Annotated in this window: 58 protein-coding genes and 1 pseudogene (2 of these 59 only partly in view); 39 read left to right on the forward strand and 20 right to left on the reverse strand. The window is 65.9% G+C overall.

Going from position 1 to position 54410, the window contains the following annotated elements; translation table 11 throughout:
- Positions 1-181: the 3' end of an adenylate/guanylate cyclase domain-containing protein gene (locus BraRD5C2_RS34895; protein ID WP_223976173.1), read on the forward strand. Its footprint begins 1922 nt before the window's first position; 181 of the gene's 2103 nt are visible here — the last part of the coding sequence; its start codon lies off the left edge, out of view; its stop codon occupies positions 179-181.
- 1 nt (position 182) lies between these two features.
- Positions 183-1208, forward strand: coding sequence for an ABC transporter substrate-binding protein (locus BraRD5C2_RS34900; protein WP_223976174.1), 1026 nt, complete (start codon positions 183-185; stop codon positions 1206-1208).
- 7 nt (positions 1209-1215) lie between these two features.
- Here BraRD5C2_RS34900 and BraRD5C2_RS34905 read toward each other — a convergent pair whose 3' ends face one another.
- Positions 1216-1992: an HpcH/HpaI aldolase family protein gene (locus BraRD5C2_RS34905; RefSeq protein ID WP_223976175.1), complete on the reverse strand. Its 777-nt coding sequence runs from the start codon at positions 1990-1992 to the stop codon at positions 1216-1218.
- Between the two features lie 59 nt (positions 1993-2051).
- Complete coding sequence (gene murI, locus BraRD5C2_RS34910; RefSeq protein ID WP_223976176.1) at positions 2052-2849, reverse strand: glutamate racemase; 798 nt, start codon at positions 2847-2849, stop codon at positions 2052-2054.
- Positions 2850-3022: 173 nt separating this feature from the next.
- Here murI and BraRD5C2_RS34915 point away from each other — a divergent pair, with 173 nt between their 5' ends.
- Both BraRD5C2_RS34915 and BraRD5C2_RS34920 read left to right on the forward strand, forming a co-directional pair.
- Positions 3023-3622, forward strand: a complete 600-nt coding sequence (locus BraRD5C2_RS34915; protein ID WP_223976658.1) for a cytochrome b — start codon at positions 3023-3025, stop codon at positions 3620-3622.
- Positions 3623-3715: 93 nt separating this feature from the next.
- The gene (locus BraRD5C2_RS34920; protein ID WP_223976177.1) at positions 3716-4741 is read left to right on the forward strand and encodes an agmatine deiminase family protein; all 1026 of its coding nucleotides are present in this window, start codon (positions 3716-3718) and stop codon (positions 4739-4741) included.
- A gap of 160 nt (positions 4742-4901) precedes the next feature.
- On the opposite strand, the gene BraRD5C2_RS34925 is transcribed toward BraRD5C2_RS34920, so the two are convergent.
- The 4 genes from BraRD5C2_RS34925 to BraRD5C2_RS34940 all read right to left on the reverse strand — a co-directional run bounded on the left by BraRD5C2_RS34925 (position 4902) and on the right by BraRD5C2_RS34940 (position 9762).
- Positions 4902-6074 carry a M20 aminoacylase family protein gene (locus BraRD5C2_RS34925; protein WP_223976178.1) on the reverse strand — a complete coding sequence of 391 codons (1173 nt, stop codon included), beginning with the start codon at positions 6072-6074 and terminating at the stop codon, positions 4902-4904.
- A 211-nt stretch (positions 6075-6285) separates the two neighbouring features.
- Entirely contained in the window at positions 6286-7593 is a 1308-nt protein-coding gene (gene purB, locus BraRD5C2_RS34930; protein WP_223976179.1) for an adenylosuccinate lyase, read from the reverse strand.
- 113 nt (positions 7594-7706) lie between these two features.
- The gene (locus BraRD5C2_RS34935; RefSeq protein WP_374708082.1) at positions 7707-8351 is read right to left on the reverse strand and encodes a response regulator; all 645 of its coding nucleotides are present in this window, start codon (positions 8349-8351) and stop codon (positions 7707-7709) included.
- A gap of 40 nt (positions 8352-8391) precedes the next feature.
- Positions 8392-9762 carry a sensor histidine kinase gene (locus tag BraRD5C2_RS34940; RefSeq protein WP_223976182.1) on the reverse strand — a complete coding sequence of 457 codons (1371 nt, stop codon included), beginning with the start codon at positions 9760-9762 and terminating at the stop codon, positions 8392-8394.
- 221 nt (positions 9763-9983) lie between these two features.
- Between BraRD5C2_RS34940 and BraRD5C2_RS34945 the strand changes: the two genes are divergently transcribed.
- The 7 genes and pseudogenes from BraRD5C2_RS34945 (at position 9984) to BraRD5C2_RS34970 (ending at position 15714) form a co-directional block, all read left to right on the forward strand.
- On the forward strand, positions 9984-10763 hold the full coding sequence (locus tag BraRD5C2_RS34945) for a MotA/TolQ/ExbB proton channel family protein (RefSeq protein WP_223976183.1): 780 nt from the start codon (positions 9984-9986) through the stop codon (positions 10761-10763).
- Positions 10760-11449: a hypothetical protein gene (locus BraRD5C2_RS34950; RefSeq protein ID WP_223976185.1), complete on the forward strand. Its 690-nt coding sequence runs from the start codon at positions 10760-10762 to the stop codon at positions 11447-11449. The genes BraRD5C2_RS34945 and BraRD5C2_RS34950 overlap by 4 nt, the downstream gene beginning before the upstream one ends.
- Complete coding sequence (locus BraRD5C2_RS34955; protein ID WP_223976187.1) at positions 11442-12050, forward strand: hypothetical protein; 609 nt, start codon at positions 11442-11444, stop codon at positions 12048-12050. The genes BraRD5C2_RS34950 and BraRD5C2_RS34955 overlap by 8 nt, the downstream gene beginning before the upstream one ends.
- A gap of 624 nt (positions 12051-12674) precedes the next feature.
- A complete protein-coding gene (locus BraRD5C2_RS39480) occupies positions 12675-12809 on the forward strand; it encodes a hypothetical protein (RefSeq protein WP_016843141.1) in 135 nt (44 codons plus the stop codon).
- Positions 12806-13399: a TetR/AcrR family transcriptional regulator gene (locus BraRD5C2_RS34960; RefSeq protein WP_223976189.1), complete on the forward strand. Its 594-nt coding sequence runs from the start codon at positions 12806-12808 to the stop codon at positions 13397-13399. The genes BraRD5C2_RS39480 and BraRD5C2_RS34960 overlap by 4 nt, the downstream gene beginning before the upstream one ends.
- A 106-nt stretch (positions 13400-13505) precedes the next feature.
- Entirely contained in the window at positions 13506-14246 is a 741-nt protein-coding gene (locus BraRD5C2_RS34965; RefSeq protein WP_223976191.1) for a metallophosphoesterase family protein, read from the forward strand.
- Between the two features lie 5 nt (positions 14247-14251).
- Positions 14252-15714: pseudogene (locus tag BraRD5C2_RS34970) on the forward strand (serine/threonine protein kinase).
- Between the two features lie 11 nt (positions 15715-15725).
- Here BraRD5C2_RS34970 and rpe read toward each other — a convergent pair.
- Positions 15726-16427: a ribulose-phosphate 3-epimerase gene (gene rpe, locus BraRD5C2_RS34975; protein ID WP_223976193.1), complete on the reverse strand. Its 702-nt coding sequence runs from the start codon at positions 16425-16427 to the stop codon at positions 15726-15728.
- A 251-nt stretch (positions 16428-16678) separates the two neighbouring features.
- On the opposite strand from rpe, the gene BraRD5C2_RS34980 reads away from it, so the two are divergent.
- The gene (locus BraRD5C2_RS34980) at positions 16679-17512 is read left to right on the forward strand and encodes an EF-hand domain-containing protein (protein WP_223976195.1); all 834 of its coding nucleotides are present in this window, start codon (positions 16679-16681) and stop codon (positions 17510-17512) included.
- On the opposite strand, the gene BraRD5C2_RS34985 is transcribed toward BraRD5C2_RS34980, so the two are convergent.
- From BraRD5C2_RS34985 to BraRD5C2_RS35015, 7 genes are all read right to left on the reverse strand, one after another.
- The gene (locus BraRD5C2_RS34985; protein WP_223976197.1) at positions 17509-18504 is read right to left on the reverse strand and encodes a P1 family peptidase; all 996 of its coding nucleotides are present in this window, start codon (positions 18502-18504) and stop codon (positions 17509-17511) included. The genes BraRD5C2_RS34980 and BraRD5C2_RS34985 overlap by 4 nt on opposite strands.
- Positions 18505-18623: 119 nt before the next feature.
- Complete coding sequence (locus tag BraRD5C2_RS34990; RefSeq protein WP_223976199.1) at positions 18624-19742, reverse strand: branched-chain amino acid ABC transporter substrate-binding protein; 1119 nt, start codon at positions 19740-19742, stop codon at positions 18624-18626.
- Positions 19743-19908: 166 nt separating this feature from the next.
- The gene (locus BraRD5C2_RS34995; protein ID WP_223976201.1) at positions 19909-20658 is read right to left on the reverse strand and encodes an ABC transporter ATP-binding protein; all 750 of its coding nucleotides are present in this window, start codon (positions 20656-20658) and stop codon (positions 19909-19911) included.
- Positions 20655-21488 carry an ABC transporter ATP-binding protein gene (locus BraRD5C2_RS35000; RefSeq protein WP_223976203.1) on the reverse strand — a complete coding sequence of 278 codons (834 nt, stop codon included), beginning with the start codon at positions 21486-21488 and terminating at the stop codon, positions 20655-20657. Before BraRD5C2_RS35000 ends, BraRD5C2_RS34995 begins: the two co-directional genes overlap by 4 nt.
- Positions 21485-22810, reverse strand: coding sequence for a high-affinity branched-chain amino acid ABC transporter permease LivM (gene livM, locus BraRD5C2_RS35005; RefSeq protein WP_275945293.1), 1326 nt, complete (start codon positions 22808-22810; stop codon positions 21485-21487). The genes BraRD5C2_RS35000 and livM overlap by 4 nt, the downstream gene beginning before the upstream one ends.
- Before the next feature lie 10 nt (positions 22811-22820).
- Entirely contained in the window at positions 22821-23738 is a 918-nt protein-coding gene (locus BraRD5C2_RS35010; RefSeq protein WP_223976205.1) for an ABC transporter permease subunit, read from the reverse strand.
- 380 nt (positions 23739-24118) lie between these two features.
- Positions 24119-24877 (reverse strand): hypothetical protein, encoded by a 759-nt coding sequence (locus BraRD5C2_RS35015; protein WP_223976207.1) that lies wholly within the window; start codon positions 24875-24877, stop codon positions 24119-24121.
- A 183-nt stretch (positions 24878-25060) separates the two neighbouring features.
- On the opposite strand from BraRD5C2_RS35015, the gene BraRD5C2_RS35020 reads away from it, so the two are divergent.
- Positions 25061-25603 carry a hypothetical protein gene (locus BraRD5C2_RS35020; RefSeq protein WP_223976209.1) on the forward strand — a complete coding sequence of 181 codons (543 nt, stop codon included), beginning with the start codon at positions 25061-25063 and terminating at the stop codon, positions 25601-25603.
- Here BraRD5C2_RS35020 and BraRD5C2_RS35025 read toward each other — a convergent pair.
- From BraRD5C2_RS35025 to BraRD5C2_RS35035, 3 genes are all read right to left on the reverse strand, one after another.
- Positions 25583-25975 carry a carboxymuconolactone decarboxylase family protein gene (locus tag BraRD5C2_RS35025; protein ID WP_173637433.1) on the reverse strand — a complete coding sequence of 131 codons (393 nt, stop codon included), beginning with the start codon at positions 25973-25975 and terminating at the stop codon, positions 25583-25585. The two genes, BraRD5C2_RS35020 and BraRD5C2_RS35025, sit on opposite strands and share 21 nt — an antisense overlap.
- Before the next feature lie 126 nt (positions 25976-26101).
- The gene (pcaD, locus tag BraRD5C2_RS35030) at positions 26102-26884 is read right to left on the reverse strand and encodes a 3-oxoadipate enol-lactonase (protein ID WP_223976211.1); all 783 of its coding nucleotides are present in this window, start codon (positions 26882-26884) and stop codon (positions 26102-26104) included.
- A gap of 102 nt (positions 26885-26986) precedes the next feature.
- Complete coding sequence (locus BraRD5C2_RS35035; protein ID WP_223976213.1) at positions 26987-28342, reverse strand: 3-carboxy-cis,cis-muconate cycloisomerase; 1356 nt, start codon at positions 28340-28342, stop codon at positions 26987-26989.
- A gap of 209 nt (positions 28343-28551) precedes the next feature.
- Between BraRD5C2_RS35035 and BraRD5C2_RS35040 the strand changes: the two genes are divergently transcribed.
- The 9 genes from BraRD5C2_RS35040 (at position 28552) to BraRD5C2_RS35080 (ending at position 36021) form a co-directional block, all read left to right on the forward strand.
- Complete coding sequence (locus tag BraRD5C2_RS35040; protein WP_016840413.1) at positions 28552-28998, forward strand: SRPBCC family protein; 447 nt, start codon at positions 28552-28554, stop codon at positions 28996-28998.
- Between the two features lie 155 nt (positions 28999-29153).
- Positions 29154-29639, forward strand: a complete 486-nt coding sequence (locus tag BraRD5C2_RS35045; protein WP_021077804.1) for a (2Fe-2S)-binding protein — start codon at positions 29154-29156, stop codon at positions 29637-29639.
- 37 nt (positions 29640-29676) lie between these two features.
- Complete coding sequence (locus BraRD5C2_RS35050; protein ID WP_223976215.1) at positions 29677-30483, forward strand: FAD binding domain-containing protein; 807 nt, start codon at positions 29677-29679, stop codon at positions 30481-30483.
- 97 nt (positions 30484-30580) lie between these two features.
- Positions 30581-31486 carry an AAA family ATPase gene (locus BraRD5C2_RS35055; protein WP_223976218.1) on the forward strand — a complete coding sequence of 302 codons (906 nt, stop codon included), beginning with the start codon at positions 30581-30583 and terminating at the stop codon, positions 31484-31486.
- A gap of 141 nt (positions 31487-31627) precedes the next feature.
- Positions 31628-32830 (forward strand): vWA domain-containing protein, encoded by a 1203-nt coding sequence (locus BraRD5C2_RS35060; RefSeq protein ID WP_223976220.1) that lies wholly within the window; start codon positions 31628-31630, stop codon positions 32828-32830.
- 29 nt (positions 32831-32859) lie between these two features.
- A complete protein-coding gene (locus tag BraRD5C2_RS35065) occupies positions 32860-33183 on the forward strand; it encodes an XdhC family protein (RefSeq protein WP_021077800.1) in 324 nt (107 codons plus the stop codon).
- A 2-nt stretch (positions 33184-33185) separates the two neighbouring features.
- Positions 33186-33887: an XdhC family protein gene (locus BraRD5C2_RS35070; protein ID WP_223976223.1), complete on the forward strand. Its 702-nt coding sequence runs from the start codon at positions 33186-33188 to the stop codon at positions 33885-33887.
- The gene (locus BraRD5C2_RS35075; RefSeq protein WP_223976226.1) at positions 33884-35488 is read left to right on the forward strand and encodes an NTP transferase domain-containing protein; all 1605 of its coding nucleotides are present in this window, start codon (positions 33884-33886) and stop codon (positions 35486-35488) included. Before BraRD5C2_RS35070 ends, BraRD5C2_RS35075 begins: the two co-directional genes overlap by 4 nt.
- 182 nt (positions 35489-35670) lie before the next feature.
- A complete protein-coding gene (locus BraRD5C2_RS35080) occupies positions 35671-36021 on the forward strand; it encodes a DUF4189 domain-containing protein (RefSeq protein WP_374708091.1) in 351 nt (116 codons plus the stop codon).
- A 25-nt stretch (positions 36022-36046) separates the two neighbouring features.
- On the opposite strand, the gene BraRD5C2_RS35085 is transcribed toward BraRD5C2_RS35080, so the two are convergent.
- Positions 36047-37480 (reverse strand): serine hydrolase domain-containing protein, encoded by a 1434-nt coding sequence (locus tag BraRD5C2_RS35085; protein ID WP_223976228.1) that lies wholly within the window; start codon positions 37478-37480, stop codon positions 36047-36049.
- Positions 37481-37572: 92 nt separating this feature from the next.
- Between BraRD5C2_RS35085 and BraRD5C2_RS35090 the strand changes: the two genes are divergently transcribed.
- From BraRD5C2_RS35090 to BraRD5C2_RS35140, 11 genes are all read left to right on the forward strand, one after another.
- Entirely contained in the window at positions 37573-38343 is a 771-nt protein-coding gene (locus BraRD5C2_RS35090; protein WP_223976231.1) for a Crp/Fnr family transcriptional regulator, read from the forward strand.
- A gap of 54 nt (positions 38344-38397) precedes the next feature.
- On the forward strand, positions 38398-38808 hold the full coding sequence (locus BraRD5C2_RS35095; RefSeq protein WP_223976233.1) for a DUF2000 family protein: 411 nt from the start codon (positions 38398-38400) through the stop codon (positions 38806-38808).
- 351 nt (positions 38809-39159) lie between these two features.
- The gene (locus tag BraRD5C2_RS35100) at positions 39160-39885 is read left to right on the forward strand and encodes a TetR/AcrR family transcriptional regulator (protein WP_223976236.1); all 726 of its coding nucleotides are present in this window, start codon (positions 39160-39162) and stop codon (positions 39883-39885) included.
- Complete coding sequence (locus BraRD5C2_RS35105) at positions 39882-40667, forward strand: HlyD family secretion protein (protein WP_223976239.1); 786 nt, start codon at positions 39882-39884, stop codon at positions 40665-40667. The genes BraRD5C2_RS35100 and BraRD5C2_RS35105 overlap by 4 nt, the downstream gene beginning before the upstream one ends.
- Positions 40664-41623 carry an ABC transporter ATP-binding protein gene (locus BraRD5C2_RS35110; RefSeq protein ID WP_223976241.1) on the forward strand — a complete coding sequence of 320 codons (960 nt, stop codon included), beginning with the start codon at positions 40664-40666 and terminating at the stop codon, positions 41621-41623. Before BraRD5C2_RS35105 ends, BraRD5C2_RS35110 begins: the two co-directional genes overlap by 4 nt.
- A 5-nt stretch (positions 41624-41628) precedes the next feature.
- The gene (locus tag BraRD5C2_RS35115) at positions 41629-42792 is read left to right on the forward strand and encodes an ABC transporter permease (protein ID WP_223976244.1); all 1164 of its coding nucleotides are present in this window, start codon (positions 41629-41631) and stop codon (positions 42790-42792) included.
- Positions 42793-42903: 111 nt separating this feature from the next.
- Positions 42904-44217: an adenylate/guanylate cyclase domain-containing protein gene (locus tag BraRD5C2_RS35120; RefSeq protein WP_223976247.1), complete on the forward strand. Its 1314-nt coding sequence runs from the start codon at positions 42904-42906 to the stop codon at positions 44215-44217.
- A gap of 71 nt (positions 44218-44288) precedes the next feature.
- Entirely contained in the window at positions 44289-45017 is a 729-nt protein-coding gene (locus BraRD5C2_RS35125; RefSeq protein ID WP_223976249.1) for a GntR family transcriptional regulator, read from the forward strand.
- 45 nt (positions 45018-45062) lie between these two features.
- Positions 45063-46307 carry an MFS transporter gene (locus BraRD5C2_RS35130; RefSeq protein WP_223976252.1) on the forward strand — a complete coding sequence of 415 codons (1245 nt, stop codon included), beginning with the start codon at positions 45063-45065 and terminating at the stop codon, positions 46305-46307.
- Positions 46308-46322: 15 nt separating this feature from the next.
- Positions 46323-47222, forward strand: a complete 900-nt coding sequence (locus tag BraRD5C2_RS35135; protein WP_223976256.1) for an amidohydrolase family protein — start codon at positions 46323-46325, stop codon at positions 47220-47222.
- Positions 47223-47368: 146 nt separating this feature from the next.
- Positions 47369-48283, forward strand: a complete 915-nt coding sequence (locus BraRD5C2_RS35140; RefSeq protein WP_223976259.1) for a PhzF family phenazine biosynthesis protein — start codon at positions 47369-47371, stop codon at positions 48281-48283.
- Here BraRD5C2_RS35140 and BraRD5C2_RS35145 read toward each other — a convergent pair.
- Positions 48280-48741: a DUF488 domain-containing protein gene (locus BraRD5C2_RS35145; RefSeq protein ID WP_223976262.1), complete on the reverse strand. Its 462-nt coding sequence runs from the start codon at positions 48739-48741 to the stop codon at positions 48280-48282. The two genes, BraRD5C2_RS35140 and BraRD5C2_RS35145, sit on opposite strands and share 4 nt — an antisense overlap.
- A gap of 10 nt (positions 48742-48751) precedes the next feature.
- Complete coding sequence (locus BraRD5C2_RS35150; protein ID WP_374708083.1) at positions 48752-49609, reverse strand: DUF72 domain-containing protein; 858 nt, start codon at positions 49607-49609, stop codon at positions 48752-48754.
- Between the two features lie 129 nt (positions 49610-49738).
- Between BraRD5C2_RS35150 and BraRD5C2_RS35155 the strand changes: the two genes are divergently transcribed.
- From BraRD5C2_RS35155 to BraRD5C2_RS35180, 6 genes are all read left to right on the forward strand, one after another.
- Positions 49739-50110: a hypothetical protein gene (locus BraRD5C2_RS35155; protein ID WP_223976267.1), complete on the forward strand. Its 372-nt coding sequence runs from the start codon at positions 49739-49741 to the stop codon at positions 50108-50110.
- Positions 50111-50178: 68 nt separating this feature from the next.
- The gene (locus BraRD5C2_RS35160; RefSeq protein WP_223976270.1) at positions 50179-50388 is read left to right on the forward strand and encodes a hypothetical protein; all 210 of its coding nucleotides are present in this window, start codon (positions 50179-50181) and stop codon (positions 50386-50388) included.
- A gap of 262 nt (positions 50389-50650) precedes the next feature.
- Positions 50651-51784 (forward strand): glycosyltransferase, encoded by a 1134-nt coding sequence (locus BraRD5C2_RS35165; protein ID WP_223976273.1) that lies wholly within the window; start codon positions 50651-50653, stop codon positions 51782-51784.
- Positions 51785-51791: 7 nt separating this feature from the next.
- The gene (locus tag BraRD5C2_RS35170; protein ID WP_223976276.1) at positions 51792-53294 is read left to right on the forward strand and encodes a glycosyltransferase family 39 protein; all 1503 of its coding nucleotides are present in this window, start codon (positions 51792-51794) and stop codon (positions 53292-53294) included.
- A gap of 79 nt (positions 53295-53373) precedes the next feature.
- Entirely contained in the window at positions 53374-54069 is a 696-nt protein-coding gene (locus tag BraRD5C2_RS35175) for a DUF899 family protein (protein WP_223976279.1), read from the forward strand.
- Positions 54070-54398: 329 nt separating this feature from the next.
- Positions 54399-54410: the beginning of a DUF2778 domain-containing protein gene (locus BraRD5C2_RS35180; RefSeq protein WP_374708084.1), read on the forward strand. Its footprint extends 1227 nt past the window's final position; 12 of the gene's 1239 nt are visible here — the first part of the coding sequence; it begins with the start codon at positions 54399-54401; its stop codon lies off the right edge, out of view.

Genomic DNA, 54410 nt, shown 5'->3' on the forward strand with positions numbered 1-54410 from the left:
GGCGTTCTGCGCGTTCTGGGAGGCCGTCTACGCTGCGATCTGCGGCGGGGAACCCGCCACGGCGCTGCTGCACATTGCCGATTTCCTGGCAGAATATCCCGGAGACGGCGTCGCGCAATACCATGCCGAACGGCTACGCGATGCCGTTCAGCAACCGCTGCTCGATCATCCGGTGCACTGAGATGCCGACCGAGGCCTGCGTGCTGCCCCGCAAGATCAGCCGGCGACGTATCCTCGGCGGAACCATCGGCGCGGCGCTGAGTGCCGCGGCGATCGTCGCACCCGCAATCGCGCGAGACCGTGCCCGGCTGCGGCTTGGCTATCTCCATGTCGTCGCCGTCGACGGCCAAATTCTCACCGGCCTCGACCGCGGCTCGTTCGACAAGGAAGGCATCGATCTTGAACTGGTCGAGTTCAACACCGGCTTCGAGGTGGTGCAGGCGATGGCCGCCGGCAAGCTCGACGTGCTGTCGGCCGGTGGCGTCATCTCGAGTCTGCTGCCGCGCGGCGGTTACACCGCGTTCCTTGTCAATGATATCGAGATCGCGACCGCGCAGCTCTGGGTGCGGCCGGACAAGGGCGTCACGACATTCGCAGACCTTCGCGGCAAGCGCATCGCGACCGCCAGGATGACGACAGCCCACATCTTCCTCGATCGTGCGCTGCGCGCCAACGGCCTCGCGCCGACCGATGTCGAGATCGCCAACAGCAACATGTCGACGGCGGTGGACGCGTTCATCGCAGGCGAGGTGCCGGCGGTCGCGCTGTGGGTGCCGTTCAATATCACGGTGCGCGAAAAGCTGCCCGGCGCCGTCAAGCTGGTCGACGCATCCGCCTACTATCCGCAATCCGCCGTCGTTGGCGGCTGGGTCGCCCAGCAGGACTATTTCGCCGCCAACCGCGACCTCTTCGCCCGGATCATCCGCGGCTGGGCCGACGCCAACGACCACATGCTGCGGAACGGCAAGGCCGCGGCCGTTGCGTTGCAGAAGAACCACTATCCGCAGGCGTCGATCGCCGACATCGAGGAGGCGCTGGCGGCGCAGAAGATGTTCTCGTCGCGGGAGTGGAAGCGGCTCTATGCCGACGGCACGGTGGCAAGATGGCTGCAGCAGGTCAGCGATTTCTTCGTGACCGAGGCCCCGCTTGCAACAGCAACACCGGCTACGCAATATTTCGATCCGAGCCTTTATCTCGCGACGATCTAGCGCTCTCCTACCGCTTGATCCCGGCGAATGCGGCGGCAATGCCGCGCTGGAACAGCGACCAGTCGAAGCCGAGCGCGAGTGCAAGGTAGCCTCGCTCGATCATCGCATTGGCCTGCTCGGCAGTGCGCGCGACGCCGCCGATCGGCACGCCGCTCTTCATGATGCCTTCTTCGGCGCGCTGCATCAGTGCGACCACTTCGGGATCGTCAGGAAAGCCGCGCTTGTTGATCGAGGTGGCGAGATCGCCGGGCCCGATCACCGCGAGGTCGATGCCCGGTGTCGCCATGATCTCGTCAATGCGATTGACGGCATCGACATGCTCGATCGTGATCATGCAGATCATGTCGTCGTCGGCGGTCGCCATGTAGTCGTTCATCGAGACGCCCCAGCGGAACGGCGCATGGAACGGCCCCCAGAGCCGGTCGCCGTTCGGCGGATAGCGCACGCTGCGCGCGGCTTTCTCGGCGTCGCCGCGATTGCAGATCATCGGAAAGTTGATGCCGAGCGCGCCGATGTCCATCGGCGCCTTTGCGAGGTGCGGCTCGTTGGCGGCGATCCGCACCATCGGCACGCACGGCGTGCCCGAGGTGGCCACGATCATCGCATGCGCGGTGCCGAGGTCGATCGGGCCGTGCTCGAGATCGACGATGATCCAGTCCAGCGACTGCGCCATGATCTGCACGGTCTGGATGCTCGGAATGGTCGCGATCGCGCCGAAGGTCGGGCGCTTGTCGCGCCAAGCCTGGCGCAGGCGATTGAGCGGCGTCAGCGGTGCTGTGGTCAAATGCGGTCCTCCCTCGAAGGCGGGCAGAGGCTAGCAGCGGGTCGTGACGGCGAAAAGGATCAGGCCGGGACTCTGCCGCCGAAGAACGGCGTCAGCGCGTCAGTGAGCGCATGCGGGCGCTTCGAGGTGAAGATCATCTCGGCGCCGGCCTCATCGCTCTCCGAGCCGGCCGGGCCGAGCAAATCGGCGACGCGGCGGGCGATCGCCGGCGCCGGATCGATCCAGTCGACCGGCCACGGCGCGAGCCGGGTCAGGCGTTCCAGCAGCAGCGGATAATGCGTGCAGGCGAGCACGACGGTGTCGGTGCGGGCCGGGTCATTGGCGCCATCGCCGACGAAGCAGGGGGCCAGTTCGGCGGCAATGTCCTCGTCGCGCACCCTCTGGCCGCTCAGCGCGGCCTCGGCGAGCGAAGCCAACTCACCGGAGCCGACCAGCGTCACCTCACAGCCCTGCGCAAAATCCGAGATCAGCTTGCGGGTATATTCCCGTTTCACGGTGCCTCTGGTGCCGAGTACCGAGACCCGCCTGGTTCTCGACGAAATGCAGGCCGGCTTGATCGCCGGCACGGTGCCGACGAAGGGCAGGCGATAGGCGTCGCGCAGATGCGACATGACCAGGGTGGACGCCGTGTTGCAGGCGATCACGACGAGGTCGGGCGCGTGGGCCTCGATCAGCTCGCCGACCAGCGGCACCACCCGGGCGATGATCTCGTCCTCGGTGTGGTGGCCATAGGGGAAGAAGGCATCGTCGGCGACATAGACATAGTGGGCGTCGGGCCGGGCGCGGACGATCTCGCGCAGCACGGTGAGGCCGCCGAGGCCGGAATCGAAGATGAGGATGGTCGGGGGAGTGGGCACGGTGAAAAGTCTATCCGAGGCAGGGTTACCATTCAGTTGTTTTTGGCTATCCGGCCACTGGGGCCGACAAAAGGCGGTGAAGGCGGGAATTTCATATGGCCTTGACCTATCCCTGCAAGTATCACGGCAAACTATTGCTGCGACGTGCGAAATCCAAACGGGGCCATTCGACCATGATCCGCAATACCACCGCGAGCTGGGGCTCGCTCGCCCGTGCGTTCCACTGGGTGCTGGGCATCACCATCATCGGCATGCTGGCCTATGGCTGGTGGATGAACCACTTCCCGGCACGGGCGGACAAGTTCTTCTACCGGTCGATTCATGCCGATATCGGCTACATGGTGCTGCTGCTGACCGTGCTGCGGCTGCTCTGGCGCAGCGTCAACCCGACCCCGACGCTGCCGGCCGAGATGCCTTCCTGGCAGCGGATCGCCGCCCGCGTCAGCCATGGCGCGCTCTATGCCGTCACCATCCTGGTCGCGATGCTGGGCTGGGCGCATTCCGGATCCCGTGCCCAGGACTATTCGAGCTTCTTCGGCCTGTTCCACGTTCCCCAGATCACCTCGCCCGACAAGGCGGCGGCGGACGCCTATGAAGATCGCCACATCTTCTTCGCCTACGTCTTGCTCGCGCTGATCGTGCTGCACCTTGCCGCGGTCGCCTTCCATCATTTCGTCAAGCGCGACCGGGTCGCCGCGCGGATGATGGGGGCGGGCGAGGCCGACGGCGCCCATGAGGCGGCGCGGGCAGCGACGCCGAGGGCGAGCGGATGACCGCCGAGTCTTGACGGCCAGGTGATGGCATCGCACCGGCGCCGGCGCTAGTCTGGCGGTCAATCCGGGAGGGCCATCGCGGCCAAGACGCTCGTGGACGATCTTGCGCGGGACAATGTGAACTGGCGGATGCCGGACGAGGGCGCGCCGCATGCCGCGACCTGGATGGCGTTCGGCGCCAGCGCCGCGATCTGGGGCGGCAAGCTGCTTCCGGTGGCGCGGGAAAATCTTGCCAACATTGCCAAGGCGATCGCAGCCTATGAACGCGTCAACATGCTGGTGCGCGAGGAGGACCGCGAGATTGCCGCGCGGCTGTGCGGCCCCGCGGTCAGCCTCGTCGTGCAACCGGTCGATGACGTGTGGATGCGCGACACCGGACCGTTGTTCGTGAGGGACCCGTCGGGGCAGCTTGGCGCCGTCGGTCTCCACTTCAACGGCTGGGGCAACAAGCAACGCCACGCGCTCGATGCCGAGGTCGCCGCGCATGTCACCACAGCCGCGAAGGCGACGTTTATCAAGGCGGGCCTCGTGCTGGAAGGCGGCGGGATCGAGGTCGACGGCGAGGGGACAGCCATCATCACCGAGAGCTGCGTCCTCAACCCAAATCGCAATCCGGGTGTGTCGAAGGACAAATGCGAGGCCGAACTGTCTGGCCTGCTCGGGCTGGAAAAGATCATCTGGCTGCCCGGCATCGCGGGCAAGGACATCACCGACGGCCATACCGACTTCTACGCGCGCTTTGCCGGTCCCGGCGTGGTCGTGGCCGGCCTGGAGATGGACCCGTCGTCGTTCGATCACGCGGTGACCAAGCGACACCTCGATATCCTGCGCGGCGCTGTCGATGCGAAGGGCCGGCGTCTGGAGGTCGTGGTGCTGGAGAGCCCGTCGACGGTGCGTCCAAAGCACGGCGGCAAGGACTTCGCTGCCGGATACATCAACTTCTATGTCTGCAACGGCGCCGTGATCGCGCCCGAGTTCGGCGACGCGACCGCCGACCGCAACGCGCACGATATCCTGCGCGACTTGTTTGCGGACCGGGAGATCATCCAGCTCAACATTGACGGCATCGCTGCCGGCGGTGGCGGCATCCACTGCACGACGCAACAGCAACCGCGTTGATGTGAACGTCCCGGCCGCGACGGATCGCGGCCGGGCCGTTCATCGATTGCGCTATAGCGTTTTCGAGTGAAGTGGACACCGGTTCGCGTGAAGAAAACGCGTCAAAACAACAAACGAGAGCTTCGGTTCTGATCCTGTCAGAACCGAAGCTCTAGCGGTGCTAACCCGCCGGCATCTGCTTCTCGACCAGGCGTACCCAGTAGGACGCGCCGTGGCCGAGGATGTTGTCGTTGAACTTGTAGGCCGGGTGGTGGCACATCGGGCCGTCGCCCATGCCGAGGAAGACGAACGCGCCGGGGCGCGCCTCCAGCATGAACGCGAAATCCTCGGCGCCCATCACCGGCACCAGATTGTCGTTGACGCGCTCGGCGCCGGCCACATCGCGTGCGACCTCGGCGGCGATGCCGGCCTCACGCGCATGGTTCAGCGTCACCGGATACATGCGGCCATAGTCGGTCTCGGCAGAGCCGCCATAGGCCTTGGCGATGTTGGAGGCGACCTCGCCGATCCGGCGCTCGACCAGATCGCGCACGCCGGGATCGAGCGTGCGCACGGTGCCGCCAAGCGTGACGGTCTCCGGGATCACGTTGAACGCGGCGCCGGCCTCGAACATGGTGATCGAGATCACAGCCGATTTCAGCGGATCGACATTGCGCGACACGATCGATTGCAGCGCATTGATGATCTGGGCGCCGATCAGCACGCTGTCGACCGCTTCGTGCGGGGCCGCGCCGGCGTGGCCGCCCTTGCCGTGGACGACGATCTTCAAGGTGTCCGACGAGGCCAGCATCGGGCCCGGTGTGGTCGCGAAATAGCCCTCGGGCAGGCCGGGCATGTTGTGGAGGCCATAGACCTCCTGGATGCCCCAGCGGGTCATCAGCCCGTCGTCGACCATCGCCTTGCCGCCGGCGCCGCCTTCCTCGGCAGGCTGGAAGATCACGACCGCGGTGCCGTCGAAATTGCGCGTCTCGGTGAGGTATTTCGCAGCGCCCAAGAGCATCGCGGTGTGGCCGTCATGGCCGCACGCGTGCATCTTGCCGGGGACCTTCGAGGCATAGGCGACGCCCGAGGCCTCGGCGATCGGCAGCGCGTCCATGTCGGCGCGCAGCCCGATGGTCTTGCCCGAACCGGATTTGCGGCCGCGGATCACGCCGACCACGCCGGTGCGCCCGATTCCCGTCACCACCTCGTCGCAGCCGAACTCGCGCAGCTTCTCGGCGACAATGCCGGCGGTGCGGTGCACCTCGTAGAGCAGTTCGGGGTTCTCGTGGAAGTCATGGCGCCAGGCGGCCATTTCATCCGAGAGGGCGGCAACGCGATTGACGATGGGCATGGGAGCGTCCGTTTCTTGTGAGCTTTGTAGTGAACCGTGTAGGGCGGGTCAGCGTAGCGTAACCCGCCGGCTTGTCACGCGAAAGCGACCGTCATTCCGGGGCGATTCGAGCCCCAATTCGCAATTGCGAACTGTGGAATCCAGAGGTTGCGGCGCGAGATTCCGGATTTCACGCGCGGTGCGCGTGCCCCGGAATGACGCAGGCAGATCCTCATGCTTCGCCGAACACCCGCTTGAAGATCGTGTCGACGTGCTTGAGGTGATAGCCGAGGTCGAACTTCTCCTCGATCTCGGCGTCCGTCAGGTATTTCTTCACGTCGGGGTCGTTCTTCAGCAGCGTCTGGAAGTCGCCTTCGCCGCGCCAAACCGGCATCGCGTTGCGCTGCACGAATTTGTAGGCGTCCTCGCGGCTGGCGCCCTTCTGGGTCAACGCGATCAGGACGCGCTGCGAATGCACGAGGCCGCCGAGCCGGTCGAGGTTCTTCTGCATGTTCTGCGGATAGACCACGAGCTTCTCGATCAGGCCGGCGAGCCGGACCAGCGCGAAGTCGAGCGTCACGGTGGCGTCGGGGGCCATCATGCGCTCGGCCGAGGAGTGAGAGATGTCGCGCTCGTGCCACAGCACGACGTTCTCCAGCGCCGGCGTCACATAGGCGCGCACCATGCGCGCCAGGCCGGAGAGGTTCTCCGACAGCACCGGATTGCGCTTGTGCGGCATCGATGAAGAGCCCTTCTGGCCCTCGGAGAAGAACTCCTCCGCTTCCAGCACCTCGGTGCGCTGCAAATGGCGCACCTCCACCGCGAGCCGCTCGACCGAGGCGGCGATCACGCCGAGGGTGGCGAAATACATTGCGTGGCGGTCGCGCGGGATGACTTGCGTCGAGACCGGCTCCGGCCGCAGGCCCATCGCTTTCGCGACGTGCTCTTCGACCCGCGGGTCGATCTGGGCGAAGGTGCCGACCGAGCCCGAGATCGCGCAGGTCGAGATCTCGTCGCGCGCGGCGACCAGGCGGGCGCGTGCGCGTGCGAACTCGGCGTGGGCATAGGCGAGCTTGAGGCCGAAGGTGACCGGCTCGGCATGGATGCCGTGGGAGCGGCCGATGGTCGGCGTCAACTTGTGCTCGAAGGCGCGCCTCTTCAGCGCCGCCAGCACCCGGTCGAGATCGGCGATCAAAAGGTCGGCGGCGCGCTTGAGCTGGACGTTGAGGCAGGTGTCGAGCACGTCGGAGGAGGTCATGCCCTGGTGCACGAAGCGCGCCTCGGGGCCGACGATCTCGGCGAGATGGGTCAGGAAGGCGATGACGTCATGCCTGGTCTCACGCTCGATCTCGTCGATCCGCGCGACGTCGAAGGTGGCATCCTTACCCTTGGCCCAGATCGTCCTGGCGGCTTCCTTGGGGATCACGCCGAGCTCGGCCAGCGCGTCGGCGGCATGCGCCTCGATCTCGAACCAGATCCTGAAACGCGTCTGCGGTTCCCAGATGGAAGCCATTTCCGGGCGGGTATAACGGGGGATCATCGAGAGCTCCGAATCGAGCGGGGCGGGACCACGCACAGGGAATATAGTGCGGAAAACCGGCCAAAATAGCCGGCGTAGTGGCCGTAGCCGCGCTCGCCCGGGCTACCAAGCGGCTACAAATTCGCCAGCCCGCATTCGACGGCCAGGCGGACCAGCTGGGCATCGGTCCGCATGCCGGTCTTGGCCTTGATCAGATAGTGGTAGTTCTGCACGGTCTTGGTGCTGAGGTTGAGGTTTACAGCGATCTGTTCCTTGGTGCTGCCGGCTGCGAACTGCCGGAGAATCTCGATCTCCCGCTCGCCGAGCTGGTCGAGCGCCGATTTGGACGGCGCCAGGCTCTCCAGCGCGAGCACCCGGGCGACGTCGTCGCTCATGGCATGTTCGCCGCTCGCCACCGAGCGGATCGCCGCGATCAGCTCGGCCGGCTCGCTGCCCTTGGTGACGAAGCCAGAGGCGCCGGCGCCGAATGCCGCCTTCACCTGGGCGGCCTCGCTGTGCATGCTGAACACCAGGATGCGGGCGTCGGCATCGCGCGCGCGAATGTTGCGGATCGCTTCCAGTCCGCTCGCGCCGGGCATCGAGATGTCCATCACCACCACATCGGGCTGGTGCGACTTGAAGGCGCGATAGGCATTGGCGGCGTTGTCGGCCTCGGCGACCACGCTGAAATCGTCCTGATGCTCGAGCACGCGCCGGTAGCCCTGGCGGACGACGGGATGATCGTCCACCAGGAGAATCGAGATGCTGCGACTGTTCACGTTCGTTGTCTTCGCGGCCATCGTCTTCGCGGTCGTCATCTCAGGCAGCAAGCGGAATCGTGGCGGCGACCGAGAGGCCGCGGCTGGCCCGCGCGATCGACAGCGAACCGCCGAGTGCGGCGACGCGCTCGCTGACGCCAGTAAGGCCGAAGCCCGCCGACTGCGCCACCTTGGCGGCATCGCCGCCGCCGTCGTCCTCGACGCGCACCAAGAGCGCGTTCTCGGCTCCGGTGCGCCGCTCGATCCGCAGCACGATCTCGCGCGCTGAGCTGTGGCGCAGCGCATTGGTCAGGCATTCCTGCGCGATACGATAGGCGGTCGCGGCGACCGTGCCGCTGATGTCGGCGAGATCGCCCTGCAAATCGAGCTGGATCATCGGCTGCGTGGTACGCGATCGACAGCTATCGACGAGATCGACCAGGCTCGCCTCCAGCCCGAGCTCCTCGGCTGGCGGGTGGCGCAGGCGGTTCAGCGTATCGCGCAGGCAGGCGATGATGCGGCGCGTGGCCTGCGAGATCATCCGTGCATCCTGCGCAATTTCAGTGCCGGCGGCGTATTTGTCGCCGGCGCTTGCCTCAATCGTGGTGGCGAAGGCGAGGATCGCGGTGAGATTCTGGCCGAACTCGTCGTGCAGCTCGCGGGCCAGCACGCGGCGTTCGTCGCTGCGGATCTCGAGCAGCCGCCGCGTCAGCATCGTGCGCTCCTCCTCGGCCTGCGCGAGGCGGTCGCCGAGATCGCCGACGGCGCGTCCGATCATCGCGAGATCCATCGAGCGGACGCGCGGCAGCGGCGTGCGGTACTCGCCTTCGGCCATGCGCCGCAGCGCTGACACGATCGAGTGGGCGGGCGCCAGCGTATGCGCGATCGCGAGCGAGGCGAGCAGCGCGATGGCGAGCGCCATCAGCAGCGCGACATGGATGTTGTCCAGGATGTGCTGCCAGGCGAGCGCGATCGCGGCGTCCGGATCGGAGATGGCCCGGACGGTTCCAGCGGTCGCGGCGCGGGCGCTGATCGGCCGCTCGACGGTGGCGTGATCGCCGAGCACCGTCTGCACGGTAGCCGCGAACCAGCGCGGCGGCGCCTTGCCGATCCCCTTGCTCTGGCCGCAGAGCGGCTTCTCGAAGGCGCCGGCCGGTTCGAACTGCACGCAGATCCCCGGCGCGATCAGTCCCATGGTTTCGATGGTGCGCCAGTCCGGCGCCGGCAGCAGTTGCTCGCGCATCCGGTTGCTGCGCAGCAGCAATTCGCGCCAGTACAATGCTTCAAGCGCCTGCGAGACCCGCTCGGCGGACGCCGACGTGGCGCGATCGACGCTGCGATAGGCATCGATCGTGGCCCAGCCGGTGGCCGCGCCGAGGCACAGCGCGACGATGACAAGCAGGCGGGCGACCAGTTGAAGCACGAGGCGCATGCGATCACTCCACAGCCGGGGCATGATCCAGAAAGAGGGGCGAAGCGTAACAGCAACCCTGTTCCCGGCAAGTGCAAGCATGCCCAGCCATGCAGGTCGGGAAATTTGCCCGACGAAACTTGGGCAGATGTCTTTGGACGACACACGCCGGCTCTGCTCTAACTGCAGGCGAGGCCGCCGCGGAGCCTCATGGAACAATCGCCACAGGGAGCTCGCGCAGCATGAATGCCAAGGTCGGCGCCGCCGCCGCATCGGCCGGCACGGATGCGGCGGAGCGTAGCGTCCTGCTGCTCTGGATGATCTTCACCGGCCTTTCAGTGTTCGCCGCCTTCCTGCTGTGGCGCTACGGGCTGATCCGCCTCATGGTCAATTCCGACCGCACCTACATTTCCAGCGTCATCGCGGTGCTGTACATCGTCACCTGCATCCATTGCTTCTGGCGGACGCGGGCGATTGCGCGGGAAGGGGAGGTTGCGCGCGGCTGCCGCGCCATCCTCGCCGCGCCCGACGGCGCCAAGGTGCTGGCGTCAGATGCGCGCGGCCTGCCCGGTGGCCTCGTCACCGATCACATCAAGAGCCTGGTGCAGAAGGCCGATGCGCAAGCCAGAGGCCGCATCGACCAGACCCTGCTGCTGCGGACGCTGGCCGACCGCCTGCGCGGGTCGAACGGGTTTGGCGCCTTCGTCTCCGACACGTTGATGAAGCTCGGCCTGCTCGGCACCATCATCGGCTTCATCATCATGCTGGCGCCGATCGCATCCCTCGATGCTGCCGACAAGGTCGCGATGAAATCGTCGATGGGCCTGATGAGCGACGGCATGGCGGTCGCGATGTACACGACGCTGGCCGGGCTGATCGGATCGATCCTGGTCCGGATCCAGTACTACATGCTGGATTCCGCGACCCAGCGGGTGTTTTCCGACGCCGTGGTGCTGACCGAGACGCACGTCACCCCGGCGCTGGAACGCCGCCTTGGTACGTCCGTTGGAACGCCGCCATGATGGACGAGTTCGGGCTCTATCCGCGCGAGGAGCCGTTCGATCCGCTCGGTGTCATGCTGTTCAAGGCGCTGCAGGTGATCGCCTTCCTGTTCTTCCTCGCGCTGCTTTCGGTGTCGCCGGATTCCAAGGAAGGCAAAATCGACTCCAAGGCGGAGTTCATCATCACGATGGACTGGCCGGACAACCATCCTGATGATCTCGACCTGTTCGTGCAGGACCCGGCCGGCAACATCGCCTGGTACCGGCATCGCGAGGCCGGCTTCCTGACGCTCGATCGCGACGATCGCGGCGGCGCCAACGACTTCATCGTCGTCAACGGCAAGAAGATCGCCTCGCCGATTCGCGAGGAGATCGTCACCTTGCGCGGCGTCGTCGCCGGCGAATACACCGTCAACGTCTCGCATTTCCAGGCGACGACCGGCGAGCCGGTGCAGGCCAATGTGAAGGTGCAGAAGCTCAATCCGACGGCGCAGGTGATCTTCGACGACAAGCTGACCGTCGACCACACCGGCGACGAGAAGACTGCGGTCAGGTTTCGTCTCGACGCCGAGGGCAAGGTGATCAACGTCGACCGGCGGCCGAAATCGCTGCTGGAAACCTTCCGCAGCAGTTGGCGCAACGGCGCCGACCTCGATCCGAACACCGGCGTCCCGAAATCCGGCGTCAGGGTGCTCCGCAATGATTAGCTTGCAGTCGGTGATCCTCACGCTCGCGGTCGCCTACGCGATGGTCGGTGCGCTGCTGCTGATCGTTCTGGTCTACGCGCGGCTGCACTGGTCGCTGAAGGCTATCGTCATCGTCGTCACCAGCGCGTTCTATTTCGTCAGCTTCGGTGGCATGCGCGGCCTGCTCGGCTGGGCCTCCGCGGAAAAGCTGCCGGCGAATTTCAAGCTGCTCTCGACGCGGATCGTGGAGCCGCATTCGCTGGAGGGCGATCCGGGCTCGATCTATCTCTGGGTTGAGGAGCTCGATGAAGACAACCGGCCGAGCGCGGTGCCGCGTGCCTTCCGGATTCCCTACAGCGACGCACTCGCCGAGCAGACCCACACCGCCGACAACGAGATCAAGGCCGGGCATCCGCAGGGCGGACGGGCGGCCGATTTCGGCGGCGGCGACGGCACCATCATGGATTTCGTCAGGGAGTACGTCACGCCGAAGACCATCCTGGAGACCACCGGTGGCGACTCCACGACCGGCACCTTCGTGCCGCCGCCGGCCGGCGCGCAAGGGTCGGTCTTCACGCCGCTGCCACCGCCCCGGATGCCGCCCAAGGACGAGCAGCGATAGGGGGCGCGTACCCGGCGAATGGCATAAAAATAGGGATCGCCAATAATCGGTCAGCGGGGTGGACAGTAGTCAACCGGAATTCCTCAATTCCCTGAACCGTGTAGTCTGTGGATAACCGGGGCTAGATTTCATCCCCAAGCCATTTTCCCGGCAAAGGGGCCGCTGCGTGAGGCGGCCCCTTTCGATTCCGGCACCCGGTTCCGGTGCCGTGAGGCGGCCTCAGAGCACCGTCAGGAATGCCATCGCGAGAACCATCAGCCACCCGACGATGACGAGCGAGACCACCGCGCCCGCGGTGATCTTGGCGATCTCCTTGAAGGTCATCGGCCGGTCCATGGCAGCCTCTCCTGGGGTAACCGCTTGAGACATAGGCACGGACCGGCGGATCACCCGGCTGCTCACGGAACGTTGTTGCGCGTCATCCAGGGCCCGGGCCGGCGGCCCTGATCGGCCCATCCAGGCCGCATAGCTGTCATCTCGCAAAGTCTGTCTGACAGATATTGAAATCTGTCAGCGAGATGGTGTATATACTGAACAGCCCAAGGGAGGAGGGCGCCCAGTGGCTGTTCCGGCGTTTGGCCGGGGGAGCCGTACTTAATTTGACTACCTCGAAGGACTACCTCCATGACGATAGAAATCTTTCAATTGACCGCCCAGATTCAACAGTGGCTCAACCTTCGCGTCGCCCGCCATTTGGCAGCCCAGGCCGCCAAGTTCACGCGCGGGCAGGACAGCGATAACCAGACGGTAAACGCATGAACGAGGCGGTGGTTTTGACTCCGGAGCGGATCCTCGAAGCAACCGAGGATGTTTTGAGGCGCTTCGGGCTCGCCAAGGCCACCGTTGTCGACGTTGCTCGCGCGCTGGATGTCAGCCACGGCAGCGTGTACCGCCATTTCCCGAGCAAAGCTTCGCTCCGCGACGCGGTCGCCAAACGCTGGCTCGACCGCGCCAACGAGCCACTGTGCAAGCTCGCAGCCGGCGATGGCCCTGCGCCGGAGCGGCTGGAGAAATGGCTGCGCACCGCCTTCACGATCAAGCAGAAGAAAGTCTGCGACGATCCCGAGATGTTCGCGACCTATCTCGCGCTCGCCCAGGGCGCGCGTGAGGTGGTGGAAGCCTACAAGGACAAGCAGGTCGATCTGATCGCGAAGATCCTGTCAGATGGTGTCGCGCAGGGCGTGTTCGAGGTCGACAATGTGAAGACGACCGCGCGGGCCGTGTTCGACGCAACCGTCCGCTACCATCACCCGGCGCATGCCGAGGAATGGGCCAAGCCCGAATGCCCGTCGCGGATCGACGCCCTGATCGCCCTGCTGCTGCGGGGCGTGCAGGTGTGCAAGCACTAACCGACCTTTCTTCCAACAGCCTCTGACCACCTCGTGCCTTTGGCCCGATTGCGAGCCCGGGGCCGCATGTGCTTGATATCGGGCAGGATCAGTCACGCGGACCACGATGCGGCTTGCACTCTTTGCCGATATTCATGCCAACAGACAGGCCTTCGCGGCCTGCCTGGATGCCGCGCGTGCGCGCGGCGCCAAGCGGCTGATCTGCCTCGGCGATGTCGTCGGCTACGGCGCCGATCCGGAATGGGCCGTCGACACGGTGATGGACCTCGTCGCTGATGGCGCGATCGCGGTGCGCGGCAATCATGACAATGCGATCGGTGTCCCCAGCGACAGCATGAATGCCGACGCGCAGGCCGCCATCGACTGGACCCGCGGCCGGCTCAGCGGCGAGCAGAAGGCGTTCCTCGCCGAGCTTCCGATGTCGCGGGAAGAGGACAACCGGCTCTACGTGCATTCCGAGGCGTCCGACCCCGTGAAGTGGCGCTACGTCCGCGACACCTCCGATGCCGCGCGCAGCATGATGGCAACCGAGTTGCAGATCACCTTCTGCGGCCACATCCATCGTCCGGGCCTCTACTCGATGTCCTCGACCGCGAAGATGACGAGCTTCGTTCCGACCGCGGGCGTTGCGGTTCAATTGCTGACCGGCCGGCGCTGGCTCGCCGTGCTCGGCTCGGTCGGCCAGCCGCGCGACGGCGATCCCGCGGCATCGTTTGCGATGTTCGACACCGCAAGCCGCGAGATCACCTATCACCGCGTGCCCTACGACGTCGCGACCGCCGCGGCGCGGATCAAGGCGAGCGGCCTGCCGCTCTGGCTCGCCGATCGCCTCGCCGTCGGCAGGTAATCCCGATGGCGGCGCTGACGATGCAGCCGGGCGCCGAGATCGATGGCTTCACCATCGGCGAGCGCGTGCACCGCGGCGGCATGGCGACGCTGTGGAGCGTCACCCATCCCGGCATCACCGTGCCGCTCTTGATGAAGGTGCCGCTCACCTCGGAGGGCGAGGATCCGGCCGCGATCGTCAGCTTCGAGATGGAGCAGATGATCCTGCCGCGGCTGTCGGGGCCGCACGTGCCGGCCTGTTTCGGCAGCGGCGATTTCGAGCGCCAGGCCTATGTGGTGATGGAGCGCATCCCCGGGCAGACGCTCTACAGGCGGCTCGACGCGCTGCCGTTGCCGTATGAGGAGGTGAGGGTGATCGGCGGCAAGGTCGCCACTGCGCTCGCCAGCCTGCACCGGCAGAACGTCATCCATCACGACATCAAGCCGAGCAGCATCATGTTCCGCGAGCGCGGCGAGGTGGTGCTGATCGATTTCGGCCTCTCGCATCACCAGCATCTGCCCGATTTGTTGCAGGAGGAGTTTCGCCTGCCTTACGGCACTGCGCCCTACATGGCGCCGGAGCGCCTGCTCGGCGTGCGCGACGATCCGCGCAGCGATCTGTTTTCGCTCGGCGTGCTGCTGTATTTCTTCACGACTGGCGTCCGCCCGTTCGGCGAGACCGAGACCCTGCGCGGCATGCGCCGGCGACTGTGGCGTGATCCGTATCCACCGCGCAGGCTGCGATCCGACTATCCTCCGTGGTTGCAGGAGATCGTGCTGCGCTGTCTCGAGATCGATCCAGCCGCGCGCTATCCGACCGCAGCGCAGCTTGCCTTCGATCTTGCCCACCCCGAGCAGGTGAAGCTGACGGCGCGGGCGCAGCGGCTCGATCGCGATCCGCTCGGCACGGTCTGGCGCCGCCGCTTCAATCTCGGCGCGATGCCGCCGCAGCCGAAGTCCAATGCCGCGGCGCAGCTCGCAGCGAGCCCGATCGTTGCGGTCGCGCTCGATCTCGGCGAGGGGACCGAGGCGCTGAACGAGACCATCCGCGTCACTGCCGAGCAGGTGCTGTCGACGTCGCCGTCGGCGCGGCTCGCCTGCGTCAACGTGCTGAAGCTCAATCGCCTGGCGATCGACCGCACCCATGACGAGCAGGGCCAGAACAAGCATGTCGACCGCCTGGTGGCGCTCCAGCATTGGGCGCGACCGTTCAGGCTCGAGGAGGGGCGGCTGACCGTGCATGTGCTGGAGGCGATCGATCCCGCCGCCGCCATCCTGGAATTCGCCGCGGTCAATCTGGTCGACCACATCATCATCGGCGCGCGGCAAACTCGGTGCGGCGCGCGCTGCTCGGCAGCGTCTCCGCCAAGGTCGCAGGCGAAGCGCCGTGCACGGTGACCGTGGTGCGGCCGTCGCGGCTGATGCCGATGACGGAGGCGGGCGACGACACGGCGGCCAGTGCCGCGGTCACGCCGCCCGCGTTGTTCTAATCCTTGGTCGGCTAGATCGCTTCGCCGCGCGCCTCGGCCGCTGCGTGGCGGATCGCGGCGATGTTGGTCTTGTAGGCCTCGACGGTGCCGCCCTTGAACACGGCCGATCCCGCGACGAAGGCGTTGGCGCCGGCGGCGGCGAGCTGGCCTGCAACGTCGGGCGCAACGCCGCCATCGACCTCGATGTCGATCGGCCGGCCCGCGACCATCGCCCTGACGTCGGAGATCTTGCCGATCGCCGAGCGGATGAAGGCCTGGCCGCCGAAGCCGGGATTGACCGACATGACAAGCACGAGGTCGATCAGGTCGAGCACATATTCGATCGCGCTCACCGGCGTTGCCGGATTGAGCGAGACGCCGGCCTTCTTGCCGAGCGCGCGGATCGCCTGCAGCGAGCGATGCAAATGCGGGCCGGCCTCGGCATGCACCGTGATGTGGTCGCAGCCCGCCTTGGCGAACGCCTCGAGATAGGGGTCGCAGGGCGAGATCATCAGGTGCGCGTCGAAGATCTTCTTGGTATGCGGCCGCATCGCCTTGATGACGTCGGGGCCGTAGGAGATGTTCGGCACAAAATGGCCGTCCATCACGTCGAGATGGATCCAGTCGGCGCCGGCCTGGTCGACGGCGCGGACCTCCTCGCCGAGCTTTGAGAAATCCGACGCCAGGATCGACGGGGCGATAACGAGGGGACGCGGAGTGAATGACTGAGTCATAGCGCAGTTCCGAAAGACTTCAGGGGGCGACGGGTGATCCCGCCTAACACGCTGACGCGTGGCGGGCAATGCGAGCGGATGGTACCTCGGAGCCGGAAAATTCTGCCGCCGGCGGCAGCTCTTGCCGGGTGCGCGGAACCCGTATCGATGCGCCAGGGCCTGGTTTTATTGGGTTTTTGCCATGGCACGCCGCTTGCTGCGCCTTTGGCAAGCGTTTGAGCCGCCATGCGCGGCCTTGTTGGAGTATTGCCATGTTATTCGCCATTGGCGCTGCGTCATCCGCCATTGATCTCTTGAGCTCGCTGATGTCGTCGAAGTCGACGACACAGACCGGCAGCTCCACGCAGGGAAATCAGTCGACCGGGCTGTTCTCGGCCGCGACCAGTAGCTCGACGTCCGCCAGCACCAGCACCAGCACGAGCGTCGGCTCGGGCAGCAGCAGCTCCCCGCAGATTTCGCCGCTGACCATGAGCGCGCTGCTCGACGCGCAGAGCCAGTCGCAGACCACGGCCTCGACCAGTGCGATCCCGACCAGCCGGTCGGATGCGCTGAAGGACCTGTTCTCGCAGATCGACGCCGACGGCAACGGCCAGATCACCAAGTCGGAATTCGAGAAGGCGCTCGGCGCCGGCGGCACCAACACCGCGCAGGCCGACGACGTGTTCTCCAAGCTCGATACCAATGGCGACGGCAGCGTCAGCCTCGACGAGATGTCGCAGGCCTTGCAGGGCCACAAGGGCGGCGGCCATCACCATCATCACGCGGCCGGCGGCGCGACCGATGGATCCGGCGCCAGCAGCGGGGCGGACGGATCGAGCTCCGATCCGTTGATGCAGGCGCTGAACGGCGCGACCTCGGCCTCGGTGACCAACAGCGACGGCTCGACCACGACGACCATGACCTATGCCGACGGCTCCAAGGTGTCGATGACGTCGCCGGCCGCGGCTTCCACCACCAGCAGCGCGACCTCGTCCTCTGCGGGCAGCAACGCGACCTCGTCCTACAATTTCATCGAGCAGCTGATCCAGCGCCAGTCGCAGGCGATCTCGGCCCAGGCCTCGTCGTCACTGTCGGTCAGCACCTAACCGAATTTGTCCCGCCAGCTCGGCAGCGCGCCGGGGAACGGCAGGGCGGTGGCTGAATGAATGCCGCGGGCGATCGCGCGCGCCACCGTGTTGGCGGCGATGCCGCCGAGCTTGGTTAGGCCGAACAGCGGATCGACCGGCTTTACGCCGGTGGCCGCCGCAAACACCACATCGCCGTCGAGCGGGGCGTGCACCGGATAGATCGCGCGCGCCATGCCGGTCTGCGCGATCATCGCAAGGCGCCGCGCCTGCGGCTTGGTCAGCTGCGCATCGGTCACCACAACGACGAGGGTGGTGTTCTCGGCGGCGGTGGCGTCCGCGCCGCCCTTCAGCCGCATCTTCAGCATGTCCTGATTGAACGCGGGCGGCAGTCCGCGCCCGCCGAACTCGCCGTCGACCTCGAACGGCGCCGCCCAGAACCACGGGCCGCTGCCGACCATGACGCTGCCGACCGCGTTGACCACCGCGAGCGCCGCGACCTTGACGCCGTCGTCGGTTACGGCGGACGCCGAGCCGAGGCCGCCCTTGAGGTTGGCGGTGGTCGCGCCCATGCCGGCGCCGACGCTGCCGAGCTCGAAATTGTCGGAGGCGGCATTTGCAGCGGCGTAGCCGAGATCGCGATAGGGCGGAAAGCGTCCCCACGCCTTGTTGCCGCCGTTGAGCAGGTCGAAGCAGATCGCGCCCGGCACGATCGGGATCACCGCATCGCGGATCCGAAAGCCGCGGCCGCGCTCGGCGAGCCAGGCCTGCACGCCGCCGGCCGCATCTAACCCGAGCGCGGAGCCGCCCGACAGCGTGATGCCGTCGATCGCCTCGACGACGTTATGCGGGGACAGCAGCGCGTCCTCGCGGGTGCCCGGGCCGCCGCCGCGGACGTCGATCGAGGCCACCGCCGGCCGCTCGAACAGGATCGCGGTGACGCCGGAGGCGATCACGGCGTCGTCGGCATGGCCGACGCTGACGCCGGCAATATCGGTGAGAAGGTTTTTCACGATTTGAGTCCGTCCGCCTGCTGTCCGATCGATCCGGTATAGCAGCCGCGGCGGATAAGCAAAACGCCCCGGCGGACCGGGGCGTTTTCGTATCTCTGATCCGATCAGGCGCGAGAGGCTCAGGAGCCCTTCGGATTGATCTCGGTGTAGTTGCCCTTGGCGTCCCACTTGTAGACGACGTAGTCGATCGCCTTGATGTCGCCCTTGGCGTCGAAGCCCATCTTGCCGAGCACGGTATCCCAGTCGCCGGCCTTGATGGTCTCCATCACCTTCTTGGCGTCGGTGGTGCCGGCCTTGGCGACGGCTTGCGTCCACACCTGCATCGCGGCGTAGGTGTAGAGCGTGTAGCCTTCGGGATCGATGTTCTTGGCCTTGAACTTCTCGACGATCGCCTTCGCGGTCGGCTTGTTGCGCGGATCGGGGCCGAACGTGAACAGCGTGCCTTCGGCGGCGGGGCCGGTGATCGAGGCGAACTCCTTGTCGTTCATGGCATCGCCTGCCATCAGCACGGTCTGCAGGCCCTGGTCGCGCATCTGGCGCAGGATCAGGCCGGCTTCCTGATGGTAGCCGCCGACATAGACCAGATCGATATTGTCACGCTTCAGGCGCGAGACGATCGAGTTGAAGTCCTTATCGCCCTTGTTGTAGGACTCGAACATCTTCTCCTGGAAGCCGGCCTTGTTCAGCGCCTTCTTGGTCTCGTCGGCGAGGCCTTTGCCGTAGGTGGTCTTGTCGTTCAGGATCGCGACGTTCTTGCCCTTGAAGCTCTTCATGATGTAGTCGGCGGCGACCAGACCCTGCTGGTCATCGCGGCCGCAGACGCGCGCCACGTTCCAGAGCTTGCGCTCGGTGAACAGCGGGTTGGTCGAGGCCGGGGTGATCTGCAGCACGTTGGCGTCGGCATAGGCCTCGGAGGCCGGGATCGACGACGACGAGCAGAAATGGCCGGCCACGAACGGTATCTTCGAGGAGCCGATCTTTTCCGCGATCGAGCGCGCCTGCTTCGGATCGCAGGCATCGTCGTCGGCTTCCAGCGCGAGCTTCTTGCCGAGCACGCCGCCGGCGGCGTTGATATCGGCGACTGCCTGCTCGGCGCCGTTCTTCATCTGCCGGCCAAAAGCGGATTCGGAGCCCGTCATCGGGCCCGCGACTGCGATGGTGATGTCTTGCGCGAACGCGCTCGCCGATAATGCGAACGACGCGCCCAGTGCCAGGCCGATCAGCTTCAGTGATTTCATGAGACGTCCCTCGTGGTCGTTGCCTCTTGCGGAAGGGCCCGGCACGCCGGGCCCCAAAACCGGCGGCATTCTCGGCTGATTTCGCGGCGAAGTCACCGGCAATTTTCAGGCAATTCGACGCTGCATCAGCCGCATCCTGCTGCAAGGGCGGCGCTCGAGGGGCGAGCTAGCCGCGGCGGCCGCCTTCCAGATAGGCCGCGCGGATTTCCGGGCGCTGCAGCAATTCGGCGCCGGTTCCGGCCAGCGTGATCAGGCCGTTGACCATGACGTAGCCGCGATGGGCGAGCTTCAGCGCATGGTTGGCGTTCTGCTCGACGATCAGCACGGTGAGGCCGTCCTGCCGGTTCAGCGTGCGGATGGCATCGAAGATCTGGCGTGCGATCAGCGGCGCAAGACCGAGTGACGGCTCGTCCAGCATCAACAGGCGCGGCCGGCTCATCAGGGCACGGCCGATCGCGAGCATCTGCTGCTCGCCGCCCGACAGCGTGCCGCCGCGTTGTGCGATGCGCTCCTTCAGCCGCGGAAACAGCGCGAATACGCGCTCCAGCCCGGCTTCGCGTTCGGCGTCGCTGCATTCGGTGGCATCGGCGCCCATCTGCAGGTTTTCCGCGACGCTCATGCGCGGAAAGATCCGCCGGCCCTCGGGCGATTGCGCGATGCGCAGCCGCGCGATCTCGTGGGTCGGCACGCCGGTGATGTCATGGCCGTCGAATTCGATGCGGCCGGCGCGGGCGCGCGGCCGGCCGAAGATCGTCATCATCAGCGTCGACTTGCCGGCGCCGTTGGCGCCGATCAGGGCGACGATCTCGCCTCGATTGATCTCGATGTCGACGCCCTTCAGCGCCTCGATCTTGCCATACGCCGCACGCACGCCGCGCACCGCGAGCAGGGGTGTGGTTGCCGCTGCCGCGCTCACGTGCCGCTCTCCATCACGGCGATCGCCTCTTCCTCGTCGGCGCCGAGATAGGCGGCGATCACCTTTGGGTCGTCGCGCACGGCTTGCGGCGTGCCTTCGGCGATCTTGACGCCGTAGTCCATGACCACGACGTGATCGGAGATCTCCATCACGACGGACATGTCATGCTCGATCAAGAGGATCGAGGTGCCCTGTTCGTTGCGGATCGACAGCAAGAGCTCGTTGAGCCCGCCGCTCTCGCGTGCGTTCAGTCCGGCCGCCGGCTCGTCGAGACAAAGCAGCGCAGGCTCGGTGCACATCGCGCGCGCGATCTCGAGCCGCCGCTGGTCGCCATAGGGCAGATTGCCTGCGGCGTCGTCGGCGCGGTCGAGCAGGCTGACGCGGTTGAGCCAGGTCCGCGCCAGCTCGATGGCGCGCTGCTCGGCCTCGCGCCAGGACGGCAGGCCGAGCAGGCCGAGCAAGGTCAGGCCCGAGGCGCGCATCAGCGCGTTGTGCTGGGCGACCATCAGGTTTTCCAGCGCGGTCATGCCGGGAAACAACCGGATGTTCTGGAAGGTGCGCGCCACCTTGGCCTGCTTGGAGATGCGGAAGTCGTTCAGCCGCTCGAGCTGGATGGTGCGGCCGTCATCATGGGCGAGGCGGATCGCGCCGCCGCTCGGCCGGTAGAAGCCGGTGATGCAGTTGAAGACGGTGGTCTTGCCGGCGCCGTTCGGCCCGATCAGCGCGGTGATCTTGCGTCGCTCGGCCGCAAAGGAGAGTTCGTTGACCGCGACGATGCCGCCGAAGCGCATCATCAGGCGGTCGACGGTGAGGATGTGGTCGCCGCTCATCCGTGGCCCTCCTTGACGAGGTCGGAAGAGATCGCCTGGTTGCGCTCCAGGAACACGGTCGGCGCGCGATGGCCGATCAGTCCGCGCGGCCGCCAGATCATCAACAGCACCATCGCGATGCCGAACACCAGCATGCGGTACTGATCGAAACCACGGAACAGCTCGAAGCCGCCGATCATGGCGAGCGCGGCAAGCGCGACGCCGAGCTGCGAGCCCATGCCGCCGAGCACGACGATCGCCAGCACCAGCGCCGATTCCTGGAAGGTGAACGACTCCGGGCTGATGAAGCCCTGCCGCGTGGCGAAGAATGCGCCGGCGAAGCCGCCGAACATCGCACCGGTCGCGAACGCCGTCAGCTTGGTAGTCGTGGTGTTGATGCCGAGCGCGCGGCAGGCGACCTCGTCCTCGCGCAACGCCTCCCAGGCGCGGCCGATCGGCAGCCGCCGCAGCCGGATTGTCACCCAGTTGGTGAGCAGCGCCATCGCCAGAATTAGATAGAACAGGAAGACGAGGCGGTGGGTCGGCGAGAACTCGATGCCGAGCCTGGCGGCGAGCCCGTCATCGCCCGGCGTCAGCGGAATGCCGAACATCGTCGGGCGGGGAATCCCCGAGACGCCGTTGGGACCGCCGGTCAGGCTCTGCCAGTTGATGATGACGAGGCGGATGATCTCGCCGAAGGCGAGCGTCACGATCGCCAGATAGTCGCCGCGCAGCCGCAGCACCGGGAAGCCGAGCAGCACGCCCCAGAACGCCGCCAGGATGCCGGCGAGCGGCAGGCAGACCCAGAACGACAATCCGAAATTGGTCGCGAGCAGCGCGTAGGAGTAGGCGCCGACCGCATAGAACGCGACATAGCCGAGGTCGAGCAGGCCGGCGAGGCCGACCACGACGTTCAAGCCCCATCCCAGCATCACATAGGTCAGGACCAGGATCGACAGGTCGAGAATGTAGCGCTGGTTGTAGAAGATGACCGGCACGAGGAACGCGAACACCAGGAGCGCAGGCGCCAGCCATCGCCCGGCGAACGAGATCGCCGATTGCACCGGCTTCGGCACGATGCTGTCCTTGTCGACCGGTCCCCACCATTGCCGCAGCAGCTCGACGATGATGCTGCCGCCGAACACCGCGCCGACGAGAGCGGCGAGGTCGCCGAACCGGGTCCAGTAGATCAGGCCGCCTTGCGGTCCGGCCTCGGTGCGCACGCCGATCATCAGCGAGAACAGCACCAGCGCGACCAATGCGCTGATCAGGGCTTTCTTGAGAATGAAGGCGCTGCCCGAGGGCTGCGCGGCGGGCGATGGGCGGGCTGAGTTCGCGCTCACGAAGTGCCTGTCAGACTTTTTCGACTTCGGGACGGCCAAGCAGGCCGGTCGGCATGAAGATCAGCACCACGATCAGGATCGAGAACGCGGCGACGTCCTTGTACTCCACCGAGAAATAGGCCGACCAGAACGTTTCGATCAGGCCGATCGCAAGCCCGCCGAGCATCGCGCCCGGCAGCGAGCCGATGCCGCCGAGCACGGCGGCGGTGAACGCCTTGATGCCGGCGACGAAGCCCATGAAGAAATCGACCAGGCCGTAGTACAGTAGGTACATCATGCCGGCGACGGCGGCGAGCGCGGCACCGATCACGAAGGTCATCGAGATGGTGCGGTCGACGTCGACGCCGAGCAGTGCGGCCATGGTCTGGTCCTGCTCGCAGGCGCGCATGTCGCGCCCGAGCCGGGTGCGCGACACCAGCCAGGTGAACAGCGCCAGCACCACGATGGTGGCGAGGACGACCATGATCTGGATGTTGGAGAGCTGCACGGCGAAGCCTTGCGCGCCCTCATGCAGCGTGTAGCCGCCGGTGATGATCGGCGGCACCGGCTTGACGCGCGCGCCCTGCGACACCTGCGAGAAGTTGGTCAGCACAAACGACATGCCGATCGCCGACAGCATCGGCGCGAGGCGGAACGAATGCCGCAAGGGCCGGTAGGCGATGCGTTCGATGGTCCAGCCATAGAGCGCGGTGATCGCCATAGAGACCAGCAGCACGATCAGCAGGATCAGGGGGATCGCGGTGAGGCCGAGCGACACCAGCACCAAAAACGAGATCAGCGCGATGAAGCCGCCGATCATGAAGATGTCGCCATGGGCGAAGTTGATCATGCCGACGATGCCGTAGACCATCGTGTAGCCGATGGCGATCAGGCCGTAGATCGAACCGAGCACGAGGCCGTTGATCAGTTGCTGGGCGAAATAATCCATGCGCTGCCGTAACTCGAGGGGTGACGCGCCGAGGGCCCCCCGGCAGCCTGATCCGTCGCGTCGTGGTATTTTCTAACAGTGGAACCCCGGCGGCGGCAACAGCGTGGCAGCAGCAGATAAGGGCTTGTACATAACTACTTCGGCGGGTGCGGTTCCGATGTCACAGGGGCGACACCTCGTTGCCTTGCAATGATCACGCCGGAACCCGTGTTGGCCGAGCCAGGCGGCGGTCAGAAGCCCCGGGGAGCAGCAGGATGCGGGCCGGCAGGGCCAGAAGCCCAATCCGGAGCGCTGGTGCCGAGCAATTGAGCAGGCGCAACAAGAGGGGTCTCGCCGAACGGCGAAGCCCTTTTGTTAGCTCGTTTGTTTCTGCTCTCTGTTCAGGCCAACTGATCGGCGAAGCGGCCGCGGAAGGCGTATGAACCGAAATGCGTGAGCTCGCTTCGAAGGTCGAGCCAGATTTCGCCGCCGAGATCGAGCCAGCGCCGGCAGAAGGCGTAGTCTTCGGATAGATACTCGCCGGTCTTCTTGTCGATCATGCATTCGAACAGCGAGACGCGGTCGAGGTCGGCGCGAACCAGGTCGCCGGTGTTCAAGTCGTTGCTCTTGTGGTTCGCCCGATATTTGAGTTCGGGATGGGCGTCGCACAGCCGGACGAGGGCGGATCGCTTCATCATCAGGAAGCCGGTTCCGGCATATCGGACCTTGGCGAAGCCGTCGCCGCGCGCCGTGATCTGATCGCCCTCCCATGTGACGACATAGTCCAGCGAGGATGACGCGAGGTTCTGCCGCTTGGCCTCAGCAGCGCGCTGCACCTTTGCCCAATCGATGTGCTTGAGCGGGTAGGCCGCGGCCGAAACCTCGGCGTCGCAATCCAGCAGCCGGAAGACGGACTCGGGTTCGAACCCGATATCGGCATCGATGAACAGGAGATGGCTGGCGCCGGATGCAAGGAATTGGTGAGCCAACTCGTTCCGGGCGCGCACGATCAGCGATTCGTTTCCGATCAGGTGGAACTGGATGTCGATGCCCCGGGCAGTGGCTGCGGCCTGAAGCTTCAGGGCGGACAGCACATAGGCCATCTTCAGGTCGCCGCCGAAGCACGGCGTTGCGACGAAAACGCGGGTTCTTTCGGTCATTTTACCCCCTTATTCCTGCCCGGCGCAGCTGCTGGCCGAGCCCGATCGGCATCGATTCGGAACCATCGCACCGCGCTTAACCTTAACAAAGGGTTTAAATTGCTGCCGGCAATCGATCGGCGTTACCTCGCAGGCTGAACCGTCGCCGCTCCAAAGGGCGCCGGAGAGAAGCGGGAAGCGGCAATGTCGAGCAACTGGCGGATCAGCTCCTTCAACGGCGCGCTGCTTGCGGCCTATTTCATTCCGGTCTGGACCATCATCTCCTTCAGCATCATGGTATCGCCGATCCACGGCCTCTATGAGCGGCCGAGCGTATCGATTGCGTTCTACGCCAACGACTATCTGCATCTCGGCAAGATGGCGACGGTGCGACTAGCATGGCTGCTGGCGCTGGCGCGGATCACGGTGGTGGCGTTCTTCGCGGTCTTCCTCGCGATGACCGCGTTCTCGCCGCTGCGCAAGAACAGCCGCGGCGGCGACGAGGCGCTGGCGGTGGCGCTGTGCCTCGGCAGCGTGCTGAGCTTTGCCAGCATGATGATGGCGTCCAAGGTTGGCGAGATCGAAGCACTGCGCATGCATGCGGCCGAGCTTCTGATGCTGCTCGGCACCGCGATCGTGATGCTGTTCGAGACCTCGCCGAAGCGATCCGCCGAGTCGTCCGCTGCTACGCCACCTGCCGCCGAGGCGGGCGCACCGGCCGGCGAGCTATCCCTTCAGCAGCCCTAGTTCCGCGATGATCGCGCCGGCTTCCTTGACGGCATGATTGGCCGCGGGCACGCCGCAATAGATCGCCTGCTGCAGCAGGATCTCCTTGATGTCCTCGGGCGTGAAACCGCCTTCGCTGAGCGCTGCGCGCACGTGCAGGCGAAATTCGTCCCACTGGCCGAGCGCGACCATGGTGCCGATCACCAGCACGCGGCGCGTGCGGTGATCGAAATGCGGCCGGGTCCAGATGTCGCCCCACGCATAGCGCGTGATCAGGTCCTGGAAGTCGGTGTTGAACGCGTTGCGGTTCTTGATCGACTTGTCGACCCATTCATTGCCGAGCACCTTGCGGCGCTGCGTCATGCCGTCGTCGCGGCGTTGATTGTCGTCCATTGATGTCTCTCCGGGGTACGTCATTCCGGGGCGGTCCGCAGGACCGAACCCGGAATCTCGAAGTTGTGGATGCGGATCGAGATTCCGGGTTCGATGCTTCGCATCGCCCCGGAATGACGATGGTCGTTAACGTTGCGTCAGGAAGCCGACCACGGCTTCGGTGAAGGCGTGTGACTGCTCGACATTGGAGATGTGCGCGGCATCGAGCAGCGTCATGCTGGCGCCGGGAATGCCGCTGCGGATCATCTCACCCGCCGACACGGGCGTTGCCATGTCCTGCTTTCCCGCGATCACCAGCGTCGGGCTCTTGATCCTGGGCAGCAGCGCGCGCTGGTCGAGCGTCGACAGCGCTTCGCAGCAGGCGAGATAGCCCTCGACAGGCGAGGCCAGCAGCATCGCCTTCATGCGCGCCGCGGTCTCGGGTTCGCGCTCGCGGAAGTCGGCAGTCAGCCAGCCCGCGATCACGGCATCGGCGACGGCGGCGATGCCGCCTTGCTTCACCGCCTTGATGCGGTTCAGCCAGTTGGTCGGATCAGGATAGTAGCAGGCAGTGTTGGCGAGGATGATCTTGCCGAATCTGTCGGGCGCGTTGGCCCCTAACCATTGCCCGACCATGCCGCCCATCGACAGGCCGCACCAATGCACCTTCTCGATGTTGAGGTCGTCGAGGATCGCGAGCACGTCGCGGCCGAACCGTTCCATCGAGTAGGGGCCCGCCGGCACGCCGGATTTGCCGTGGCCGCGCCGATCGTAGCGGATGACGCGGAACATCTGCGTCAGCGCCCGCATCTGCGGCTCCCACATCTGCAGGGTGCAGCCGAGCGAATTCGACAGCATCAAGGTCGGTCCGCCGTCGCGGCCGTCCACCTGGACGTTGAGCAGGCATCCGTCGGCGTTGATCATCGGCATCGTGCACTCCTTGTCATGCGCGGACTTGATCCGCGCATCCATCGAGAATGAGTCTCTTTGCGATGATGGATTGCCGAGTCAAGCCCGGCAATGACACCTTCGCTATTTCTCGTCCAGCGAAGCCAGCAAACGGTCGATCAGCGCCTGCGAGGCGCCCTGATAGGCCATCGGCTCGAACAGCTCCGCGATTTTCTTGGCGTCGAGATGCGCGGTGACCTTTGCATCCGCCGACAGCACGTCGCGCAAATGCTTCTTCTCGGCGACCGCCTTCTTGCTCGCGGCCTCGATCAGATGATGAGCGTCGCTCTTGCCGACCTTTTCGGCGAGCGCAAAGGTGACGGCTTCCGCCATGATCAGCCCGTGGGTCGCATCGAGATTGACGCGCATCCGCGCCGCATCGACCTCGAGCCCTTCGGCGAGATCGACGATGGCGGCGAGCGCGCCCGAAGTCACCAGCATCAAAGTCGGCAATGTCGGCCATTCCGCATGCCATGGGCCGGCGCTGCGCTCATGGTCCTGCACCTGCGCGGCGAAGATCGTGGCCGCGAGGTTGGGCGCCATGGTCGCAGCCCCCAGCGCGCTCGCGGCGGCGACGGGATTGCGCTTGTGCGGCATGGTGGAGGAGCCGCCGCGGCCGGCGCCCGCGGGCTCGAAGGCTTCGCCGACATCGGTCTGCATCATCAGCGAGACGTCGCGGGCGATCTTGCCGCAGCTGCCGGCGAGGATCGCAAACACCGACGCGGCCTCCGCGATGCGGTCGCGGTGGGTGTGCCAGGGCGCATCCGGCAGCGGCAGGTCCAGTTCTTTCGCAAGCGCTTCGGCGACCGCGAGGCCCTTGTCGCCGAGCGCGGCGAGCGTGCCGGCGGCGCCGCCGAATTGCACGGCCAGCGTCTCGCGGCGCAGGCGCAGCAAGCGCTTGCGGGAGCGATGCAGGGCTGCGGCATATTCGGCGAGCTTGAGGCCGAACGGCATCGGCAGCGCGTGCTGCAGCCAGGTCCGCGCCACCACCGCGGTGTCACGATGGGTACGCGCAAGCCCGGCAAAGCCCGCAACGGCGCGGTCGAGGTCTGTGAGCAGCGCATCGATGCCGGCGCGCAACGACAGCATGGTCGCGGTGTCGATCACGTCCTGGCTGGTCGCACCCCAATGCACGTAGCGCGCCGCCTCGGCATCCTTTTTGGCGACGTTGGCGGTCAGGGCCTTCACTAGCGGAATCGCCAGATTGCCCGATCGCGTCGCGGCATCGGCCAGCGCGGCGCGGTCGAATGATTCGGCCTTGCAGGCCGCGGCAATCGGTCCCGCGCTGGCTGCGGGAATCACCCCGCAGGCCACTTCGGCACGGGCCAGTGCGGCCTCGAAATCCAGCATGTTTTGCAGGGTGGCTGCGTCGTCGCACACCGCGCGCATCGCGGCGCTCGACAGCATCGGCGCAAGCAGGGGGGACAGGGCTGTGCTCATGGCGCGCGACCTAACCATTCCTGCGCGTCGCTGCCAATGCCCCTGCGCTGCCGTCAAATTCAGCAAGCGAACGCGCGATTTCGTGAACGGCGGACGCGTCTTGCTGCGGTTGCGAATATGCATCGCTCATCCTCCGAAGGTGGCCTTTCCTTTGCGCCCGGGCTGCTTTACTTGGGGGCAAAGGTTTCTTGCGATCGAGGAGGTCCCCCATGGCCATGACAATGACCGGCGAAGTCCAGCTTGCAGCGCCGCGCCAGGCTGTGTGGGACAAGCTCAACGATCCCGAAGTGCTGAAGGCCTGCATTCCCGGCTGCGAAGAGCTGGAGAAGACCGACGAGGGCGGCTTCCGCGCCACCGCCAAGATGAAGGTCGGCCCGGTCTCCGCCCGCTTCAAGGGCAAGGTCACGTTGAGCGATCTCGACCCGCCGAACGGCTACAAGATCTCGGGTGAAGGCGAGGGCGGAGTCGCCGGCTTCGCCAAGGGCGGCGCCACCGTCGGCCTCGCCGACAAGGATGGCGGCACGCTCTTGAGCTACAACGTGGAGGCGCAGATCGGCGGCAAGCTCGCCCAGCTCGGCCAGCGCCTGATCAACGGCGCCGCCAAGAAGCTGGCGGACGAGTTTTTTGCAAATTTCGCCAAAGCGGTGCAGGGTTAGCCCTGCTTTCCGGCTGGATTTTTTAAGTCCGGCCATGTCCTGGATGGGTGGCTCGAAAGGTTGCCCATCGCGGGGCGCACCCATATTATGCCGTGTGGAATGATTTTAAACCGCCTGCTTCGCCGATATGCGGTGGGGCAGATAAGAGAGTGCTGATGGCCAAGATTTCAATGATCGTGAACGGCAACCCCGTTAACGCGAATGTCGACCCCCGTACCCTTCTGGTCCAGTTTCTGCGCGAAAATCTGCGGCTGACAGGTACCCATGTCGGCTGCGACACCTCGCAGTGCGGCGCCTGCGTCGTGCATCTGGACGGCAAGGCGGTGAAGTCGTGCACGACGCTTGCGGTGATGGCCGACGGTCATGAGGTCAAGACCATCGAGGGGCTGGCAGCCGATGGCGCGCCGCTGCATCCGATGCAGGAGGCCTTCCGCGAGCATCACGGCCTGCAATGCGGCTTCTGCACGCCTGGCATGATCATGACCGCCGTCGACCTCGTCCACCGCAAGGGTCACGACCTCTCCGACGAGGTGATCCGCGAGGAGCTGGAAGGCAATCTGTGCCGCTGCACCGGCTACCAGAACATCGTTGCTTCGATCGCCGCCGGCGCCAAGGCGATGGCCAAATCGGACCTCGCCTAATCAGCAATTCGTCGCGACACGCGATCAGGACATTCCAATGTACGAATTCAAATATCATCGTCCCGGCACCGTGCGGCAGGCTGCCAATCTGCTGGTGAAGAACGAGGACGCCAAGCTGATCGCCGGCGGCCACACGCTGGTGCCGGTCATGAAGCAGCGGCTCGCGAGCCCGCCGCATCTGGTCGACCTCTCACACATTGAAGGTCTCGACACGATCGAGATGAAGGGCCGCTCGCTGGTGATCGGCGCCACCGCCAAGCACGCCGAGGTCGCGAACTCCGCGATCGTGGGCGAGGCGATCCCGGCGCTGGCCGAGCTTGCCGGCATGATCGGCGATCCCGCCGTGCGCCACCGCGGCACTATCGGCGGCTCGCTCGCCAACAACGACCCGACCGCGGACTATCCGGCCGCGGTGCTGGCGCTTGGCGCGACCATCGTCACCAACAAGCGCCGCCTCAAGGCCGAGGAGTATTTCCAGGGCCTGTTCACGACCGCGCTGGAGGCCGACGAGATCATCACCAAGGTGATGTTCCCGCTGCCGAAGAAGGCGGCCTATGTGAAGTTCCGCAACCAGGCCTCGCGCTACGCGTTGGTCGGTGTGTTCGTGGCCAAGCGTCCGTCCGACGTGCGCGTCGCGGTCACCGGTGCGGGCTCGGACGGCGTGTTCCGCGTCGCCGCGTTCGAGGAGGCCCTGAAGAAGCGCTTCTCGCACAAGGTGCTCGACGGCATCGCGGTTCCGTCCGACGGGCTGAACAGCGACCTGCACGGCAGCGCGGAATACCGCGCGCATCTGATCGGCGTTCTGACGCGCAGGGCGGTGGAAGCCGCCAACGCCAAGGACTAGCTAAGGACTAGATCCAAGGGACTAGATCCGAACTCGATCCCAAGGACTAGATCTGACGCGTGATGTTGCTAACCCCTGTTCGAAGACTGGCTGTTCCATGAGTGCATCGGCGTTACCCACTTCCGTCGATGCGCTCGAGCAGCTCTTGACGTCGCGCGGCTATCTCGCCGAACGGTCGCTCGCGACCGTGACGTATCTCGCGCTGCGCATGGGGCGGCCGCTGTTCCTCGAAGGCGAGGCCGGTGTCGGCAAGACCGAGATCGCAAAGGTCCTGTCGGCGGCGCTCGGGCGCAAGCTGATCCGCCTGCAGTGCTATGAAGGTCTCGATGTTGCCTCTGCCGTCTATGAGTGGAGCAGCGCGGCGCAGATGATCGCGATCCGGCTCGCGGAAGCCTCCGGCGATACCGATCGCGACCAGCTCGCGAGCGACATTTTCGCCGAGCGCTTCCTGATCAAGCGGCCGCTGCTGCAGGCGCTTGAGCCTGACGTCGCGGGCCCGCCGGTGCTGCTGATCGACGAACTCGACCGCGCCGACGAGGCGTTCGAGGCGTATCTCCTGGAAATCCTCAGCGACTTCCAGGTCACGATCCCCGAGCTCGGCACCGTGAAGGCGCCGGCGCCGCCGATCGTCATCATCACCTCGAACCGCACCCGCGAGATCCACGACGCGCTGAAGCGGCGCTGCCTCTATCACTGGGTGGATTATCCCACGGCCGACCGCGAGCTTGCGATCGTCAAGTCGCGGGTGCCGAACATTTCCGCAAAACTGTCGCAGCAGGTCGTCCGCTTCGTGCAGGCGCTGCGCAACCAGGATTTCTACAAGTCGCCTGGAGTCGCCGAGACCATCGACTGGGCCACCGCGCTGTCCGAGCTCGACGCGCGCTCGTTGACGCCGCAGGTGGTCGGCGACACGCTGGGCGCGCTGCTCAAGTATCAGGACGACATCGCGCGGATGCAGGGCGATGCGTTGCAGAAGACATTGAAGGAAGCGACGAGCGACTAGCTGGGTCGCGCGCGTTACAACATCGTTCGTCATTCCGGGGCGCGCCACTTGGCGCGAGCCCGGAATCCATAACCACCATCGTGAGTATGGATTCCGGGCTCTCGCTTCGCGATCCTCGGAATGACGGGAGTGGATAGTTCGATGCCCATCAACCACCTCGCGCCTCCGACCGGCCACATGGCCGACAACGTGATCGGCTTTGCCCGCGCGCTGCGGGCGGCCGGGCTTCCCGTGGGGCCGGGCTCGGTGATCGATGCGCTCGACGCGCTGCAGTTGATCGAGGTCGGCCATCGCCTGGACTTCTACGCCACGCTGGAGGCGATCTTCGTCAAGCGCCATGAGCATGCGCTGATCTTCCGCCAGGCTTTCGAGCTGTTCTTCCGCGCCGCCGAGGAGTGGAAGAGCATGCTGGATTCGGTCCCGCTGCCCGACCACGCCAAGAAGAAGCCGCCGCCGGCCTCGCGCCGCGTCCAGGAGGCGATGGCGCCGCCGGCGAAGAGTGAGGAGCGGCCGCAGGCCCAGGAGCAGGAGCTGAAGCTCTCGGTCTCCGACAAGGAGGTGCTGCAGAAGAAGGATTTTGCGCAGATGACCGCGGCCGAGATCGCCGAGGTGACGCGCGAGATCGCCAGGATGCGGCTGCCGCAGGCCGAGCTCGTCACCCGCCGCTACCAGCCGGACGCGCGCGGCTTGCGGCTCGATATGCGGCGCACCGTGCGCAATTCGCTGCGCACCGGCGGCGAGATCATCGATATCAGGAAGCTCGGCCGGATCGAGAAGCCGGCGCCGATCGTGGCGCTGCTCGACATCTCCGGTTCGATGAGCGAGTACACCCGCCTGTTCCTGCACTTCCTGCATGCCATCACCGACTACCGCAAGCGGGTCTCGGTGTTCCTGTTCGGCACCCGCCTGACCAATGTGACGCGCGCGTTACGGGCGCGTGACCCGGACGAGGCGCTGGCGAGCTGCACTTCGTCGGTGGAAGACTGGGCCGGCGGGACACGGATCGCGACCTCGCTGCATACCTTCAACCAGCTCTGGGCCCGCCGGGTGCTCGGGCAGGGCGCCATCGTCCTCCTTATATCCGATGGACTAGAACGCGAGGCCGATGCCAAACTGGCCTTCGAGATGGACCGTTTGCACCGCTCCTGCCGCCGCCTGATCTGGCTCAACCCGCTGCTGCGCTATTCGGGCTTCGAGGCCAAGGCGCAGGGCATCAAAATGATGCTGCCCCACGTTGACGAATTTCGCCCGGTGCATAACTTGACGTCCATCAAGGGCTTGATCGGGGCGCTGTCATCTCCGCCACCGGCGCACCACCGCAGCCTGATCCGCTCTGTAGCCTAAGAAGCCTGACCCGATAGCAGGAGGCCACCATGCTGAACCGCGACGAAGACATCCTTCAGGCCGCCGAGACCTGGCAGAAACAGGGCCATGGCGTGGCGCTCGCCACCGTGGTCGAGACCTGGGGCTCGGCGCCGCGCCCGGCCGGCTCGAGCCTCGTCATCAATGACGACGGCACGTTCTTGGGCTCGGTCTCGGGCGGCTGCGTCGAAGGCGCCGTGGTCACCGAGGCGCTCGATGTGATCGCGAGCGGCCAGCCCAAAATGCTCGAATTCGGCGTCGCCGACGAGACGGCCTGGAATGTCGGCCTGTCCTGCGGCGGCACCATCCGCGTCTTCGTCGAGAAGGTCGGTTAGCCGTGAAACTCGAGATCCTCAAAGAGCTCAACGCCGAACGCGCCGCGCGCCGTCCGGTCGTCATCGTCACCGACACCGCCAATGGCGAGCAGCGCCTGGTGAAGGCTGCGGACATCGCCGCCGATCCGCTGCGCGCCGAACTGTCAAAGCAGCTCAGGATGGGCAAGAGTGGCAATGTCGAGGTTGCAGGCAAAAAACTGTTCCTCAACGTCTACGCGCCGACCGCAAAGCTCGTGATCATCGGTGCGGTCCATATCAGCCAGGCCCTGGCGCCGCTGGCGCGCTCGCTCGACTATGACGTGACCGTGGTCGATCCGCGCACGGCGTTTGCAAGCCCGGAGCGTTTCCCCGACGTGCCGCTGGTCGCCGAATGGCCCGATGTCGCGCTGCCGCCGCTCAACGTCGATCACTACACCGCGTTCGTCGCGGTAACGCATGATCCGAAGATCGACGATCCGGCGCTGCTGCACGCCTTCGACCGCGACTGCTTCTACATCGGCGCCCTCGGCTCGCGGAAGACGCACGCCAAGCGCGCAGAGCGGCTGCGCGCGCAGGGCGCCAAGGACAGCGACATCGCGCGCATCCACGCGCCGATCGGGCTGGACATCGGCGCGGTGTCGCCGTCGGAGATCGCGGTCGCGATCATGGCCGAAATCACCGCGCAGCTGCGTTTGCCTCCCAAGGAAAAAGAAGAAGCGGCATGAAGTTCGGTCCCGCCAGTCCGGCCGACGCGATTGGCGGCGTCACCGTGCATACGCTCCGCCAGGGCACGCTGGTGCTCAAGAAGGGCACCACGATCGGCCCTGACGAGGTCGAGGCGCTGACCAGGGCCGGCGTCGAGGACGTCGTCGTGGTGCGGCTCGAGGAGGGCGATGTCTCCGAGGACGTCGCGGCCGCCAGCATCGCGCAGGCAGTGGCGGGCGAGGGCGTCAATGTCGAGCGCGCCTTCACCGGCCGCGCCAATCTGTTCGCGGCGCGCCCCGGCGTGCTGGTGGTCGACCGCGCCGCGGTCGATCGCATCAACGGCGTCGACGAGGCCATCACCTTTGCGACGCTTGCGGCGTTCAAGCCGGTGGTCGAAGGCGAGATGATCGCGACCGTCAAGCTGATCCCGTTCGGCGTCGAGGGCCGCTTACGCGATGCGGCCGTGGCCGTCGCCGGCAAGGGCACGCTGCGGATCGCGCCCTACACGATCAAGAAGGTCGGCGTGGTCTCGACCCTGCTGCCGGGCCTCGCGCCGAAGGTGATCGACAAGACGCTGCGCGTCACCGCCGAACGTCTGGCGCCGGCCGGCGCCACCATCATCGCCGAGCGCCGCGTGCCGCATGATGAAACCGTGCTCGCGGCCTCGATCGAGGAATTGCTCGGCCTCGGGGCCGAACTCGTCATCGTGTTCGGGGCGTCCGCGATCGCCGACCGCCGCGACGTGATCCCGGCCGCCATCACCGAGATCGGCGGCGCCATCGAGCATTTCGGCATGCCGGTCGATCCCGGCAATCTGCTGTTGATCGGCAGCGCCGGCGGCGTGCCGGTGCTGGGCGCGCCGGGCTGCGCGCGCTCGCCGGTCGAGAACGGTTTTGACTGGGTGCTGATGCGGCTGCTCGCCGGCATCAAGGTGACGCGGTCCGATCTCACCGGCATGGGCGTCGGCGGTCTTCTGATGGAGATCGTGACGCGGCCGCAGCCGCGCACCGTCCCCGACACCGAAGGCAACCGCAACGTCGCGGCGATCGTGCTCGCTGCCGGACGTTCGACCCGGATGGGCGGTCCGAACAAGCTGCTCGCCGAGCTCGACGGCAAGAAGCTCGCGCGCATCGTCGCCGAGCAGGCGCTGGCCTCGAAGGCCTCGGAGGTGATCGTCGTCACCGGGCACCAGGCCACGCTCGTCGAGCAGGCGCTTGATGGACTCAAGGTCAGGTTCGTCCGCAACCCGGATTTCGCCGGTGGCCTTGCCAGCTCGGTGAAAGCCGGCATCTCGGCGGTCTCCGACGGCGTCGATGGCGCGGTGGTCTGCCTCGGTGACATGCCGCTGATCGATTCGAAGCTGATCGATCGCCTGATCGAAAACTTCGCGCCCGACCGCGGCCATCTGATCGCGGTCCCCGTCAGCGAGGGCCGCCGCGGCAATCCGGTGTTGTGGTCGCGGCGCTTCTTCAGGGAATTGATGACGCTCGACGGCGACATCGGCGCCCGTCATCTGATCGCCAAGCATGCCGAGGTGGTCGCGGAGGTCCCGGTCGAAGGCAACAGCGCCTTCCTCGACATCGACACGCCGCAGGCGCTGGAAGCGGCAAGGCGGGGCTAGCTCCATCCGCCGTCGTCCCGGCGAAGGCCGGGACGACGTGCAGATAGAACTCGCTTCAACCCGTCATTCACCATCTGGAAACGACCCCTGCGTACAGTCCGCGCCGGACTTTGGGGGATTTCCGCTTGATCATTTCGACCGCCGCCGCGCAGCGTCGCGCGCTGACGATTCTCGTCCTGACATTGCTGCTCGGTGCCACGCGTTTCTCCGTGGAAACCTTCGTCCCCAAGGCTCACGCCGCCGGCGCGTTCGCGGTCGGCAAATGCGGGGCGTATGGCCAGGCCTACGACTATCCGGCGGAGGGCGCGGCGCGCGCCGCGGCGCTGAAGCAGTGCAAGGGCGATTGCACCACGGTCACCATGAAGCGCGCCTGCGCCGCGCTTGCGGTCGACATGAAGAATCCCTGCGGCGCCCATGGCTACGCAGTGGCGCCGAAGATCTCGAGCTCGCTCAATGCCGCGACCAAGAAATGCTACGACTACGGCGGCAAGGAATGCGTGATCCGCGCCTGGGCCTGCGACGCCAAGGGGTAGGCGGAGCCGGCGCGCCATCCGTTGATCATTTCTCCACCTGCAACGCCGCGATGGTTTCCCGCACCAGCCGCTCGGTCGCGACGCGGTCGTCGTTTGGCGTATAGGACCAGCCGATCCGGACGATCACGAGATCCTGCGACGGAATTACGATGGTGTACTGGCCCTGGCTGCCGGCGGCCATGAAACTGTCGGCCGGAAAGCCGCCGGCGATGCGGCTGCGCGCGGCGGGCGCATCACCGCGCTGGGTCCAGAAGCCGGCACCGTAGCTGTATTCCTCGGCGCTTGGCGGCGTCAGCGTCGACGCATAATCGACCCAGCCCTCGGGCAGCAGGCGACGCCCGCGCTCGGTGACGCCGTCTCGCAGGTAGAACTGGCCGAAACGCGCCCAGTCGCGGGCGCTGGCCCAGAGATGGATCGTGCCGAGCGGAACGCCGGCGCTGTCATATTCCAGCGTGGCGTGCCGGAAGCCGAGCGGTTCGAACAATTCGCGCGTGATGAACTGCCGTGTCGCGTCGGCCGTCCCGCCGGCCAGGTTGCGGATGATCCGCGACAGCAGCACGAAATTGCAGTTGGTGTAGCGCCACTCCTCGCCCGGTTTTGCCCGCAAGCCCAGGCTGGCCGCGAAGCCCGACTGGTCGGCCATGTCGTATTCCATCTGGGTGTCGGGATCGAAGATGGTCGAGAATCCCGAGGTGTGCGCCGAGTCGCCGCCGCTGAGACCGCTCGTCATGCGCAGCAGCTGATCTGGCGTGATTGGCCGCCGCGGGTCCTGCGGCTTCGACCATTCGGCGATCGGCGCCGACGCATGCATGTCGAGCTTTCCGCTCCGTACCAGAATCCCGAGCAACGCATTGGTCACCGATTTGGTCATCGACCAGCCGATCAACGGCGTCGCCGGCGTTACCCCCGGCGCATAACGCTCGCCGACGATGTGACCGTGTTGCAGGACCACGACGGCCTTGGTGAAACGGCGCGGCCCTGTGTCGGATTCGGCGAACGCATGGTCCAGCGCATCGGCCAATCCGGCGTTCACCGGCGCGACGACGTCGGGACCTGCGAGCGGCGGTAGCCCCGCGCTTGACGACGTCGGATCGCCGGCGTCGCCGCGGAAGAAGCGCGCCTCGCGTCCGGGATGCAGCACGCGGCATCCGAACGGGCCGTCATGCACCGCACGGCTCTCGATCAGGCCGGCGAGGCTGGTCCGCACCTCCCGGTGCCGGCGGTCGACCTCGTAGCGCAGCAGACCGCCGAGCGGGCCGAGCTTGGGCTTGATCGCCTCGTCGAAGAATTGCGTCGGGTCGAGGCCGGCCACGAAGGTCGCCGAGCACAGCTGGTGGCTGGCAAAATGCACGGGAACGCCGGCGGCGCGGGCCAGGGCGTCGCGGCCGACGAATGCGGCGGCCGATCCAAGGCAGGCCATGGCCGAAGCGAGCTTCCAGTTCCTTCGTAGCGAGATCATTCACGGCACCCACTGATGTTGCGTGGGCCGTGGCATAACCGCATCATGCACCGGCCGTCTGTCGGCGGCCCGACACAGAGCACGGGGATGTGATGCAGGCGAAAGCAGCGACGAGCGAGGCCGGCCGATCGGTTGCGATGACGCCTGCCCAACGCGCCGTGCTCGAGAGCAGCGAATGGTTTGCCGCGCTCGATCCTGCATTCCAGCAGGCGATCGTCGTGTCGTCGCGCGTAATGACGCTGCCGGCCGGCGGCGCAGTGTTCCACCGTGGCGATCCCTGCGACGGCATCTATTGCGTGCTGTCGGGCGCGGTCTGCTTCAGCGGCAGCGCGCCATCGGGCCGTGGATCGATCGCCGCGCTGGTCGAGGCGCCGCAATGGTTCGGCGAGATCGGGCTGTTCGACGGCGGCCAGCGCACCCACGATGCGCTCGCCGACCTGGCTTCGACCGTGCTGCATCTGCCGCTGCGCCACTTGACGAAGATCCTCGCCGACGATCCCGGGCGATGGCGGCAACTCGGGTTGCTGTTGGTGCGCAAGCTGCGGATCGCGCTCACGCTGCTGGAGGATATGGCGCTGGAGCCGCCGCGGGTGCGGCTGGCGCGCTGCCTGATCAACCTGTTGGAAGGCTATGGCCAGCGCAAGGCCGCGCCGTCATACAGCCTGCGCGTCTCGCAGGAGCGGCTCGGCATGATGCTCTCGCTCAGCCGCCAGACCGTGAACGAGCTGCTCCGACACCTCGAGCGGGATGAGGTTATTCAATGCCGGCGCGGCGGCGTCCGTATCCTCGACCTGGGGCAGCTCGCCGAGGTCGCGCACGGCGGCGCTGCAGGAAACGAACGTCAGCGCCCAATGGGCAGATGAGATCTGCACCGTGCGGACTGGTACTCGCCACCTGCGTGCGGCTAGACTTGCCGCATGCAGTTCGACACCAAGATCGCGGTCGTGATCCGCACCGACCTGGAAGTCTGGCAGAAGCTCAACGTGGCGTCGTTTCTCGCCGGTGGCATCGCAGCTTCCTTCCCCGAATGCATCGGCGAGAATTACGAGGACGGCTCGGGGACCAAATATCTGTCCCTGATCGGCCAGCCGATCCTGATCTATGGCGCCGACCGCGCGCAGTTGTCGCGCGCGCTGGAACGCGCGCTGGCGCGCGACGTGAAACCTGCGCTCTACACCGAGGACATGTTCAAGACTACGCATGATGCCGCCAACCGCGAGGTGGTGAGGGCGGTGGCACGCACTGAACTCAACCTGGTCGGCCTTGCCTTGCGCGCCGAGCGCAAGGTGGTCGACAAGATCCTCGATGGGCTGAAGTTTCACACGTAGCGACCCAACTCCTTCCGTCGTCATTCCGGGGCTCGCGGAGCGAGAGCCCGGAATCCATTCAACCATTTGTTTTGTGGTCCGATGGATTCCGGGCTCGTGCTTCGCACGCCCCGGAATGACGAAGAGGGTGTTGCTTGTTGTGCGGGACCCATGTGGCGATCGGACCCGGCTTTCGCTGCGCCCCTGATCCACAGATGGGTGGGAATAAGTAGCAAGCTCGGGTGGTTAGGCCGCGGGATCGCGGTCGTATGCGCGGATGCCAGCCTGAACCCGCAACAGGAACAGCTGGCGCCGGCGGACGTTTTCCTCGATCTCATTGACAATGACTGACCAGTCAGTCATATTGTACCCATGACAAAGCGCCCCCAGAAGCCGACCCGCACCCAGCCCGCCGAGCGCCGGACCACCGTCCGGGCCGCGGCGGCGAGGATCCCGAAGGTGGCCTCGGCAACACTGCCTGAGGCGAAGCCGGCTGCGAGCCGCGCCGGGAAATCCGCCGAGCGGCGCGCGGCGATCATCGAGGCGGCGATGGACGAGTTCATCGCACGCGGCTTTGCCGCGACCCGGCTCGACGACGTCGCCAAGCGGGCGGGCGTCGCCAAGGGCACGCTCTACCTCTACTTCAAGGACAAGGAATCGATGTTCGAGGAGCTGATCCGCACCGCGCTGGTGCCGCTGATCGGCCGCTTGACCGCGCTGCCGACCATCACCGGTCCCGTGCGCGATGCGGTGGAGGGGTTTGCCGAGACCTTCATGCGCGAGGTCGTGGCGACCCGGCGCGGCGACATCATCCGCTTGATCGTGTCCGAAGGGCCGCGCTTTCCGGCGATCGCCGATTTCTATTTCCGCGAGGTGGTGTCGAAGGGCCTGGCCGGCATGAAGGCGCTGGTCCAACTCGCGATCACGCGCGGCGAGATCAAGCAGCGGGAGCTCGGGGATTTCCCGCAACTGGTCGTCGCGCCCGCGATCGTCGCGGTGATCTGGCAGAGCCTGTTTGCCCGGCACGCGCCGCTCGACGGGCTCGCGATGTTCAAGGTTCATCTCGATCTGATCTTCGGCGAACGGAGGAAGACATGACCGCGTCGCGCATGATGAAGCTGATCGCGGCCGTCGCGCTGGCGGCGGCGCTCGCCGGCTGCAAGGAGAAGCGCGACCCCGGCTTCCAGGGCTGGGTCGAGGCCGACATGATCTTCGTCAGCCCGGATGAATCCGGTCGCGTCATCAAGCTCAACGTGCGCGAGGGCGACGAGGTCAAGCCCGGCGATCAGCTCTACTCGGTCGACGATGATTTGCAGCGCGCCGATCTCAACCAGAACAATGCGACCCTGGCTAACGCGCAGCAGAGTTATGACCGCGCGGCCTCGCTGCGCGGCACCGGCGCCGGCACCCAGGCCAATCTGGATTCCGCCGTCTCGGCGTTGCGCGTCGCGGAAGCGCGCGTCGTCACCTCGCAGACCCGGCTCGACCGCCGCAAGGGCTTTGCGCCGATCGCGGGCGCGATCCAGCAGATCTATTTCCGCGAGGGCGAGATGGTGCAGGCGCAGCGGCCGGTGCTGTCGATCATGCCGCCCGGCAACATGAAGTTGCGCTTCTTCGTGCCGGAGACCGAGCTGCCGAAGCTCGCGCTCGGTGACGAGGTCAGGGTGACCTGCGACAATTGCGCTAATGATCTCACCGCGAAGATCTACTTCATCGCCACCACGGCGGAGTACACGCCGCCCGTCATCTACAGCCTCGATGAGCGCAACAAGCTGGTCTATCTGATCCAGGCGCGGCCGAGCCGACCCGATGTCCTGCGCGTCGGCCAGCCGATCAGCATCTACCTCAACCCCAAGACGCCGATGGCGGAGCGCAGATGAACGGCGGTCCGACCAGCGCGCAGTCCAACGCATCGCCCATCGCGATCGATGTGAAGGGACTGACCAAATCGTTCAATGGGCGCGAGGTGGTCCACGACCTGTCGATGCAGGTCAAGCGCGGCTCGATCTACGGCTTCCTCGGCCCCAACGGCAGCGGCAAGACCACCACCATCCGCATCCTGTGTGGCCTGCTGACACCCGACAGCGGCGAGGGCACCTGCCTCGGCTACGACATCCGGCGCGATGCCGACAAGATCAAGCGCAAGGTCGGCTACATGACGCAGCGCTTCAGCCTCTACCAGGATCTGTCGGTGCGCGAGAATCTGGAGTTCGTCGCGCGGCTCTATGGCATGCCGGACGCGCGCGGCGCCGCGGCCGACATGATCGCGCGGATCGGATTGAAGGGCCGCGAGGAGCAGCTCGCCGCGAATCTCTCCGGCGGCTGGAAGCAGCGGCTGGCGCTCGGCGCCTGCACGCTGCCCAATCCGCAATTGCTGCTGCTGGACGAGCCGACCGCCGGCGTCGATCCCAAGGCGCGGCGCGATTTCTGGAACGAGATCCACGCGCTCGCGGCCGAAGGCCTCACCGTGCTGGTCTCGACCCATTACATGGACGAGGCCGAGCGCTGTCATGAGATCGCCTACATCGCCTACGGCCATCTTCTGGCCCACGGCACGGTAGACGAGGTGATCGCGGCTTCCGCGCTGTCGACCTGGACGGTGACGGGCGAAGACTTCAACGGGCTGATGGCCGAACTGTCAGGCAAGCCCGGCGTCGACATGGTGGCGCCGTTCGGCACCAGCCTCCACGTCTCCGGCCGCGACAAGGCGGCGCTCGAGGCTGCCATCGCGCCCTACCGCGGCAATTCGAAGTGGCGCTGGCAGCCGAGCGAGCCGTCGCTCGAAGACGTCTTCATCGATCTGATGGGGCGCTCCAAGGACAACTTCCAAGGATAACCGCGATGAGTGCGACGGATGCGATCCGGAAAGATGAAGAGAGGGAGCCGGCGTTCGGCTTCTGGCGGCGCAGTTATGCGATGCTGGTCAAGGAATTCATCCAGCTCCGTCGCGACCGCGTCTCGTTCGCCATGATCATCATGCTGCCGGTGATGCAGCTCACGCTATTCGGCTACGCCATCAACACCACGCCGCGCAATCTGCCGACCGCGGTGCTGACCCAGGAGGACACCGATCTCGGCCGTTCGATCCTGAAGGCGATGGAGAACACCGCCTATTTCCATTTTGTCCGCGAGGTCCACACCGTCGAGGAGTTCGATGACCTTCTGCAATCCGGCAAGGTGCTGTTCGGGGTCGAGATCCCGCGCGGCTTCGAGCGCGCGGTGCGGCGCGGCGACAAGCCGGCGCTGCTGGTCGCGGCCGATGCCACCGACCCCACCGCGGCGGGTTCGGCGCTGGGCACGCTCGGGCCTTTGGTGCAATCGGCGCTGGCACATGATCTGCACATCGGCGATCCCCCTGACATGCCGTTCGAGATCCGCGCCCATGCCCGCTACAACCCGGCGGCGGACTCGCGCCTCAACATCGTGCCCGGCCTGGTCGGGACCATCCTGACCATGACCATGCTGATCTTCACCGCGCTCTCGGTGACCCGCGAGATCGAGCGCGGCACCATGGAGAGCCTGCTGTCGATGCCGATCAAGCCGGTCGAGGTGATGTTCGGCAAGATCATCCCCTACGTGCTGGTCGGCTTCATCCAGGCCACGCTGATCATCGCCATCGGTATCCTGCTGTTCGGCGTGCCCGTGCTCGGCAGCCTGACGCTGCTGGCGCTGCTCACCACGCTGTTCATCACCACCAATCTGTCGATCGGCTACACGTTCTCGACCATCGTGCAGAACCAGCTGCAGGCGATGCAGCTCTCGATGATGTTCTTCCTGCCAAGCATCCTGCTGTCCGGCTTCATGTTTCCGTTCGCGGGCATGCCGGTCTGGGCGCAGTATATCGGCGAGGGGCTGCCGCTGACCCATTTCGTCCGTATCGTTCGCGCCATCATGCTGAAGGGCGCGGCAATGCCGAATCTGCAATACGACACCATCGCGCTGGTGGCCCTGATGCTGTTCGCCATGACCATCGCCGTGACGCGCTTCCGCCGCACGCTCGATTGAGGCTATGATGGATGCCATCAATGATCGTCATTCCGGGGCGATGCGAGCATCGAACCCGGAATCTCGAGATTCCGGGTTCGCTTCGCGCCCCGGAATGACCGGGGCGGGGAAATGGTGGAATCTTCGGATAGTGACAGCGCAGCGGCGGGCACCACCGTATCCGCCGATTTCAACCACGCTTTGATGCGCGAGGTGATGACCACCGAGCTGCTCCGCATCAAGGTTCTGATCGGCACCGCCATCGTGCTTGGGGCGATCAGCCTGCTGGTATATCTGTTCGCGCCCGAAGCGGTCAGCCGGGTCTGGCACGGCAACCTCGACCCCGCCTACATCTTCTATGTCACCGTTCCGCTGATCCTGTTCGAACTCTGGGTGCACGGCGCGATCAGCTGGTACATGCGCAACGGCCGCGACCTGCCGGTAATCCGGCGCTACATCGGCGTGCTGGTCGAGACCTCGCTGCCGACCATCGTGCTGGCGCTTCATATCGACAGCATGGGCCGCCAGGAGGCGCTCGGTTTCGTGGCCCCGCTGATCTATTTCGTCTTCATCATCCTCTCGACGCTGCGGCTCGATTTCTGGCTCTCGACCTTCACCGGATTCGTCGCCGCGACCGAGCTGTTCTACATGGCGGTGTTCTTCCATGCGGCTGACGGCGTCGCGGCCGATCAAGGCATCTATTATCACGCCGCGCGCAGCACGATCATCCTGATCTGCGGCGTGCTGGCCGGCGCGGTCGGCCTGCAATTGCGACGGCAGTTCGCGGCCAGCATTGCGGCTGCCACCGCACGCGACCGCATCACCAATCTGTTCGGCCAGCACGTCTCGCCGCAGGTGGTCGAACGCCTGATGGCGGAGGGCGCCACGACCGCGAGCGACATCCGCCGCGTCGCGGTGATGTTCGTCGATTTCCGCAGCTTTACCGCGGGCGCGCGCTCGCGTTCGCCGCAGGAGGTGGTCGACCGGCTCGACGGCGCCTTTGCCGTGCTGGTCGATATCCTCGATCGCCATGGCGGCATCGTGAACAAGTTTCTCGGCGACGGCTTTCTCGCGCTGTTCGGCGCGCCGTTCGAGACCGGCGACGCCGCGCATCAGGCGGTCGCCGCCGCGCGCGAGATGCTGGCCGCCAACGAGCGCACCAATGCGGCGTCGAGCTGGCCGCTGCGCATCGGGATCGGCATCCATATCGGCGAGGTCGTGGCCGGCAGTATCGGCTCGCCGCGGCGCAAGGAATACACCGTGATCGGCGACACCGTGAACTTTGCCGCGCGGCTCGAGGCGCTCAACAAGGAGCTCGGCTCGCAATTCCTGATCTCGTCTGCCGTGCGCGAGGCGCTCGGCGACGAATGCAAGGATGCCGTCTCGCGCGGCGAAATCCCGGTGCGGGGTTACGAGCACCCGGTGCCGGTCTGGCAGTTGGGGTAGGGCGCAGCATCCAGGCTTGAGGTATCACGGTAGCGATTGACGTCGCGTCCTATACTCATATAGATGACTATATGAATTCAGCCCTCGACGACCGCCTGCCGCGCTATCAGCGTCTCCGCGACGACCTCGCGGCGCGCATCAATCGCAATGAATGGCGTCCCGGGGACCTGATCCCCTCCGAGGCCGAGCTCGGCGCGCATTACGGCGTCGCGATCGGCACCGTGCGCAAGGCGATCGATCAGCTCGTCAGCGACGGCGTGCTGGAGCGCCAGCAGGGCCGCGGCACCTTCGTGCGCCGCGCGCGGTTCAATTCCTCGCTGTTCCGCTTCTTCCGCTTCCAGTCGGAAAGCGGCGAGCGCCGCGTGCCGCAAAGCCGCATCCTGCGGCGCAAGGCGATGCCGGCGACTTCGGCTGTCGCGTCGGCGCTGCGCATTGGCGTCGGCGAGCCGGTCATCAGCCTGTCGCGCCTGCGGCTGATCGACGACGTGCCGCTGCTCGCCGAGGAGATCTGGCTCGAGAGGTCGCGCTTCGAGGCGCTGCTCGCGCTGGCGACTTCCGAGTTCGGCGACCTGTTGTATCCGCTCTACGAGGATCGCTGCGGCCAGGTCGTGGTCTCCGCCGATGAAATCCTCACCGTCGAGATCGCGACCGAGATGCAATCTCGCCTGCTGCGGCTCGAGGCCAACGCACCGCTGATCGTGATCGAGCGTCTGGCCTTCGATCTGGAGCGGCGGCCGATCGAATGGCGCCGCTCGCGCGGGCCGGCGGATCGCTTCCGCTACCACGCCGAGATCAGGTAGCGCGGCAACCAAACACAACAACATAAGAATTCACAGGGAGAAGAAATGGCAAACTGGTACAGCGAATGCTCGCCGCTCGAGCGGCGCACTTTCTGGGCAAGTTTTGGCGGCTGGGGGCTCGATGCGCTCGACGTCCAGATGTTCAGCCTCGCCATTCCGGCGCTGATCACGGCATTCGGGATCAGCAAGGCCGATGCCGGGCTGCTCGGCTCGGTCACGCTGTTCTTCGGCGCGTTCGGCGGCTGGCTCGGCGGCGCGCTCGGCGACCGTTTCGGACGGGTGCAGGCGTTGCAGATCACGGTCGCGACCTTTGCGCTCGCGACCTTCGCCTCGGCCTTCGCGATGAACTACAGCCAGCTCGTGGTCCTGAAGGCCATTCAAGGCATCGGCTTCGGCGCCGAATGGGCCTGTGGTGCGGTGCTGATGGCCGAGATCATTCGCGCCGAGCATCGCGGCAAGGCGCTCGGCGCCGTGCAGAGCGCCTGGGCGGTCGGCTGGGGGGCGGCCGTGCTGCTCTCGGCCCTGGTCTTCACCTATGCGCCGGCCGAGATCGCCTGGCGCATCCTGTTCGCGGTCGGCCTGATCCCCGCGCTGCTGATCCTGTATATCCGCCGCGGGCTGAAGGAGCCGCCGCGCGCCGCAACGCGCGAGGCCGAGCCGCCGTTCTTCGCCACGCTCGCCGGCATCTTTCACCGCGACGTGCTGCGCTCGACCTTGATCGGAGGCCTGTTCGGGATCGGCGCCCACGGCGGCTATGCGGCGCTGACGACGTTCCTGCCGACCTATCTGCGCGAGGTGCGGCATCTCTCGGTGCTCGGCTCCAGCGGCTATCTCGCCGTGATCATTGTCGCCTTCTTCTGCGGCTGCGTGGTCTCGGGCATCATCAGCGACCGGATCGGGCGGCGCGCCAACGTGACGCTGTTCGTCGGCGCCTGCGTCGTGACGGTGCTGGTCTATATCTTCGCGCCGCTCTCCAATTCGCAGATGCTGGTGCTCGGATTCCCGCTGGGCTTCTTCTCAGCGGGCATCCCCGCCAGCATGGCGGCGCTGTTCAGTGAGCTCTATCCGGCAGGCGTGCGCGGCACCGGCGTCGGCTTCTGTTACAATTTCGGCCGCATCGTCTCCGCGGCGTTCCCCTTCCTGGTCGGCTACCTCAGCGATCACATTGGCCTCGGTGCTGCGATCGGGATCGACGCGGCGTTTGCCTATTCGCTGGTGCTGGTTGCGGTGCTGATGCTGCCGGAAACCCGCGGCAAGGTTTTCGAGCAGGCCGTCGCCACGCGCGCGTGATGATGAGGAATGATCATGACATCGTACGAACATGGGCTGACGCGGCGCCGGTTTGCCGCGGGAGTGGTTGCCGCGCTATCGGCAGGCGGATTGGCGCGCAAGGTGAGGGCTGAGGTGCCGAAACTCGCGATCGATACCCACGCCCACGTCTTCCATCGCGGGCTGAAGCTCGCGCCGGGCCGGCGCTACGCGCCCGACTACGACGCGCCGCTTGCGCTCTATCTGCAGCAGCTCGACCAGAACGGCATCACCAACGGCGTATTGGTGCAGCCGAGCTTTCTCGGCACCGACAATTCCTATCTGGTCGAATGCCTGACGGCGACCAACGGCCGCCTGCGCGGCATCGCCGTGGTCGACGTTGCAGTCGCTGCCGACGAGCTTCGCGCGCTTGATCGCGCCGGCGTTGCGGGCATCCGTCTCAATCTGGTCGGCCAGAAGCTGCCTGATCTTTCGTCGCCGGAGTGGACGGCGCTGCTGGCGCAGATCAGGACGCTCGACTGGCAGGTCGAGATCCAGCGCAACGCGAGCGATCTCGCAACGCTCGCGCCAACGCTGCTCGACCAGGGCGTGAAAGTCGTGCTCGATCATTTCGCATTGCCTGATCCAAAGCTCGGCATCGACGATCCCGGATTCCGGTCGGTCCTCAAGCTTGGCGCGACACGCAATGTCTGGGTCAAGATCTCCGCGCCCTATCGCAACGGCGCGGCCGGTGAGGCGTTCGCGAAGCAGGCCTATCCGCTGCTGCGTCAGGCTTTCGGCGTCGACCGGCTGCTGTGGGGCAGCGACTGGCCGCATACGCAATTCGAGGCGACGCAGAGCTACGCCAAGAACAGAAAATTTCTCGACGATCTTGTCACCGATGCCGATGAGCGCGCGCGCGTGCTCGCATCGCCGCGCGAGCTGTTTCGCTTCTAGAAGCATGATCCGGAAAAGTGCGAAGCGGTTTTCCGAAGAGATCATGCTCAAACAAGGACGCGCGATTGTACCGAGTGCTCTGAAGGGCGTCGTTGCTGCTGTGCTACGATGACGCCATCGGAACGACCGGCACAAGGACACGCAAGATGCAGCGCCGCTATATCACTGTCGACGTTTTCACCGATCGCGCCTTCGGCGGCAACCCGCTCGCCGTGGTGCTCGACGCCGAAGGGTTGTCGAGCGAAGAGATGCAGGCGATCGCGACCGAGTTCAACTATTCCGAGACGACCTTCGTGCTGCCGCCGCAGGACAAGGCCAACGACGCCCAGGTTCGCATCTTCACGCCGGTGAGAGAATTGCCGTTTGCCGGGCATCCCAATGTCGGCACCGCCTTCGTGCTGGCACAGCTTGCGAAGGAGCCGAAGCCACGTCTGATCTTCGAGGAGAAGGCGGGGTTGGTCCCGGTCGATATCGCGCGCGAGGGCGGCAGGGTCGTTGCCACTGAACTGACCGCGCCGCAGCCGCTGTCGCGCCTGGCGCAGTGCTCCGCCGGCGAGGTCGCGAGCCTGATCTCGCTCACGGCAGACGACATCAGGACGGATCGCCAGGCACCGCAGGTGGTCGGCGTCGGAACGCCGTTCCTGGTCTTTGAGGTCGCGTCGCGCGATGCGGTGCGGAGGGCAAAACCGGATGCGGCAGCGTTCGCGCGCTTCTTCCCGCGTGACGGAGCCTTCTCCGCGTACTTCTACACGCGCGACGTCCCCGTCGCGGAGGCGCCGTGCGATCTGCAGGCACGGATGTTCTTTCCGGGATCGAGCGGCCTGATCGAGGACCCGGCGACCGGCAGCGCCACGGTCGCCGCGGCCGCGCTGCTTGCCACGCTCGATCCATTGCGCGACGGCGACCTGAAGCTGACGGTCGGCCAGGGTTTCGACATGGGCCGGCCGAGCCTGCTGCTGACCCGCGTGCGCAAGCAGGATGGCGCAGTCGTATCCGCGCATGTCGGCGGGGCCTGTGTGCAGATGATGCAGGGGACGTTGCGCCTGGAGGGGAAAGGCTAGACCTGCGGCGCGGCCAGATTCTCTATCTTGACGCCGTCGCGGTCCTCGATGATCTCGGCGATCCAGCGGCGGTGGCAGTGTTCGTGGTCGCGCTCGTAGCAGAGGATGCAGACCGGGCCGGATTTCTTGACCAGTGCCGACAGCTCGTCGAGTTCCTCCTTGGCCTGCACCGTCTTGAGGTGCGCCGAATAGATCTTGTGCAGCAGCGCATATTGCCCGCTGCGCGCCGCCTCCCGTCCGCTCTTCGGGGTGCCGAGGCCGCGGAGGTGGACGTAGCCGATGCCCCGCTCGTCGAGGCCGGCAGCGAGCTGGCTCTTGGAAAAGCCGGGGCGGCGCGAAGAGGCCACCGCGCGGACATCGACCAAGAGCTTAACGCCGGCGTGCTGCAGCTCGTCGAGCACGGCCTTCGACGGCGTCTGCTCGTAGCCGATGGTGAACAGCTTTTTTGCCTTCGCCATCGGCTTTCCCTCACTTCACCCGTTCGATCAGTTCCATCGCGCCCGCGGGCGCGCGGATCTTGCCCTCGTGGATCACGTAGGCGAACACGTCGCGCGGCGCCTTCTTCGGCGCTGATTTGTCGACCCGCGGCAGGTCGTCCGGCTCGCTGCCGCCGGCCCAGTCCTGAAACCGCTTGGCCCAGGCGTCGAGCTGCTTCGGCGGATAGCAGGTCTTCAGTTCGTCATTGCCCTTCTGCAACCGGGCATAGACGAAGTCGCTGGCGACGTCGGCAATCGCCGGATATTTGCCGTGCTCGGCGAATACCACGGGCACCTGGTGCTCGCGAATGAGGGCGATGAACTCGGGCACGCAGAAGCTGTCGTGACGGACCTCGACGACATGGCGCAGCGCGCGGCCGTCGAGCTTGCGCGGCAGCAGTTCGAGGAATTTTCCGAAATCGGCGCCGTCGAATTTCTTGGTCGGCGCGAACTGCCAGAGCACCGGGCCGAGCCGGTCCTTCAGCTCCAGCACGCCCGAATCATAGAACCGCTTCACCGAATCGCCGGCCTCGGCGAGCACGCGGCGGTTGGTGGCAAAGCGCGGCCCCTTCAGCGAGAAGATGAATCCATCGGGCACTTCGCTCGCCCATTTGCGAAAGCTCTCCGGCTTCTGCGATCCGTAATAGGTGCCGTTGATCTCGATCGAGGTCAGCTTGGAGGCGGCGTAGGACAGCTCCTTCGCCTGCGTCAGCTTCTCGGGATAGAACACCCCGCGCCACGGCTCGAAGGTCCAGCCGCCGATGCCGATATAGATGTTGCCTGCGTCTGTCTTAGCATCTGTCTTGGTCTTGGTCGCCTTGGTGGGAGCTTTGGCCACGACTGCACTCATCGCGAGGAGGGGGAACAGGGATCGAGAGTAGTCAAAATAATCGTGATTGGCCAGTTTGCCAGAATGCTGCGCGGGAGCTTATCGTGGTTGTCGCTCTTCGCTACGATGCGCGAAAATGGAGAACAACACATGCGCACGCTGGTTGCGGCCGCCCTCCTGATCACGTCCTCCGCTGCCATATCGTCCGCTGCAATGGCTGACGAGGTCGACGATGCGCACAAGCTCGCGATCACCGGTCGCGACGCCTACTGGAATTGTCTCGCCCGCGAATATCCCCGCGACAGCAACAAGACGATGTCCGACCAGGAGTTCAGTTCGCTGATCGCCAATGTCTGTCCCTCGGAGCGGCAGAATTTTCGGGTGTCGCTGATCGACTTCCTGTCGTTGCAGTTTCCCAAGCAGGATGCCGACGCCAATCTGACGACGGCCAACCGCGCGATCGAGCTGGCGCAGAAGGACATCGTGACCGCCTTCACCCGCCGCAGGGCCGCGGCGAAATAGGTTCCCGAATCCTGTTGCGGCCGGCCGATTTTTGATATCAATCCGCGGAGGCGAGGGGATTGATGGGCATGAGGTCACAATCGACGGCAGGCTTCCTGGGCGCAGTGGTCGCGGCCATCGCGCTGGCGGCGGCGTTCATCTATGGGCCGTCGCCGAGCCAGCTCCGTAACCCGACCAAGCCCGCAGCCGTGCAGCCGCAGGCGGCGCCCGCCGCCGAGGCCGCGCCGGCGGCCGCGGCGCCACGCGGCCCGGTGATCCGGGAAGTCCCCAACAACTAGCGCCTCTGCCCCCTTTGCAGACCGCCCCTTGCGGATCGCATGGGGGCTACTTATCTGGCTCATAACGGCGACGTTGCAGCTTAAGGGCTCCGGCGCTGGGACGACCACGACATTGTTTGGCTGCGCCGGATGTACGCGCGCCCCTTGTTCGTGGTCGTTGGCATTTTCAGGGGTATTTTGCCCCGTTTTCCCGCTTCCCGAGACCGCGTTTGGGCCGGCCCGCCTTGGCAGCGGGGGAGGCTGCGGCTATACGCTGGCGCTCATGAATGACGCCATCAAGCTAGCCCCCGAAACCGCCTCGCAGGCAGCAAGTTTGCCGCAGCTTTCGGTGGTCGTCCCGACCTTCAACGAACGCGACAATGTCACGGTGCTGTACCGCCGGCTCGACGCGACCCTGAAGGACGTCTCCTGGGAGGTCATCTTCGTCGATGACAATTCGCCCGACGGGACCTGGGACGTGGTGCGCACCCTGGCGCGGAAGGATTCCCGCGTGCGCTGCATCCGCCGGATCGGCCGGCGCGGCCTGTCCGGCGCCTGCATCGAGGGCATCCTGGCGTCGAGCGCGCCCTATGCCGCGGTCATGGACGCCGACCTCCAGCATGACGAGACCCAGCTCCCGAAGATGGTCGCGCTGCTGCAGAGCGGCGAGGCCGAGCTCGTGGTCGGCAGCCGCTATATCGAGGGCTACAAGACCGAAGGCTTCAACAAGCAGCGCGCCGGCGCCAGCGCCTTTGCCACCGAGATCGCGCGCCGCTCGTTGAAGGTCGAGATCGCCGATCCGATGAGCGGCTTCTTCATGATCCGCCGCGACCGTTTCGAGCAGCTTGCACCACAGCTCTCGACCCAGGGCTTCAAGATCCTGCTCGACGTCGTTGCGACGGCGGAGGGCAAGCTGCGCGCGGTCGAGATTCCCTACACATTCGGTGCCCGCCAGCATGGCGAGAGCAAGCTTGACTCGATGGTCGCGCTCGACTTCCTTGGCCTGGTGCTCGCGAAGCTGACCAACGATCTGATCTCGCTGCGCTTCATTCTGTTCGCCGCGGTCGGCGGGCTCGGCCTGCTGGTGCATCTCAGCGTGCTGTTCATCGCGCTGGAATTGTTCAAGGCGCCGTTCCCGGAGGCGCAGGCCACCGGCGCGATCGTCGCCATGACCAGCAACTTCATCCTCAACAATTTCCTGACCTATCGCGACCAGCGGCTGAAGGGCTTTGGCATCCTGCGCGGCCTGCTGCTGTTCTATCTGGTCTGCAGCGTCGGCCTGCTCGCCAATGTCGGCGTCGCATTCTCGGTCTACGACCAGGAGCCGATCTGGTGGCTTGCGGGCGCGGCCGGCGCGCTGATGGGCGTGGTGTGGAACTACGCGATGTCCGGGCTGTTCGTCTGGCGCAAGCGATGACGGTGGCATGAACGCGAACGAGGCGCGGCTGGCCCGGAACACCGCTCTTGCGGTGTGCGCGCTGGTCGTGTTGCGGCTGGCCGCCGCCGCATGGACGCCGCTGACCTTCGACGAAGCCTATTACTGGATGTGGTCGAAGGCGCTCGCCGGCGGCTACTACGACCATCCGCCGATGGTGGCGGTCGTGATCCGGCTCGGCACCATGATCGCGGGCGACACGCCGTTCGGCGTGCGGCTGGTGTCGATCCTGCTCGCGTTGCCGATGAGCTGGGCGATCTACCGGGCAGCCGAGATCCTGTTCGGCGGCCGGCGCATCGCCGCCAGCGCAACCATCCTGCTCAATGTCACGCTGATGGCCGCCGTCGGCACGCTGATCGTGACGCCGGATGCGCCGCTGCTGGTTGCTGCGAGCTTCCTGCTGTATTCGCTGGCAAAGGTGCTGGAGAGCGGCCGCGGCGCCTGGTGGCTTGCGGTCGGCGTCAGCGCAGGCCTGGCGCTGCTCTCGAAATACACGGCGCTGTTCTTTGGACCCGCGATCCTGATCTGGCTTGCTGTCGTGCCGAAGCTGCGGCGCTGGTATCTCTCGCCATGGCTCTATCTCGGCGGCCTGGTTGCGGCCGGCCTGTTTGCGCCGGTCATCCTCTGGAATGCCGATCACCACTGGGTGTCGTTCATCAAGCAGATGGGCCGCGCCCGGATCGAGGACTTCCGCCCGAACTACATCGCCGAGCTGATCCCGACGCAGTTTGCATTCGCGACGCCCTTGGTCTTCATCCTCGGTGTGATGGGCCTCTATGCGCTCTACCGGCGCCGCGCCGGCGCGATGCCCGCGCGCGTGCTGGTCAACACGATGTTCTGGACCATCGTGGTCTACTTCACCTGGCACGCGCTGCATGCGCGGGTCGAGGCCAACTGGTTCGCGCCGGTCTATCCGGCCTTTGCGGTGGCGGCCGCGGTCGCGGCGATCCAGGTGCAGTGGGCGCCGCGCGAGCAGCGCACGATCGATTTCTGCCGCCGCTGGGCCGCGCCCACAGGCGTCGTGCTGTTCGCGCTGCTGATCGTGCAGGCCAACACCGGCATGCTCTCGGGCTATCGCCGCGACGCCACCGTGCGCAGCGTCGGCGTCGGCTGGCAGGAGCTCGCGGGCGAGATCGAGGCGGTGCGCGCGCGCACAGGCGCGACCTGCGTGCTGTCGCCGGACTACGGCACCACCGGCTGGCTGGCCTTCTACCTCCCCAAGGGCACCTGCGTCGCTCAGCAGGGCCAGCGCATTCGCTGGGTCAATATGCCTGAGCCGAGCCCGGCGCAGCTGGCCGGCAAGCTGCTGTATGTGCACGAGGTCGAGCAGCCGATGCCGGCCTCGGTGCGCGACAATTTCGCCCATGTCGAAACCGTGGCCGAGGCCAAACGCATGCGTGGGCCGCTGGTCATCGAGAATTACGCGCTCGATCTGCTTGATGGCGCCAAGGGCGACGTCTTCGACCGGTCGCCGCCGCCGGAACTGCAGTAAAACCTTCGCCGTTGCATGTCGGATCGTCCGGTTCCGGCTCGTCTTCCAGGGAACCCGTCAACCATGCGAGGTTCCAACCATGACCAGTTCCGTCCTCAAGCCCGCTGCCGAACTCGCCAGCACCAACATCAGGCGCTTTCCCAATGAGAGCGCCGAGTATCGCCGGGCACGCCAGGCGCTGCTCGTCGAGGAGATCGAGCTGCGCCGGCACATCGCGCGCGTTGCCGAGCTGCGTCGCGCATTGCCGCCGGGCGGCGAGGTGACCCGGGCGTATGAGTTCATGGGCGAGTCCGGCGCGGCCTCACTCGCCGACCTCTTCGGCAACAAGCAGACGCTGATCATCTACAGCTACATGTTCGGCCCGCAGCGCGAGAAGCCGTGCCCGATGTGCACATCGTTCATGAGCACGTGGGAGGAGAAGCTGCCGGATATCGAGCAGCGCGTTGCGTTGGTGTTCGTGGCGCGCTCGCCGATCGCGCGGCTGATCGAGGCGAAGAAGGCGCGCGGCTGGACTCGTCACAGGGTCTATTCGGATGCGTCGGGCGATTACACGCGTGACTATGTCAGCAAGGATGACAGCGACGTGCCCGGCTACAATGTCTTCACCCGCCACGACGGCGCAATCCGGCATTTCTGGGCCGGCGAAATGGGCTCCGGCACGGTCGATCCCGGCCAGGACCCGCGCGGCGCGCCGGACATGGATCCGCTCTGGACCCTGCTTGACACCACGCGCGAGGGGCGCGGCGCGGACTGGTATCCGAAGCTCAGCTATTGAGAGATGGTTTTTGCTCGATCCCCGCTCGATTACGGGGCGATCGGCAAGGAAATTCTCCCTAGGATTTATCTCGGCATGCGGTAGCGGAACCGGGTGCCGGAATGTCCCATCATGGGACAAAAAAGCCGTTTTGGCGGTCCAATGCCATCTTAAAAAAGCCCTACGCCACAGGCACTTCCCGCGTTGCAGGGGATCGCATCCGGTTAAGTCGCATTTAACTAAAAGTCGCCTTAATGGCCGTCTGTGCCCCCGCGCGACGTTGAGCCGAACATCGTTCGACGATGCGTCGAGTGAGGGACAAAGGTGGACCTGTTTTGAGCGCCGGGCGTATGAGTACGAGT

The sequence above is a fragment of the Bradyrhizobium sp. RD5-C2 genome (genome assembly GCF_019972155.1).
Lineage (GTDB): Bacteria > Pseudomonadota > Alphaproteobacteria > Rhizobiales > Xanthobacteraceae > Bradyrhizobium.

Excerpts from the sequence above, each read along its gene's own strand:
- BraRD5C2_RS34900 (WP_223976174.1), top strand. The coding sequence starts at position 183 with ATGCCGACCGAGGCCTGCGTGCTGCCCCGCAAGATCAGCCGGCGACGT.
- BraRD5C2_RS34915 (WP_223976658.1), top strand. The coding sequence starts at position 3,023 with ATGATCCGCAATACCACCGCGAGCTGGGGCTCGCTCGCCCGTGCGTTC.
- BraRD5C2_RS34925 (WP_223976178.1), bottom strand. The coding sequence starts at position 6,074 with ATGCCCATCGTCAATCGCGTTGCCGCCCTCTCGGATGAAATGGCCGCC.
- purB (WP_223976179.1), bottom strand. The coding sequence starts at position 7,593 with ATGATCCCCCGTTATACCCGCCCGGAAATGGCTTCCATCTGGGAACCG.
- BraRD5C2_RS34940 (WP_223976182.1), bottom strand. The coding sequence starts at position 9,762 with ATGCGCCTCGTGCTTCAACTGGTCGCCCGCCTGCTTGTCATCGTCGCG.
- BraRD5C2_RS34945 (WP_223976183.1), top strand. The coding sequence starts at position 9,984 with ATGAATGCCAAGGTCGGCGCCGCCGCCGCATCGGCCGGCACGGATGCG.
- BraRD5C2_RS34950 (WP_223976185.1), top strand. The coding sequence starts at position 10,760 with ATGATGGACGAGTTCGGGCTCTATCCGCGCGAGGAGCCGTTCGATCCG.
- BraRD5C2_RS34955 (WP_223976187.1), top strand. The coding sequence starts at position 11,442 with ATGATTAGCTTGCAGTCGGTGATCCTCACGCTCGCGGTCGCCTACGCG.
- BraRD5C2_RS39480 (WP_016843141.1), top strand. The coding sequence starts at position 12,675 with ATGACGATAGAAATCTTTCAATTGACCGCCCAGATTCAACAGTGGCTC.
- BraRD5C2_RS34960 (WP_223976189.1), top strand. The coding sequence starts at position 12,806 with ATGAACGAGGCGGTGGTTTTGACTCCGGAGCGGATCCTCGAAGCAACC.
- BraRD5C2_RS34965 (WP_223976191.1), top strand. The coding sequence starts at position 13,506 with ATGCGGCTTGCACTCTTTGCCGATATTCATGCCAACAGACAGGCCTTC.
- rpe (WP_223976193.1), bottom strand. The coding sequence starts at position 16,427 with ATGACTCAGTCATTCACTCCGCGTCCCCTCGTTATCGCCCCGTCGATC.
- BraRD5C2_RS34980 (WP_223976195.1), top strand. The coding sequence starts at position 16,679 with ATGTTATTCGCCATTGGCGCTGCGTCATCCGCCATTGATCTCTTGAGC.
- BraRD5C2_RS34990 (WP_223976199.1), bottom strand. The coding sequence starts at position 19,742 with ATGAAATCACTGAAGCTGATCGGCCTGGCACTGGGCGCGTCGTTCGCA.
- BraRD5C2_RS35000 (WP_223976203.1), bottom strand. The coding sequence starts at position 21,488 with ATGAGCGGCGACCACATCCTCACCGTCGACCGCCTGATGATGCGCTTC.
- BraRD5C2_RS35010 (WP_223976205.1), bottom strand. The coding sequence starts at position 23,738 with ATGGATTATTTCGCCCAGCAACTGATCAACGGCCTCGTGCTCGGTTCG.
- BraRD5C2_RS35015 (WP_223976207.1), bottom strand. The coding sequence starts at position 24,877 with ATGACCGAAAGAACCCGCGTTTTCGTCGCAACGCCGTGCTTCGGCGGC.
- BraRD5C2_RS35020 (WP_223976209.1), top strand. The coding sequence starts at position 25,061 with ATGTCGAGCAACTGGCGGATCAGCTCCTTCAACGGCGCGCTGCTTGCG.
- BraRD5C2_RS35025 (WP_173637433.1), bottom strand. The coding sequence starts at position 25,975 with ATGGACGACAATCAACGCCGCGACGACGGCATGACGCAGCGCCGCAAG.
- pcaD (WP_223976211.1), bottom strand. The coding sequence starts at position 26,884 with ATGCCGATGATCAACGCCGACGGATGCCTGCTCAACGTCCAGGTGGAC.
- BraRD5C2_RS35035 (WP_223976213.1), bottom strand. The coding sequence starts at position 28,342 with ATGAGCACAGCCCTGTCCCCCCTGCTTGCGCCGATGCTGTCGAGCGCC.
- BraRD5C2_RS35040 (WP_016840413.1), top strand. The coding sequence starts at position 28,552 with ATGGCCATGACAATGACCGGCGAAGTCCAGCTTGCAGCGCCGCGCCAG.
- BraRD5C2_RS35045 (WP_021077804.1), top strand. The coding sequence starts at position 29,154 with ATGGCCAAGATTTCAATGATCGTGAACGGCAACCCCGTTAACGCGAAT.
- BraRD5C2_RS35050 (WP_223976215.1), top strand. The coding sequence starts at position 29,677 with ATGTACGAATTCAAATATCATCGTCCCGGCACCGTGCGGCAGGCTGCC.
- BraRD5C2_RS35055 (WP_223976218.1), top strand. The coding sequence starts at position 30,581 with ATGAGTGCATCGGCGTTACCCACTTCCGTCGATGCGCTCGAGCAGCTC.
- BraRD5C2_RS35060 (WP_223976220.1), top strand. The coding sequence starts at position 31,628 with ATGCCCATCAACCACCTCGCGCCTCCGACCGGCCACATGGCCGACAAC.
- BraRD5C2_RS35065 (WP_021077800.1), top strand. The coding sequence starts at position 32,860 with ATGCTGAACCGCGACGAAGACATCCTTCAGGCCGCCGAGACCTGGCAG.
- BraRD5C2_RS35075 (WP_223976226.1), top strand. The coding sequence starts at position 33,884 with ATGAAGTTCGGTCCCGCCAGTCCGGCCGACGCGATTGGCGGCGTCACC.
- BraRD5C2_RS35085 (WP_223976228.1), bottom strand. The coding sequence starts at position 37,480 with ATGATCTCGCTACGAAGGAACTGGAAGCTCGCTTCGGCCATGGCCTGC.
- BraRD5C2_RS35090 (WP_223976231.1), top strand. The coding sequence starts at position 37,573 with ATGCAGGCGAAAGCAGCGACGAGCGAGGCCGGCCGATCGGTTGCGATG.
- BraRD5C2_RS35095 (WP_223976233.1), top strand. The coding sequence starts at position 38,398 with ATGCAGTTCGACACCAAGATCGCGGTCGTGATCCGCACCGACCTGGAA.
- BraRD5C2_RS35100 (WP_223976236.1), top strand. The coding sequence starts at position 39,160 with ATGACAAAGCGCCCCCAGAAGCCGACCCGCACCCAGCCCGCCGAGCGC.
- BraRD5C2_RS35105 (WP_223976239.1), top strand. The coding sequence starts at position 39,882 with ATGACCGCGTCGCGCATGATGAAGCTGATCGCGGCCGTCGCGCTGGCG.
- BraRD5C2_RS35110 (WP_223976241.1), top strand. The coding sequence starts at position 40,664 with ATGAACGGCGGTCCGACCAGCGCGCAGTCCAACGCATCGCCCATCGCG.
- BraRD5C2_RS35115 (WP_223976244.1), top strand. The coding sequence starts at position 41,629 with ATGAGTGCGACGGATGCGATCCGGAAAGATGAAGAGAGGGAGCCGGCG.
- BraRD5C2_RS35120 (WP_223976247.1), top strand. The coding sequence starts at position 42,904 with ATGGTGGAATCTTCGGATAGTGACAGCGCAGCGGCGGGCACCACCGTA.
- BraRD5C2_RS35125 (WP_223976249.1), top strand. The coding sequence starts at position 44,289 with ATGAATTCAGCCCTCGACGACCGCCTGCCGCGCTATCAGCGTCTCCGC.
- BraRD5C2_RS35130 (WP_223976252.1), top strand. The coding sequence starts at position 45,063 with ATGGCAAACTGGTACAGCGAATGCTCGCCGCTCGAGCGGCGCACTTTC.
- BraRD5C2_RS35135 (WP_223976256.1), top strand. The coding sequence starts at position 46,323 with ATGACATCGTACGAACATGGGCTGACGCGGCGCCGGTTTGCCGCGGGA.
- BraRD5C2_RS35140 (WP_223976259.1), top strand. The coding sequence starts at position 47,369 with ATGCAGCGCCGCTATATCACTGTCGACGTTTTCACCGATCGCGCCTTC.
- BraRD5C2_RS35145 (WP_223976262.1), bottom strand. The coding sequence starts at position 48,741 with ATGGCGAAGGCAAAAAAGCTGTTCACCATCGGCTACGAGCAGACGCCG.
- BraRD5C2_RS35150 (WP_374708083.1), bottom strand. The coding sequence starts at position 49,609 with ATGAGTGCAGTCGTGGCCAAAGCTCCCACCAAGGCGACCAAGACCAAG.
- BraRD5C2_RS35155 (WP_223976267.1), top strand. The coding sequence starts at position 49,739 with ATGCGCACGCTGGTTGCGGCCGCCCTCCTGATCACGTCCTCCGCTGCC.
- BraRD5C2_RS35160 (WP_223976270.1), top strand. The coding sequence starts at position 50,179 with ATGAGGTCACAATCGACGGCAGGCTTCCTGGGCGCAGTGGTCGCGGCC.
- BraRD5C2_RS35165 (WP_223976273.1), top strand. The coding sequence starts at position 50,651 with ATGAATGACGCCATCAAGCTAGCCCCCGAAACCGCCTCGCAGGCAGCA.
- BraRD5C2_RS35170 (WP_223976276.1), top strand. The coding sequence starts at position 51,792 with ATGAACGCGAACGAGGCGCGGCTGGCCCGGAACACCGCTCTTGCGGTG.
- BraRD5C2_RS35175 (WP_223976279.1), top strand. The coding sequence starts at position 53,374 with ATGACCAGTTCCGTCCTCAAGCCCGCTGCCGAACTCGCCAGCACCAAC.